68 protein-coding genes, 1 tRNA gene, 1 pseudogene, 1 CRISPR repeat array and 1 riboswitch (2 of these 72 only partly in view) are annotated in these 56583 nt (G+C 42.7%); of the genes and pseudogenes, 13 read left to right on the forward strand and 57 right to left on the reverse strand.

The features are described from left to right. Positions 1-457: the 3' portion of a carbonic anhydrase gene (locus NST70_RS13570; RefSeq protein WP_014097220.1), read on the forward strand. Its footprint begins 107 nt before the window's first position; the window shows 457 of its 564 coding nt (coding positions 108-564); its start codon lies beyond the left edge, outside the window; its stop codon occupies positions 455-457. Positions 458-909: 452 nt separating this feature from the next. Here the strand turns inward: NST70_RS13570 and NST70_RS13575 are convergent, their stop codons facing one another. Next, positions 910-1599: an N-acetylmuramoyl-L-alanine amidase gene (locus NST70_RS13575; RefSeq protein ID WP_014097218.1), complete on the reverse strand. Its 690-nt coding sequence runs from the start codon at positions 1597-1599 to the stop codon at positions 910-912. 578 nt (positions 1600-2177) lie between these two features. Here NST70_RS13575 and NST70_RS13580 point away from each other — a divergent pair. Beyond that, positions 2178-2250, forward strand: a tRNA-Arg gene (locus NST70_RS13580). A 168-nt stretch (positions 2251-2418) separates the two neighbouring features. Here NST70_RS13580 and NST70_RS13585 read toward each other — a convergent pair. From NST70_RS13585 to NST70_RS13840, 52 genes and pseudogenes are all read right to left on the reverse strand, one after another. After that, positions 2419-2685 carry a hypothetical protein gene (locus tag NST70_RS13585; RefSeq protein WP_342475325.1) on the reverse strand — a complete coding sequence of 89 codons (267 nt, stop codon included), beginning with the start codon at positions 2683-2685 and terminating at the stop codon, positions 2419-2421. A gap of 313 nt (positions 2686-2998) precedes the next feature. Beyond that, positions 2999-3523 carry a hypothetical protein gene (locus NST70_RS13590; protein WP_342475326.1) on the reverse strand — a complete coding sequence of 175 codons (525 nt, stop codon included), beginning with the start codon at positions 3521-3523 and terminating at the stop codon, positions 2999-3001. After that, a complete protein-coding gene (locus tag NST70_RS13595; protein ID WP_342475328.1) occupies positions 3523-4245 on the reverse strand; it encodes a DUF3800 domain-containing protein in 723 nt (240 codons plus the stop codon). The genes NST70_RS13590 and NST70_RS13595 overlap by 1 nt, the downstream gene beginning before the upstream one ends. Positions 4246-4707: 462 nt before the next feature. Then, entirely contained in the window at positions 4708-6015 is a 1308-nt protein-coding gene (locus NST70_RS13600) for a GH25 family lysozyme (protein ID WP_342475330.1), read from the reverse strand. Positions 6016-6029: 14 nt separating this feature from the next. Beyond that, positions 6030-6311, reverse strand: coding sequence for a hypothetical protein (locus tag NST70_RS13605; protein WP_342475331.1), 282 nt, complete (start codon positions 6309-6311; stop codon positions 6030-6032). Between the two features lie 5 nt (positions 6312-6316). Then, the gene (locus NST70_RS13610; RefSeq protein WP_342475332.1) at positions 6317-6583 is read right to left on the reverse strand and encodes a hypothetical protein; all 267 of its coding nucleotides are present in this window, start codon (positions 6581-6583) and stop codon (positions 6317-6319) included. 70 nt (positions 6584-6653) lie between these two features. After that, the gene (locus NST70_RS13615; RefSeq protein ID WP_342475333.1) at positions 6654-7733 is read right to left on the reverse strand and encodes an SUMF1/EgtB/PvdO family nonheme iron enzyme; all 1080 of its coding nucleotides are present in this window, start codon (positions 7731-7733) and stop codon (positions 6654-6656) included. Further along, positions 7730-8092: an AAA family ATPase gene (locus NST70_RS13620; protein WP_342475335.1), complete on the reverse strand. Its 363-nt coding sequence runs from the start codon at positions 8090-8092 to the stop codon at positions 7730-7732. The genes NST70_RS13615 and NST70_RS13620 overlap by 4 nt, the downstream gene beginning before the upstream one ends. 14 nt (positions 8093-8106) lie before the next feature. Next, complete coding sequence (locus tag NST70_RS13625; protein ID WP_342475336.1) at positions 8107-8586, reverse strand: signal transduction protein; 480 nt, start codon at positions 8584-8586, stop codon at positions 8107-8109. 4 nt (positions 8587-8590) lie between these two features. After that, the gene (locus tag NST70_RS13630) at positions 8591-8890 is read right to left on the reverse strand and encodes a hypothetical protein (RefSeq protein WP_342475337.1); all 300 of its coding nucleotides are present in this window, start codon (positions 8888-8890) and stop codon (positions 8591-8593) included. A 1-nt stretch (position 8891) separates the two neighbouring features. Further along, positions 8892-9785, reverse strand: a complete 894-nt coding sequence (locus NST70_RS13635; RefSeq protein WP_342475339.1) for a hypothetical protein — start codon at positions 9783-9785, stop codon at positions 8892-8894. Beyond that, complete coding sequence (locus NST70_RS13640) at positions 9782-10948, reverse strand: baseplate J/gp47 family protein (protein ID WP_342475340.1); 1167 nt, start codon at positions 10946-10948, stop codon at positions 9782-9784. The genes NST70_RS13635 and NST70_RS13640 overlap by 4 nt, the downstream gene beginning before the upstream one ends. Next, positions 10941-11300 (reverse strand): DUF2634 domain-containing protein, encoded by a 360-nt coding sequence (locus NST70_RS13645; protein ID WP_342475341.1) that lies wholly within the window; start codon positions 11298-11300, stop codon positions 10941-10943. The genes NST70_RS13640 and NST70_RS13645 overlap by 8 nt, the downstream gene beginning before the upstream one ends. Beyond that, positions 11297-11641 carry a hypothetical protein gene (locus NST70_RS13650; RefSeq protein ID WP_328229277.1) on the reverse strand — a complete coding sequence of 115 codons (345 nt, stop codon included), beginning with the start codon at positions 11639-11641 and terminating at the stop codon, positions 11297-11299. Before NST70_RS13650 ends, NST70_RS13645 begins: the two co-directional genes overlap by 4 nt. Beyond that, a complete protein-coding gene (locus NST70_RS13655; RefSeq protein ID WP_328229276.1) occupies positions 11642-12472 on the reverse strand; it encodes a hypothetical protein in 831 nt (276 codons plus the stop codon). After that, the gene (locus NST70_RS13660) at positions 12462-12827 is read right to left on the reverse strand and encodes a hypothetical protein (RefSeq protein ID WP_342399587.1); all 366 of its coding nucleotides are present in this window, start codon (positions 12825-12827) and stop codon (positions 12462-12464) included. Before NST70_RS13660 ends, NST70_RS13655 begins: the two co-directional genes overlap by 11 nt. Before the next feature lie 8 nt (positions 12828-12835). Next, the gene (locus NST70_RS13665; RefSeq protein WP_328229274.1) at positions 12836-13387 is read right to left on the reverse strand and encodes a phage baseplate protein; all 552 of its coding nucleotides are present in this window, start codon (positions 13385-13387) and stop codon (positions 12836-12838) included. Continuing rightward, entirely contained in the window at positions 13387-17301 is a 3915-nt protein-coding gene (locus tag NST70_RS13670; RefSeq protein ID WP_342475342.1) for a phage tail tape measure protein, read from the reverse strand. Before NST70_RS13670 ends, NST70_RS13665 begins: the two co-directional genes overlap by 1 nt. 189 nt (positions 17302-17490) lie before the next feature. Beyond that, positions 17491-17745 (reverse strand): hypothetical protein, encoded by a 255-nt coding sequence (locus NST70_RS13675; protein WP_328229272.1) that lies wholly within the window; start codon positions 17743-17745, stop codon positions 17491-17493. 99 nt (positions 17746-17844) lie between these two features. Beyond that, positions 17845-18240: a DUF3277 domain-containing protein gene (locus NST70_RS13680; RefSeq protein WP_328229271.1), complete on the reverse strand. Its 396-nt coding sequence runs from the start codon at positions 18238-18240 to the stop codon at positions 17845-17847. Positions 18241-18253: 13 nt separating this feature from the next. Beyond that, positions 18254-19264 (reverse strand): DUF3383 family protein, encoded by a 1011-nt coding sequence (locus NST70_RS13685; protein ID WP_328229270.1) that lies wholly within the window; start codon positions 19262-19264, stop codon positions 18254-18256. A 1-nt stretch (position 19265) separates the two neighbouring features. Then, a complete protein-coding gene (locus NST70_RS13690; RefSeq protein ID WP_328229269.1) occupies positions 19266-19751 on the reverse strand; it encodes a hypothetical protein in 486 nt (161 codons plus the stop codon). After that, on the reverse strand, positions 19748-20092 hold the full coding sequence (locus NST70_RS13695) for a hypothetical protein (protein WP_328229268.1): 345 nt from the start codon (positions 20090-20092) through the stop codon (positions 19748-19750). The genes NST70_RS13690 and NST70_RS13695 overlap by 4 nt, the downstream gene beginning before the upstream one ends. Next, positions 20092-20619 carry a hypothetical protein gene (locus tag NST70_RS13700; RefSeq protein WP_328229267.1) on the reverse strand — a complete coding sequence of 176 codons (528 nt, stop codon included), beginning with the start codon at positions 20617-20619 and terminating at the stop codon, positions 20092-20094. The genes NST70_RS13695 and NST70_RS13700 overlap by 1 nt, the downstream gene beginning before the upstream one ends. Next, positions 20613-20930, reverse strand: coding sequence for a head-tail connector protein (locus tag NST70_RS13705; RefSeq protein WP_328229266.1), 318 nt, complete (start codon positions 20928-20930; stop codon positions 20613-20615). Before NST70_RS13705 ends, NST70_RS13700 begins: the two co-directional genes overlap by 7 nt. 119 nt (positions 20931-21049) lie before the next feature. Further along, positions 21050-21976 (reverse strand): phage major capsid protein, encoded by a 927-nt coding sequence (locus NST70_RS13710; protein WP_328229265.1) that lies wholly within the window; start codon positions 21974-21976, stop codon positions 21050-21052. Between the two features lie 14 nt (positions 21977-21990). Then, complete coding sequence (locus tag NST70_RS13715) at positions 21991-22572, reverse strand: DUF4355 domain-containing protein (RefSeq protein WP_328229264.1); 582 nt, start codon at positions 22570-22572, stop codon at positions 21991-21993. Positions 22573-22682: 110 nt separating this feature from the next. Further along, complete coding sequence (locus tag NST70_RS13720) at positions 22683-22886, reverse strand: hypothetical protein (RefSeq protein ID WP_328229263.1); 204 nt, start codon at positions 22884-22886, stop codon at positions 22683-22685. Then, on the reverse strand, positions 22879-23826 hold the full coding sequence (locus tag NST70_RS13725) for a phage minor head protein (protein WP_328229262.1): 948 nt from the start codon (positions 23824-23826) through the stop codon (positions 22879-22881). Before NST70_RS13725 ends, NST70_RS13720 begins: the two co-directional genes overlap by 8 nt. Beyond that, complete coding sequence (locus NST70_RS13730) at positions 23792-25189, reverse strand: phage portal protein (RefSeq protein WP_328229261.1); 1398 nt, start codon at positions 25187-25189, stop codon at positions 23792-23794. The genes NST70_RS13725 and NST70_RS13730 overlap by 35 nt, the downstream gene beginning before the upstream one ends. Positions 25190-25195: 6 nt before the next feature. Next, complete coding sequence (locus NST70_RS13735; RefSeq protein ID WP_328229260.1) at positions 25196-26428, reverse strand: PBSX family phage terminase large subunit; 1233 nt, start codon at positions 26426-26428, stop codon at positions 25196-25198. After that, complete coding sequence (locus NST70_RS13740; RefSeq protein WP_328229259.1) at positions 26421-26855, reverse strand: terminase small subunit; 435 nt, start codon at positions 26853-26855, stop codon at positions 26421-26423. The genes NST70_RS13735 and NST70_RS13740 overlap by 8 nt, the downstream gene beginning before the upstream one ends. 64 nt (positions 26856-26919) lie before the next feature. Further along, positions 26920-27135 carry a hypothetical protein gene (locus tag NST70_RS13745; RefSeq protein ID WP_328229258.1) on the reverse strand — a complete coding sequence of 72 codons (216 nt, stop codon included), beginning with the start codon at positions 27133-27135 and terminating at the stop codon, positions 26920-26922. A 100-nt stretch (positions 27136-27235) separates the two neighbouring features. After that, positions 27236-27721 carry a DUF2321 domain-containing protein gene (locus NST70_RS13750; protein ID WP_328229257.1) on the reverse strand — a complete coding sequence of 162 codons (486 nt, stop codon included), beginning with the start codon at positions 27719-27721 and terminating at the stop codon, positions 27236-27238. Between the two features lie 101 nt (positions 27722-27822). Continuing rightward, a complete protein-coding gene (locus NST70_RS13755; protein WP_328229256.1) occupies positions 27823-28284 on the reverse strand; it encodes a DNA-binding response regulator in 462 nt (153 codons plus the stop codon). 333 nt (positions 28285-28617) lie between these two features. Beyond that, complete coding sequence (locus NST70_RS13760; RefSeq protein WP_155375944.1) at positions 28618-28776, reverse strand: hypothetical protein; 159 nt, start codon at positions 28774-28776, stop codon at positions 28618-28620. A gap of 37 nt (positions 28777-28813) precedes the next feature. Further along, a complete protein-coding gene (locus NST70_RS13765) occupies positions 28814-28975 on the reverse strand; it encodes a hypothetical protein (RefSeq protein ID WP_155375945.1) in 162 nt (53 codons plus the stop codon). A 39-nt stretch (positions 28976-29014) separates the two neighbouring features. Further along, on the reverse strand, positions 29015-29470 hold the full coding sequence (locus NST70_RS13770) for an SAM-dependent methyltransferase (RefSeq protein WP_342475350.1): 456 nt from the start codon (positions 29468-29470) through the stop codon (positions 29015-29017). Positions 29471-29703: 233 nt separating this feature from the next. Further along, entirely contained in the window at positions 29704-29883 is a 180-nt protein-coding gene (locus NST70_RS13775; protein WP_328228134.1) for a DUF3954 domain-containing protein, read from the reverse strand. 164 nt (positions 29884-30047) lie between these two features. After that, positions 30048-30317, reverse strand: a pseudogene (locus NST70_RS13780) (Holliday junction resolvase RecU); the annotation flags it as partial. A gap of 18 nt (positions 30318-30335) precedes the next feature. Further along, positions 30336-31196, reverse strand: a complete 861-nt coding sequence (locus NST70_RS13785; RefSeq protein WP_342475352.1) for a DnaD domain protein — start codon at positions 31194-31196, stop codon at positions 30336-30338. Between the two features lie 4 nt (positions 31197-31200). Next, positions 31201-31662 (reverse strand): HNH endonuclease, encoded by a 462-nt coding sequence (locus tag NST70_RS13790; RefSeq protein ID WP_328229253.1) that lies wholly within the window; start codon positions 31660-31662, stop codon positions 31201-31203. Between the two features lie 13 nt (positions 31663-31675). Next, on the reverse strand, positions 31676-32377 hold the full coding sequence (locus NST70_RS13795) for an MBL fold metallo-hydrolase (RefSeq protein WP_328229300.1): 702 nt from the start codon (positions 32375-32377) through the stop codon (positions 31676-31678). Next, positions 32377-33099 (reverse strand): phage recombination protein Bet, encoded by a 723-nt coding sequence (gene bet, locus NST70_RS13800; RefSeq protein WP_328196972.1) that lies wholly within the window; start codon positions 33097-33099, stop codon positions 32377-32379. Before bet ends, NST70_RS13795 begins: the two co-directional genes overlap by 1 nt. 15 nt (positions 33100-33114) lie before the next feature. Further along, positions 33115-35100, reverse strand: coding sequence for an AAA family ATPase (locus tag NST70_RS13805; protein WP_328196958.1), 1986 nt, complete (start codon positions 35098-35100; stop codon positions 33115-33117). A gap of 63 nt (positions 35101-35163) precedes the next feature. Next, positions 35164-35409 (reverse strand): hypothetical protein, encoded by a 246-nt coding sequence (locus NST70_RS13810; RefSeq protein WP_342475355.1) that lies wholly within the window; start codon positions 35407-35409, stop codon positions 35164-35166. Positions 35410-35544: 135 nt separating this feature from the next. Beyond that, positions 35545-35700 (reverse strand): hypothetical protein, encoded by a 156-nt coding sequence (locus NST70_RS13815; RefSeq protein WP_342475357.1) that lies wholly within the window; start codon positions 35698-35700, stop codon positions 35545-35547. Positions 35701-35768: 68 nt separating this feature from the next. Beyond that, entirely contained in the window at positions 35769-36041 is a 273-nt protein-coding gene (locus NST70_RS13820) for a hypothetical protein (RefSeq protein WP_342475359.1), read from the reverse strand. Beyond that, positions 36038-36562 (reverse strand): XRE family transcriptional regulator, encoded by a 525-nt coding sequence (locus NST70_RS13825; protein ID WP_328196962.1) that lies wholly within the window; start codon positions 36560-36562, stop codon positions 36038-36040. The genes NST70_RS13820 and NST70_RS13825 overlap by 4 nt, the downstream gene beginning before the upstream one ends. Before the next feature lie 65 nt (positions 36563-36627). Beyond that, on the reverse strand, positions 36628-36930 hold the full coding sequence (locus tag NST70_RS13830; protein WP_342399614.1) for a DNA-binding protein: 303 nt from the start codon (positions 36928-36930) through the stop codon (positions 36628-36630). Then, a complete protein-coding gene (locus NST70_RS13835; RefSeq protein ID WP_342475361.1) occupies positions 36930-37628 on the reverse strand; it encodes a Rha family transcriptional regulator in 699 nt (232 codons plus the stop codon). Before NST70_RS13835 ends, NST70_RS13830 begins: the two co-directional genes overlap by 1 nt. Continuing rightward, on the reverse strand, positions 37628-37858 hold the full coding sequence (locus NST70_RS13840; RefSeq protein ID WP_342475363.1) for a helix-turn-helix transcriptional regulator: 231 nt from the start codon (positions 37856-37858) through the stop codon (positions 37628-37630). Before NST70_RS13840 ends, NST70_RS13835 begins: the two co-directional genes overlap by 1 nt. A gap of 171 nt (positions 37859-38029) precedes the next feature. Between NST70_RS13840 and NST70_RS13845 the strand changes: the two genes are divergently transcribed. From NST70_RS13845 to NST70_RS13870, 6 genes are all read left to right on the forward strand, one after another. Next, the gene (locus NST70_RS13845; protein ID WP_342476228.1) at positions 38030-38485 is read left to right on the forward strand and encodes a helix-turn-helix transcriptional regulator; all 456 of its coding nucleotides are present in this window, start codon (positions 38030-38032) and stop codon (positions 38483-38485) included. Between the two features lie 21 nt (positions 38486-38506). Then, entirely contained in the window at positions 38507-38926 is a 420-nt protein-coding gene (locus tag NST70_RS13850; RefSeq protein ID WP_342475365.1) for an ImmA/IrrE family metallo-endopeptidase, read from the forward strand. Between the two features lie 154 nt (positions 38927-39080). After that, entirely contained in the window at positions 39081-39620 is a 540-nt protein-coding gene (locus NST70_RS13855) for a hypothetical protein (RefSeq protein ID WP_328229244.1), read from the forward strand. 83 nt (positions 39621-39703) lie between these two features. Then, positions 39704-39970, forward strand: a complete 267-nt coding sequence (locus NST70_RS13860) for an excalibur calcium-binding domain-containing protein (protein ID WP_328229243.1) — start codon at positions 39704-39706, stop codon at positions 39968-39970. 84 nt (positions 39971-40054) lie between these two features. Next, on the forward strand, positions 40055-40192 hold the full coding sequence (locus NST70_RS13865; protein WP_342475367.1) for a hypothetical protein: 138 nt from the start codon (positions 40055-40057) through the stop codon (positions 40190-40192). Between the two features lie 72 nt (positions 40193-40264). Further along, on the forward strand, positions 40265-41422 hold the full coding sequence (locus NST70_RS13870) for a tyrosine-type recombinase/integrase (protein ID WP_342475368.1): 1158 nt from the start codon (positions 40265-40267) through the stop codon (positions 41420-41422). Positions 41423-42487: 1065 nt separating this feature from the next. Here NST70_RS13870 and NST70_RS13875 read toward each other — a convergent pair. Continuing rightward, positions 42488-44023: a response regulator transcription factor gene (locus NST70_RS13875; protein WP_014097217.1), complete on the reverse strand. Its 1536-nt coding sequence runs from the start codon at positions 44021-44023 to the stop codon at positions 42488-42490. 285 nt (positions 44024-44308) lie between these two features. On the opposite strand from NST70_RS13875, the gene NST70_RS13880 reads away from it, so the two are divergent. The 3 genes from NST70_RS13880 to NST70_RS13890 are packed head-to-tail and all read left to right on the forward strand — an operon-like array spanning position 44309 to position 46261. Continuing rightward, a complete protein-coding gene (locus NST70_RS13880) occupies positions 44309-44917 on the forward strand; it encodes a DUF6230 family protein (RefSeq protein ID WP_014097216.1) in 609 nt (202 codons plus the stop codon). Between the two features lie 24 nt (positions 44918-44941). Next, positions 44942-45364, forward strand: a complete 423-nt coding sequence (locus NST70_RS13885; protein WP_017551460.1) for a DUF6114 domain-containing protein — start codon at positions 44942-44944, stop codon at positions 45362-45364. A 27-nt stretch (positions 45365-45391) separates the two neighbouring features. Beyond that, positions 45392-46261, forward strand: coding sequence for a hypothetical protein (locus NST70_RS13890; RefSeq protein WP_328228775.1), 870 nt, complete (start codon positions 45392-45394; stop codon positions 46259-46261). A gap of 22 nt (positions 46262-46283) precedes the next feature. Here the strand turns inward: NST70_RS13890 and NST70_RS13895 are convergent, their stop codons facing one another. From NST70_RS13895 to NST70_RS13905, 3 genes are all read right to left on the reverse strand, one after another. Further along, positions 46284-47198 carry a DUF1002 domain-containing protein gene (locus NST70_RS13895; protein WP_211062252.1) on the reverse strand — a complete coding sequence of 305 codons (915 nt, stop codon included), beginning with the start codon at positions 47196-47198 and terminating at the stop codon, positions 46284-46286. A 642-nt stretch (positions 47199-47840) separates the two neighbouring features. Then, entirely contained in the window at positions 47841-48986 is a 1146-nt protein-coding gene (locus NST70_RS13900) for a metallophosphoesterase (protein WP_026684954.1), read from the reverse strand. A 376-nt stretch (positions 48987-49362) separates the two neighbouring features. Continuing rightward, on the reverse strand, positions 49363-50664 hold the full coding sequence (locus NST70_RS13905; RefSeq protein WP_026684953.1) for a cation:dicarboxylase symporter family transporter: 1302 nt from the start codon (positions 50662-50664) through the stop codon (positions 49363-49365). A gap of 202 nt (positions 50665-50866) precedes the next feature. Continuing rightward, positions 50867-51014, reverse strand: a riboswitch (cyclic di-AMP (ydaO/yuaA leader). A gap of 346 nt (positions 51015-51360) precedes the next feature. Here NST70_RS13905 and NST70_RS13910 point away from each other — a divergent pair. Continuing rightward, on the forward strand, positions 51361-51984 hold the full coding sequence (locus tag NST70_RS13910) for a histidine phosphatase family protein (RefSeq protein WP_061087047.1): 624 nt from the start codon (positions 51361-51363) through the stop codon (positions 51982-51984). Positions 51985-52754: 770 nt separating this feature from the next. Continuing rightward, entirely contained in the window at positions 52755-53174 is a 420-nt protein-coding gene (locus NST70_RS13915; protein WP_035183676.1) for a helix-turn-helix transcriptional regulator, read from the forward strand. Positions 53175-53371: 197 nt separating this feature from the next. Further along, a CRISPR array of direct repeats spans positions 53372-56583; the repeat unit is 32 nt; unit sequence ATTTCAATCCACGCCCCCATGTAGGGAGCGAC; it runs 1233 nt beyond the window's last position.

A 56583-nucleotide genomic window follows, 5' to 3' on the forward strand; every position in this document is an offset into this window, starting at 1 on the left:
CACATGTATGGACACGAGGATCATTGAATTGTTACATAAAGCAATGAATATTCAAAACGGAGACGCGAAAATCGTAAAAAATGCAGGCGCCATTTTAACGAGCCCGTTCGACAGCACGATGCGAAGCTTGCTTGTTGCCATTTATCAGCTGAAGGCGGATGAAGTGTTTGTGATCGGCCACTATGACTGTGGCATGACCGGGTTAAAAGGCGAAACCGTGCTCGAAAATATGAAAAAACGCGGGGTTGACGAAAATGCGATTGAAACACTCGTTCATGCGGGGATTGACCTCGACGAATGGCTGAGCGGTTTCGACAAGGTCGAAAGCAGCGTGAAAAAGAGTGTCGGCATCATTAAAAACCACCCGCTGATGGACAAAAAAGTGCCGGTCCATGGGCTTGTCATTGACCCGGAAACCGGGAAACTTGATCTGATCGTAAACGGCTACGAAAATTAATCCCGGGCGCCAAATCCATGGCGGAGACCTTGACGGGGTTTTCTTCATTTTTTAATCGAAACTTCATGAAATGATGATGTTGCTTTCATTGTTTTTTAGGGTAACCGGTTTACAATTAATCATGTAGCGAGGACAGCAGAGCAGTAAGCATGCTGGACAAATACCCACTGTTTTATCCCCTTTTTAAGCCGGCCTGTGTGCCGGTTTTTTTGTGAGCAGAAATTTAAGGGAATTTTAAAATGGCGTTAGGCTAATAAAATGAGCGTAAGTTTTTACATGAAGACCAAGGATCAGTTTGGTTTGCTGATGATGACGGTTTGCAGCGGAAACGGTGTAACCCACGTTTCGTTCATTTTATATAATAGGGTATATAAGCTGCTGAAAGACGGGGAGATTAGGGAAACAGGAGGAAGGTGTTTCAGACAAAAAACGGGTAAAGGCCGCTTGTACGGCTACTTTACCCGTAATCTTTCCCCCACACGGATGGTATAATCATCATCCAGATTATTCCATTTCTTTATTTCTTTGATGGTCGAACCGTATTCTTTGCTTAAAGCGTAAACGGTATCCCCCTTAACGACTTTATGATACGTTGCACCGCTTTTCTTTTTGAGCTCGAAAGCTTTTGCCAGCCCATTGACATGCCCCTGTGCCACTTCTTCAATCCAGCTGTTTTTCTTCATTTTTTTCGCATCACTTGCTGTGTCAATAAAGCCGTTTTCGGTAAGGAGCGCAGGCATGATCGATTCCCTGAGCACATGAAAATCGGCCGTTTTTCTGCCCCTGTCTTTTAAATCATTCAGCTTCACCACTTCCTGGTGGATGGTTTTCTGGTAGGTTGCCGTAGCAGAGCCTGATTCTGGATAAATATAGCTCTCAAAACCCGTTCCATTTCCTGAATTGATATGAATGGAAAGAAAAAAAGTGGCTCCCCAGCTGTTGGCGGCATCCGTCCGCTCTTCCAAAGAAACAAATTTGTCCGTCGTCCGCGACATTTTTACCGAAACATTTTGGTAATGGTTTGTTAAAATGTCCTGAATCTGTTTGGCAATCTCCAAAGTGATGTCTTTTTCCTCTAGCCCGTTTCCCTCAGCGCCCGGGTCTTTTCCACCATGTCCCGGATCAAGAAACAGTTTAAACAAATACTTCACCCCTTTCCAATCATGCTCAATTTCCACATATCTTTTTTAAAGTTAAATGGTTACTTTCCTGTCCTGTTTTTTGTACAAATGGAAACCATCCGTTTTGCCGGCAGCCGGAATGGCAAGCGGCCGGCAAAATTTTACCGGACATCCGGCAAGTTGAGGCGACAGGGGCAGATTGCAAATACGGGTCAATACTTCGGTAGAAAAACCTTTATCTCACGCAGAGAACCAAATCTCTATCCTATCGTATGTAAAGCATGTGCCATTTGTGACAGGTTGTCCGCCTGTTTTGGTCCGTAAGCGTTTTAAGGAAGAATTTGGATATTGGGAAATAGAATTGTTTCTTTAAGTGTTTTGGCAGTTGAAGCGGGAAGAACCATGTTTTTTCGGAAAAGCGTATGTGTAAAATATTTTACTCGAAGGATCAGGCGAGTGAAAAAAATGGGAAGGCACTCTATCATCTAAATGTACACTTTGAGACAAACATCTAGAGAGCGGTCTACAGGGGTATTGACACAAAACGACAGATTCACTATAATATTTAAGGTGACATCGAACGGATATTAGCAATTTACGGCTCCGTAGCTCAGTGGATAGAGCGTCGGTTTCCTAAACCGTGCGTCGGAGGTTCGAGTCCTCTCGGGGCCGCTACATGAATCACTACAGCCACAAGGGTTTCAGCGTTTTTGAATCCTTGTGGCTTTTTCTTTATTTGGCCATTTGGCACGAATTTGGCACGAAATTTCAAAACAGGAATATTTGTTCCTATTTTTCCTCAAAAAATTAGCTACATAATCAATAAAATTCCCGCCACGATCAAAATGCCTTATCTCCATCTGTCAGCCACTTTTTTCTAACCCAGTAGGACCCGTATGTGTCTTTTTGCCAAACCAATTTGATTTCTCGCGTTTTAAATAATTCGGATTGGAATTCCTCCTGACTCAGTCCGTTTAGCGATCGGAACCGCCCGCGGTCTTCCCTGAGTCTCAAGAACTCTTTCTTCGGCAGCTGACGGCTGACGTCCGTCGTTCTTCCTGCTCGCAGCATGTCCCGCAATTCCTTTTTCTCCAGCAACGTGAGCATTGACGTCCTCCCTCTCCTCTTGTTGTTTAGGGTTTAATTCCCGCCACAAACCGTCCTGGTGCAGCTGCCATTTAGGAGAGGGAGTAGGGACGTCTTTGTGTAAATATGGTTTGATTGCTTCTTGATATTCCTCCGAGTAGGCTGCAGTGAAAAGTGCAAGCCTCATGATTTGGTTTCGATCCAGTGAGCTAGCTTTAAAATATGGTTATAACATTTAAAAATGATGAATTTGATTTGACATTCTTTAAGAAATGCCATATATTAAAGGTAGCTCATCTACCAAGTTGTATGAAGGAGTTCCTGAGGACGTCTTTTAAAAAGGCGTCCTTTGCATTTGTACATAATCATTAAATTTCTTAAGCTTTTTCTTAACCTGGTGATCTTTTTCCAAATAAAACGAAGTTACCAGTAAATTATAAGTTTCTCTCTCCTCAATTACGACTAGAAACTTATAATGCTCCAGTAATAAATGCCATCTCTTATATTGTTTCCAGTCCTCTGCCCAACATTTGATTTCCGAAAAAATCCCAACTTTGTTTGAATAGTCATCTATTATTTTTCTAATCCAGTGTATTCTTTCACATCTTCTTAAATCTGGAATTCTGTCGTCAGGGTTTTTAGTCAAACTACTATTCACTGATGTAACATGAAAAAAGGATTGTATCTTTCCGGCGACCTCTGGAGTACGCCTATAATTAACAATTTTCCCTTTGAATAATGGTTTGGAATAAACAAAATGACTTACAAAAATACTATATAAATGGTCTTCATATTTCACCCAGTCTCCGTTAAAATCACTAAGCTCAATTAAATCAGGAAATTTATATGAACCCCCCATTAGTATTCATCCCCATTTACAACATCACGATCTGTATAGTGTGGATCCCAAACAAAAATGTTGAACTTTCTTTCATATAAAGATGATGATTTTTTCAGATTTGAACGACTTAATTGTTTAATTAAATTTATAAGTGCTAACTTAGTTTGGCTTGTATTTAGATTTCTATTTTCGTAACAAATTGCACCAATAATTAAATCCACTAGTTGAAGTATTTGACTTTCTTCTGAACGAATAAGTTGCATCTTTGTTATTTTCTGTCCATAAAAATCATATATTGTATTTCTTAAGTAGGTTTTCAACTTACAAACTTTTTTTGCGCTATTTGTGTCTTTTATATCCATATAAATATGAGTATCATCTTCATGCAGCATTGGTCTCAACATATAGTAATACATTTTATAGTACCAATCATCATGAGTTTGCGAAAAAATAGCGTGATTTAAATCCTGCTTATTTTGTATCAAAATAGCACGAAAAAATAGACTATCATTATTAAAAAAGTACTTAATTAAATCGCTGTAAAAAGAAATCTTGGACGGAGAAACTTTTGTCCACTTAATCTCGGCATATTTGCTTATTCCATGGCTAATTTTTATCCGCTTAATGTCTTCAGAAACAGTTTTAACTAGATTTCTCGGTATATTTATAGCACCTATAGCCATGGCATTTGACTGATCATTTTCTAAATGACAACTTTCATCACAGTAAATATTCAGCACGTTTAATCCCACTTTCCTATTCAATTTTAAACAGTGGATAAACTGTTAGTTAACTTGTGGATAAGTAAAATTATACCACAAATAAAATCCGTGTCATATACCAAATACATTGATATAAAATAGACCCTCCCAATCAAAACTTTTATCTTAACTTTAACCTCACAAATAAAAATTTAACTTGTCAAAACATTGAAGGATTTTCCGTTTTTTGTCGAACCCTATTATTGCATCACATATATTTAAATGGAAATGTGCTCGATTTTGAGACAGACACAGATATCAAAACAGCAAAAAGAAAATGGATAAATGGGGGATATTTTATTATTACAAAGGAAGCTATCGTAAATGAATTAGAGGCTAAGGAAATAAATATTACTAGGCAAAGATAAAAGCCCCGCCAAATGGCGGGGCTTTTATCTTGTAGCAGCGCCCTGGTGTAAAAATATTCTACCCCGGGAAGTCTTATTTTACACGCAGTTTTTCGCCTACGTAAATCGTATATCGACTGTCCAGATGATTCCAGGACTTGATTTGACTGATCGTCGAACCGTATTTTGCAGCCAGCTTGCTTACCACGTCACCGCGGACTACCGTATGGTATGTCTTTTTCGCGGTATTAGACGCTTTTTTCTGTTCCGCGGGGCCAGCGATCCTTAGCTTTTGACCAACATAAATCAGGTTGACATTTTTGATGCCGTTAAGAGACTTCAGCTTCGAAACGGTTGTGCCATATTTTTTGGCAATGCCTGACAGCGTATCTCCACGCTTAACCGTGTACGTTTTAGCTGGAACCTTGCTGGATGTCGTCAGCTTGCTGTTTGTGGTGTTCACTTTCGCCGGCTTAACACCAGATTTAAGCTTGCTTAATAGTGCCAAATTTTGAGCTGCAGTACCTGAATAATTGTTGATGCCGTACTGCTTGGCCAACTTAACTCGGGCGCTGAACGTTGAGCTCTTCCCCTTGGATTTTAGATAATCGACCAGGCTTAAGGACCCGATTTTTTTGACCACGCCTGTGCTGGTTGCATTGTCAACTTTTGCCACGTTGGTGTATTTGCCAGCAAAATCATCGGACACATCAAAATAGCCCGAAATGCCGGTAAATTTGTAGCTGCTGGACCATTGCCATGCGCCTTTTTCTCCGTTATGCCAAACCGGTTGTGGCTGGCCTGTGGACGGATAAAGGGGATACCTGGCCAACCAAGGATGCGAGATTGACAGGCTGTCAGGCTTTAAATTCGAATTATAAAACGCGTTTCCGGTATACAAATCAATTTTACTATACCCCAATGCCTTCATTTGCTTTACAAACGTGTTGGTATACTCGGTCAGTTTGGATGGTGATAGGCTTTCTAGCATTTTATCTTCCACGTCCACAACAACCTGGCCATCCCTTTTTTTGTCAAAACCGACGAGCTTTAGCTTTTTGTCAAACCAGTTTGCTTCGGCCTTTGCCTGTTCTGTACTCCTAAACCTGGCATAATGATAAGCATGCACCGCCATTCCTGCCTGCTTTGCATTTGCAATATTGACGGATGCGGCCGGATCCAGATACGTTTGTCCTTCACTTACTTTAACAACAACCGCATTGATTTTTCCTGCCTTCATTGTTTGATAAAAACTTAACGGCAGACCAGACTCGGCATTATGGTGCGATACATCAATGAAATCTACATCCGGTGTAGCTGCATACGAAATCGAGCCAAAAGAAAGCGCCAGCCCTAAAGCAAGGACCAGCGCCACAAGTTTGTTATGTTTATTTAATTTCAAATTCTCCATCCCCCTTATTTCGCTTCTTTCTCCGTGTTTACGGTAGCAATTTGATATACACCACAGCTTGCCATTCCGGCGATTCCGCCGGCCATCATCATTTGCACAAGTGTATAGTTTGCACTTGGCAAAAATGAAAATAGTATGCCCAACAAAATACCAAAGGCAAAAGCAATCAGTGGGAAATAATTGCTTTTTAGGTTTGGAAAAGATTTTTTCACCAAGCCTACCAAACCATTAACAAAAGGCACGATCGCATAAGCAATCACTAAAAGCTGAGTAATATCGCTATTCACGGTTCTCACCTCCTCTCAAAGAATGTAAAAATAGATTTAATCTGCTCCTCATGCCGGCTTGATTTGTCCTCAACAATGTCCACCCGATTTTCAAGCAGGTCAATCCGCTTTTCGATAGTAATCTTGATGCCCTCGATATTCCGGCTAAGCCCATCGATCGCTTGTTTCAATGGATCAATCACAATTCGCTTAAATAAAAAGATCACCAAACTGCCTAAAAAAGTCAGAATGGTGACGATACCAGTAAGGTCCGATATCTGTACATGCTGCATCGCTCTTTCTCACCCCTTTAAAAAAGACCATTTATTTGGTCTTATGTCTGCTGCCGCAGGCCCTTTCAGATTACGGCGCAACATACGCGGAACGGAAGCCGAGAGCCCCACTCGAGAACGAGCGAGGGCCGGCCAAACTCAGAAAGAACACACCGGCACTCGAATTGTCGGCCCAAGCGCCGCCGCGAAACGGCAACCGCTCCCCGTAGTTACGTACATATAAATAATCTCCACCATGATTTGCATCAATTGGCGCGATTGCGAGATATTTCAGGAGATCGGGGACCGTGAATCCAGATTTAGCAGCTAATGTTTCAAACGTCGTGCCGCTGCCACCATAGTAAGGATTTGAGCTTGCATCGCCTGTGTACATTGGATTTGCGCGAGTGTCAGATAAAATTGGATCGCCGCCAATATCATGGTCGTTCGCATTTGCATCACCAGGCGTTGAGTTATCGATATATACCCCTGTATCAACCCAGCCATCTGCTTTTCCAGCGCTCTCGGCTGTTCCAAAATTGTTATCCTGGTGGACGTAAATTTTTCCATCAAGCAGTTTTAATCCGTCCGCCCATTCCCATACGTTTCCGTTTAGGTCGAATATACCGGCATTTGTGCCGTCATGCGCCCAGCTTACAGGCCCGCTTCCCGTCGCTACGCGTCCTGTTTTGCTAGCGCTAGTATCAAAGTAAGTTTCCTTACCCTTTTCGTAGGACGCAGAAATATCAGACCCATAGTTATTGTTACCGCGTGGCATAGAATTGTTTTTCTTACACCACAACGCAATAGCAGCCCATTCAGCATTCGTCATAAGATGCCATCCTGTTCCTTTAGCTGTGCAATATTGTTTTGCTTGGTCATAGTTGACATAGGTTTCCGGATCTTGGAAAGGAATAGAGTATGCGCGCCCGTCATGCACGATATTCTGATACTTAGAAACCCAAATCCCGTCTTTGACAACGCCATTCACAACAAATGCGGGATGCGGAACGTTTGGTCCGCTGGGGATGACGTCTGAAATATTGAAACGCGGAATAAATACCATGATAGACGGATTACCCTTGTCATCATACATGACGGTGTTTTTTCCGCCTGTGGCGGATTCAACAGCTTGCCGATAGGTATCTTTTACGCTCAATACAAATGTCATTCTTCAGCATCTCCTTGTTCTACGGTATCAAAATCTGCCGGTAGCCCCCAAAGGCGCAATTCCACTTTGCTCATGTCCAATGGCATTTCCTGCTCTTTCATAATGTCATTTCCATCAGCGTCTTTTTCGCCTGACGGTACCAGTTCATATTGTTTCGGCGGTATAATCACATTGGCCACGTACCATGCGCCTAATCCTTCCCGCATTGTTTGCAGTTGGTTGTCAAGGCAGATATCAATGACTTTTTGCGATGTTTCTTGCCGCTGTTGTAAATCTATCGTTACATCACCTACCGTTATCAAGGTGCCCGATACACTGTAGAGTGCTTTTTGTCCATCATTTACATTTGTGATAATCACTGTTTGTCACGTCCTTATACATTTGGATTTAAAATTGTCCATAAAAAATTGACAGATTGTGATGAGCCCGTCATTTTTACCTTAAAGCCATTTTGAGTTTTATCGTACACAACTAATTGCCCTACACTCCCATCATCGTTTTGAGCACTTACCAACACATCATAATTCGGTGCGTTGATCTGCGGATAGCCACCGATCGATACTGTTACAAAAGGATCGGACGCCCGGAAATAACCGGATCCAGCACCGTATGGATTACTGATTGTCGCCTGGCCTTGGATGATGCGCTGGTGTTTGATTTTTTCCAGTTCTTTGTTGGAGAGTGCCGCAAACTGCATCGCAAGTAGGGCGAGGGAACCAATATCCAAATGGCTGATGTCAAGCCCATCATAAATATTATTCATTTGCCCGGCAGAAAACGGTGTGCCTTGTTGAATGATATTGCCGCTTGAATCCTTAATCTGGTCCTGCCAGGTTCGTCTTTCATATGCCATTTATTTACACCACCTTTTTAAGATTGTAAGTAAACGTGATGAGCAGCCCATTGATGGAAGGCTTGTTGATGTTTTCAGTCTGAGTGTCAAAGACTGCTCCATCTCTATCAATCAATTGGACTTGCGTGATATTGCCACTTACAGAATCATCCAAATAGAGATAAACGTTCACATTGTCACCGTCAATTGTTGTTTTAAAAATTGGAGTTGTATATGTCTTTCCATCCATTGTGTATTGACCCTGCTGCAGTAAGTTAATTAGTGCCTGTTTAAACTTAACCAGGCCGCTGGCTGTTATCGCCATATTAAATCACCTCCCCAGCAACAAATGTGCCGCAAATTGGATAAGATGCTTGTAAAGTAGCAACGTTCAAGGAAGAAATTAGAAATCCAGTATCAATTTCCGCATTCGTGTTTCCGTCGCCACAAATCTTATAAACTTCTTGCATAGTTTGATAACCATAACATAATAAATCGTACGCCGATTTTATATCAGCATTATCATTATTCTGCTCATAAACTCCACTGATAGGATAAGGATCTTGCATTGTTTCGTCTTGCCACTGCCCAAGATTAATATTTGAAACAACGTCAGCGTTATTATTCGTCTGTTTAACGCCACCAGGGCCTAGCCAGCCGGCGAAGAATTCAAATTGATACAAGATGTGCTGGTATTGATTCACTAGGTTCCAAAGGCGCTCATTGATGTATTCCCATTGCGTTCCGACACCGCCAGTTATAACTTTATTAAGTTGTTCAAACGGAATCGAAATCGGTTCATCTTTCCCTTTGATTGTTATTAATAACGTTGCGGGCTCTCCTGCAAATGGCCCCTCTTTAACATTTGCCGCAGTTTGAACACTCACAAGATGATCTCCTAGATAAACTTCTAGTAGCTTGATAATCGTCTCAATATCGCCATCGGACAGATAGTTTACGATGATGCGAGTCTTTAATTTTAAACGGTATTCTTCATCACTCACTCCACCACGGGGTTCTTGTAAGATCTCAACCCCAAGACGATCTAACACAACGCCCTCAGCTTCATCGATATCACGCCAAAGCTCCATTTTATCCAGAGTGCTTTGCAAATCATCCATTTGAGCACCAACGATTGAAAATATCTTTCCTATATTGCTATCGGGATTCTTCTTGAACACGTCAGTCAGCTTGCTTATCATGTCGGTTATGAAACTCATGAAACCACAACCTTGTCATATGTCGTCTTAGCCACTTGATTCGAATCTACGACAATATTATTTTGGGCATAATTAATGCCATCCGTGCTTAATTCCACGATGGCATCATCTACACCAACAGTATTTAATACCGCGGCTACAATTTTCGCATGAACCACATTTTGTTTGAGCCCTAGACCGGGATATTCGTTACCATTTTCATCAGTGCCTCCAATATAACTAAGGATTTGATTTCTTACATTCGTGACCCCATCAGCTGGAAAATCAGCGCCTTTTGTAAGAGTAACTCTCACATACACTTGTATGGTTTCTGGCCGCGTAAACCCAATATAATGGACAGTTCCTTTGGAATCCGTGACCTGTACAACAGTAGTTCCGTACACCTGAATTCCTCCAGGTGCAACGGAAAATATGGCCTGGGCCACATCTTCATCACTTCCTCCGAATACAAAAGGAGCGATGCATTTCGGCGGCAGACCATCTTTTTCAACCATGGTTGTATTTTGGTTAATGACTGCGTCCCTTACCCCGGATACTTCTAATAGCTTTGCTGCGATACTTTCAACGTTCGATGCTCCGGATTTCTCCGGATAATTTTGGAAACGCTCATACAGCTCAGCATCAGTTTCAATATCAGCTCCGCCTATTGTTGGTTCAAGATTTGTTACCGAATATACTCCGTCAATTGGGTTTTGAATTTCTGTAATCTGTCCCGCGTCTACATTACCAGACGCTCCCGTTTTTTCGGCATAAATTTCTACTATGCCTACACCATTATTGTCCAATGTGACATCAACTGTGGTGGCAAACCAAATATCATTTTTGGTTCCAACTATAAAACTTTCAGGAATTGTAATATTTGGGTCGCCAGTAATCTGAATGGTTCCACTTGCATAATCATCAAGGTTCCGAGACATCCCTTTGATTTTAACGAGTCGGTCAAGTGAAACACCTTCTGCCGTTCCTGGGAATGAGTTATTGTAAACCTTTTCGACCATTTGCCACAGCAATGATAAAAACCACGCATAGAGGCGGACTAGAATTCCTATGAACGAACGGGTTGATAAATTGATGTTGTCACCGAATAACTCTTTAGCTTTATCACTCATTTCATCAAGTAGGTCATCATACGTTTTCCGCCTAAACCCGTTCTTATCAAGCATCTATGTCCACCCCCTCAATGTTTAAAGCATTACCGTCAGCTTTTTGTAACTCGATAGAGATCGACCTGATTCTTGCTTTATTATCATCATTGAAATCAATTTTCTCAACGGATTCTATCCTATCCTCCTGGGATATCGCTTCCACGATGTCATCGTGGGTCTCATCTTGATTTGCCTCTTTGCCAATGATGTTGTCAAAAGAAAGGCCGTGTTCAGGCTCTAAAAAGAACTCTCCTTTTCTCGTTTGTAACAGCATCCGAATACTTTGAACAAGTTCCTCATCACCATCTACCATGACAACCTCTCCATTTTCAATAACAATATCTCCTTGTACTATTTTTGGAGAAATCATAACTGATACACCCCTACGATGACAGCATCATTCATACTATGCAGCCTGGTATATTCCGGGTCAAAAGTTTGGTTTCCGGAAAGGTTGTCAAGGGCACGATCTGTGAAGTTCAGATGAACAACATCTCCGGTATTTATAGTTCCCACATGCTTTAAAATATGGGCACCCAAAATTGGCGTATACTCATCTAAATTACCGTCAGCGTCTTTCGTTTTAAAAAGAACTTTCACATCAGCAGTGTGGTTACCATGCACTTTTACGACTTTTGCCGGCGCGGATACGTAAAGGTGAAGTCCAATTTCACGGATTAAATTGCTGAAAAACTTATCATCGTACGCCAATCAGATCACCTGCACTTCCGTATAAAAATCATTTCCACTACAAACATGCTTGCCTTTTTTGGCACGATACTTCCCGTTTGCAGTTTTGCTTTTTACCGTAATGATAGAAGCAGTCGTGATACGATGTTGCAGTAGACATTTCACTGTATATCCGCTCACAACGTCTTCCTCAAACGTTTCAGGAGAGCCAATTAAGCCGGTGCTTTCCTCAAGGGTAAAATTTTCGTCTATTCCCTCTCTAATGTTGCGGATAACCATATTCCCCTTACGCCAATAAAGAGAGGCCCCGCAATCACGTACAACCTCTACCAAATTATTTAAGATTTGGCCGGTGACAGTATAGCCGCTTTTGTAAACCTTATTTTTTGGCAGCTTACATTCTGCCAGGCGAATCCCAAGTACGCTTGTTAGTTTTTTTATAATGGTTTCCGCCTTTGTCCCAGATTTGAACGTGATTTTTAAAGTTTTCGTTTTACTATTTGAGGTAGACTTCGAAACTTTTATGCCAGTCAGGTCTTGACCCTCTAGCATTTTTATGGTTGTAATTTTATCAACACCGTCTTTATTTGTTTTCACGCTGGAAATTTTTCCACGGGAAATCACGCCGTAATCAGATTTGTAACCGGCTTGTAAAGTGACTGACGCACCTTTTTTAATTTTTCCGATTGAGCTTGACGACAAATTGTAAATTGAAATGGTAGTCTCATTTGGCTTTTCATCATCATCGAACGGTGATTCAAACTCTATATGGAGTTCGTCGCCCGAAAAATCAACTTTATAATCACCTTCGATATGAACTTTAACTACACGGCCAAATAGTTTAGTCGCCATTATTATCCACCTCATCATCAAGGTTCGGCTCGTTTTCATCGAGTGTATTATTGACAAATAAGAAAACTGTTTCCATAAAATTGCTGAAAGTAATACGGGTCGCTTTCCCTGACTCGTCTACCGGAATTAACGTGGGTGCAGGAACATCACGAATAACGTCAGCCCACAGCTGACGGTTAAGCATCATCTTTTCTCCCAAAACAATAGGGTTCAAGCTTGCATCATAAAGATCCACTGTAAAGAAGTCGTATTCTTGGTTATAGTCGAACCTCAAAATATACGTTTCTTCTCCCAGGTCTATTTCAAACTGCTCCGGCAGATTATCTTTATCTACCGGAATATATTCACGCACCATCCATCACCTCATTTGACACGCAGCTTAACCCCAATGGGGATGCGCCTATCGGGGTACCGATTCCATTTCCGTAACTGAGAAATGGATGTACCATATTTTTTCCACAGTTTCCAATAACAATCACCTTTCCTAGTAACGTGATAAACTTTTTTCGTTTTTGTTGATTTCTTTTTGGATACAGTTTTCTTCTTTCCGCTTGTTTTAACCTTTGTCCAAGAAGTAGTAGCAAAACGAACAAATTGTAATTTAATGCTTACCTCACTGCCGTTTCCGACATCTGCTGTCCGGTTGTCGTCAATGCTTGTGATAATCACATTGCTTGCTATGGTTCTGCCAACGAATTTAAGGACTGCACCATTCCTCATAGAGTCTCTTAAATATTGCAGATCACTTTTATAATTAGAGCCTAATACAAAACCATTGATGCTTAGCGTTTGTGTTTCTTCTTGAACGTGGTCAGACAATGGCGACCCTTTTTCAACTGGATAACTGGTGGCGGAAACAGATGAGGATAATCCCTCATCTGTAATTGTTAAACTGACCTTTCCGAGTTTTGCCACTATACAACCTCCTCTGGTCCAAAGAGATCAAGCAGTTTTTTGTAATGTTCATTAAGCATGATCTGGAATTCATCCTTTAAATTTTGCCGTGTGTTGTCATCCACGTTCCCATCAATATGAATATCAACATTCGGGCTATAGGTAAAAACTGTATTTTTAGCACCAGCAGTATTTGTGGAAGGCGAATACACTGAAGAACTGTTAGAATCGCCTGTCTCTGTATTGGACCATGAATTGCCTGTTGTAATTTGGAACCAATCACCAATACCGGAAGCATATGCAGGAACGCTATTGACGTTTTCTTTCAACACACTACTTTTTGTTATCAAATGAGAATCTATCGAGCTGGTTACAGCCGAATTGCTTAGAATTTCTCTTGTTTCTTTGGCTGGAACAACCTGCGTGCCACGAGGTAGATTCATTAATGTTGGTTTTTGCGGCGTCAATCCAAGTACTCCATTCGGCAATCTGAAAAGTTCCGCCCCGGAGTTTGATCCGACCCCATCTCCAACCATGGCGATTCCACCAGGATGGTAGTTTGTCCCTTTTGCATACCCGTGGCCTTTACCGATTACGCTCAACATGCCTTTAACGCCATAACGGTGTTTTGCATAGTTGATTCCAGCAAGCAGGTTATCTAAGCCACGCATGATGTTACCGAAACCTTTAAACTTGAAAGCATTAAACGTTGGCGGGATCACCTGCACAAGTCCGCGCGCAAGGTTTCCAGTTCTGGCATTTATGTCATTTACGGCCATAGATTGAATGGCTTTTGCATTGCCCCCGGATTCCGTTGCAATTTGCTTTAACCAAGCATTTACATATGCCGGGGTTGTCGGCAACCCGTTCATTCCTAACGCCCTTATTACTGTCGCTTTCCACCGCTGGACGTCATTTCCCGGAGGATTGTCAGCAATTGCAAGTTTCTCCTTAACATAAGAAATTGCCTTATCTTTAACGACTGACATTGAACCTTTTAAAATCGTTCCAAATGATCCACTAATCGACGGGAGGCTCGGAATGAACTGTTCATAAACCTTCTTCATCAGCTTGGATGGGTTTGAGACATATGACCAGATATCAAGTCCAACATCTTTTACCTTCGAAGCTACAGCTTTTACCGCACCGGCTGCTTTTGATGCAATATTTTTCGTTCCTTCCCAAACATTGATGGCAACGTTCTTGATCTTTGATCCGATACCGCCTGCATATGCTGGAGCTATTCCGGAATTAAGCAGTGCCCGTGTTTGCTTCGCTGGCAGTACCTCAGTACCTTTCGGCAGATTAACCAGTGTAGTCGTGGAAGGTGATAAACCAACTTGACCAGAAGGCATCCGAATTAATTCTGGGCCCGCATTGGATCCTCTTCCATCGCCCACGAATGCTAAGCCGCCAGGGTGCCCATCAGTTCCATTTGCATATTTAGGAGGGGGCCAAGTTGGAATTCTGGATTTGACACCGATCTTGCCTAAAACCCAGTTAACACCGCCGATCACACCGTTAACGCCTTGCGCCAAGCCGCCAACTAATGTATTGGCCAAGTGTTTAACACCAGACATGGCTTTTCCAGCCATGGACTTAATACCAGCACCGATCTTCCCGGGCAGTGCCTTCGCGCCGTTTACAATGTCTGTAAAAGTTTTTGAAACAAAGTTTTTTATTCCAGAAAAAATAGATACCGTGAAACTTCTTGCGGAATTCCATCCAGACTTGATCCCACTCACAATTCTGGAAACAATACCGGAAAGCCCGCTTCTCAAACCGTTCCAGATTGCCCTTACTCCGCTGCTGAGACTCTTAAGAATGGACATAGAGGCATTCTTAAGCCCATTAAACCCGCCGACTACAAAAGCCCTTATCGCATTAATACCGCCGATAAAAATCGTTCTTGCTCCACTCCATAGAGCGACAAACACATTTTTCAAGCTAACAATGAACGCTTTCCCAGCCGACAGTACACGGCCAAACATCATAAGCTGGATATAATTCCAAATGAACTGGATTGCACCGAAGAATACCTGCTTAATGCCTGACCACATTTGGCTAAAGTTTAATGTGAACAAGCCGGCGAAAATCTTCACCAAACCCATAATGATGTTTAAAGCTCCATTTATTACGCCTTTGATATTACCCCAAACGGATTTGATCAAGGCGAGGACAATCGGCCAAACAAATTTCATGACAGCCCATATCGCATTCATGACGGCAGTCACTACTATCCGGATCGGTGTCCAAATATTTTGTGCAGCCTGCAAAATAGAGGCCCCATTTTGAGACCAGAACATTTTTAAGGCATTCATCTTGCTCTGCACAAAGCCGACAACTGCTGATATGACCTGATTAATGTATGGAGAAAGGAAACCCCATACTGCGATTGCCGCCGTCTTTATACCATTCCAAATCGCTATGACACCGTTTCTAAACCATGCGAACTTATTCCACATGAGATAAATCCCAGCGACTACCAGTGCGAAAACTGCTACAACAGCCAGAACCTCCAATGAAATAATTCCAAGTTGTATAGCGGTCTTATTTAACGCAGATGAAAGCCCCATAAAACCCGCCGTGGCAATAAGGGCAACTCCGCCTAAAATTGTTAATCCAGAAGTAATCACAATCATAATAGCAATTGCTGTACGCATTGGAGCAGGAAGCTTGTTGAATAAATTGACTAGTTTTGTAACGCTATCGGCCGCACTCTTGATCGGGACTTTAATACTGTTAAAAGTCTTGATCATGGCTGTTTCAATTGCACCGCCAAGGTTTTCGAAAGATCCTTGCACATTGTCCTTCATCTTCTTTGCCGTTTTCGCTGCAGATCCACCAGAATTATCTAATGCTTTCGTCATATTTTTTATTTTGGTAGGTCCCGCCTGCATTAAAGCTAGAAATCCACTTGAAGCTTCTGTGCCAACAATTGTTGATAACGTCGCAAGCTTTTGGGCATTGGTCATGCCCTTCATTGAACTTTGGAAATTCTTGATAACTCCAGCTAGCCCAACGAACTTTCCATTTTGATCGGTTACTTTTATACCGAGAGTTTCCATCATTTTAGATGTATTGTCAGCCGGGTTTAATAGGGAAATTAACCCGGCACGTAAAGTCGTACCTGCTTGTTCACCTGCAAGACCTGCATCTGTCATAATGCCTGTAGAAGCAGCCAGCTCTGAAAGGGAGATCCCTAAAGAATGTGCAACGGGGGCAGCATATTTGAATGAATACCCCAAGTCCTCGACACCAGCTGAAGTTTTATTCGCGGTTGCAGACATAATATCAGCAACCTTATTTGCATCACCAGCTTTCATTTGGAAAGCGTTGATGGCTGAAGTTACCACATCGGAAACCTTGGCCAAATCTTCTCCACTTGCCTCCGAGGCCTTTATGATCCCCGGCATTGCCGCTATAATTTTTTGCGCATTGTACCCTTTTGAAGCTAAATCTTGCATGGCAACAGCAACTTCACTGGAAGACTTAGAAGTTTTCGCCCCAAGGTTCAAAGCTGTATTGGTCAAATCGTTCAATTGCGATTTTGACGCTCCGGCAATGGAACCAACTTTACTCATCTGTGCTTCAAAGTCTGCACCTTTTTTCATGGCTACCGTCATGCCGGCTGCTACTGATCCACCCATTCCAAGAGCCACATACCCAACATTTTGCATAGCGTCACTAATCATTTCTGAGTGATTATGCATATCTGCCGCATGCTGGTTAAATCCATTTGCTGTTTGATTAACAGTAGAAGACATATGATTCGCATGCGCTGACATCTCATCAAAAGCTGATGACGTATTATTAATTTTATTGGTTGCTCCATTAATGATCCCAACCGTTTTATTAATTTGCTGATTTACTTTATTCAAGGCTGCAATATCAGCCATAAAAGCAATTTTGACATTTAACTCTCGGAGGCTCATCGTTTACCCCCTTTCTTCATCGCTTTTTCTTCTTCTTCATACTGGATGTCAAGGGCAGCGTTCGCTTCCATCAGCTCGTCTAAACCCATCTGGATTGCTTCCGAATAAGTAACGATCCTAGCGAGTATAGGCCGCCAAAAATCCCAGTTTTGTTTTGCTTTTTGCTTGTAATATCCTTTTGCTTTTGGCTTAGTCGTTAAGAAAGGTGGCAGCTTCGTCCATTATTTCCTTAAACCCATCGTGTTCTTCCCAGTAATCCCAATTCGTTTTTGGATCAACGATCACATTTTTCATAACATCTTCATAGTATTTTTCTTCAACAAGCTGTCCTACGTTATTTTTATTCCTGTCCCGCATCCTGACGACTTCTCTCACGCCTGGAAATTGCAGTGTATATTCGATTCCATCAATAGTTACTTTCTTTTGTTCACCAATTTTAGCCAATGGTTTTCCCTCCAATTTGCGTTTTTGAATATAATAAAAAACGGACTGAAGTTCAGCCCGTTTTCTCGATGATTTTCTTCTCTTCGCGCCCATTTTTCATCATGATTCCGTGTAGTCGAGCACTTGGATCTCAACTGACCGTTCCTCAATATCATCCGAGAATGTTTTCTTAGGAGATTTTTTGATTACTGCCTTAGTGCCGCCTGCCTTCTCACTAATTGGACCATTTTTATAACTGACCCAGACAGGAAAAGGAGTAGTGGCTTTAGCCATTTGAATAATGTACGCAAGAGACGGGGAATCCTGTGCTAGCGTTAAAGTGATAGTCCCCAGTGGATTATTTTTGACAACCAAAGAAACTTCACCTTTCGCACTAACTTTTGTTGAAAACTTGTCCTCATCTTTTTCGCACTCAACCATGGTTCCTTCTGCAAATCCAGTGATAAACCGTCCGGCGACAGTAACAGTAACTAAATTCGGATCATAAGTAGCCAATGTTTATTCCCCCTTAAGCTTTAATTTCGCCGGTAATATTTGCTTCATGGATTGCCCCGGCCAGTTCAAATGAAAAAGATAACCCATTGTATACGCGACTTGATCTTTCTTCTGCAGAAGACTCTGCACGCGTCTTAGCCGCTACCGAGTATATTGGGTTTCCTTCATCGTCTTCAGCGATAATACCATTTGTATATGCCTGTAGCAGTGTTGTCACTACTTGCCCCTCGAGCAAATCAATGCCGTTGTGATCAAATTTGATCTTTTTGTTATTTGCAAAAGCCTGCTGAATACCATTTTCCATGTTCGTTTTAATCCAGGACTTTCCATGCATGACGTCAATATATTCGCCGCTTACCACTGTTCCTTCAGATGTCTGATTTAATCCGGATTTTGTTACATATGCAATAGCACCATCTTGATGGATTGCATTCAACTCTGATTTTGTAATATTCAACGGAGTAATGCCGGTTAATGATTTAAATTTCCATGTGATACTACCAACCGCTTGTGAACCACATTCACCGATTAAAGCAGCTTCAGCTTCTTCCCCGGCAATGGGATGGTAAAAGTCAATAACATAATCATAAGCCTTTGCCAAAAACGCTTTTCTTTCATCTTCTGTAGTTGTTTTGACAGCATACATTTTAAATTTCTGGCCCTCAACAAAATCGGCCACAGCCAATTCTTCAGCCTGTTCAGCATCGGCAGTAAGCAAAAAGAACCAATCGTTATCATAATACTCCTCCGCCGCTTCCTGCGCTGAATTGATTCCGTCTGTTGCTGCAGGGTCATATGTGGCGATAGCCAGTTCACTCGGTCGATCATTTTGAGCGAATACAGCTGCTGCTTTTTTATAGGCATTTGTTGTATCAGGAAAATCTGCCTTTACATCCGAGATATCGCTATAACTTTTGTATGTGCTTGTGCCAGCTTTTTCTGCTAGAATTAATGGCTTACCCAAACCGACTAAACCAGCCGGCTTTACTAAATCAATGGTTACTGTAACATCTGATAATGGCATTCTATATACCTCCTAAATTCACTTTTTCTATGATCTCATCTAAGTCATCGCTTACTTTGACTTGTTCGTCTGTAGCCCTTAGCTGCACATCAAAACCGTGCTTATACTGATAGCTGTCTACCAAAAACGTGGTGCGATCTTCAATATTTCCAACCTCATAGACGGCCAAGCCATTATCCTGTAAATAGGATTGGCCCAAAAATAAAAACCACTGATGGAGTTTAAAAGCCAACTCCATTGTGGTTTCGTTATCTTCTGCGTATAGATTAAACGAGATTGTTTGTCGATATTGCTCAATTCGAGTGTCATTACCGTTATCATCGATAAATTGGGCGCCCCGACTGCGTTCTTTAATATACGGTGAAGTTATGTTATAAACGCCATACGGAAGTGGAGGAGCCGGCGCTGTCGTATTTCCCTTGATAATCATTATGCCTGTGTCCTGTTTAATCCGGGCTATCATTGCTTTAATGTCCGGTATGTTCATTTTTCTCGATACCTCGCAATGTAGATATAAACATCTGCATATTCGCTATAATCTTTAAATGATTGAACGGTATAATCATTGCATTTGTAAGTAATAGCTTGACCATTCTCCAAAGGCTCTAGCGTATAAATTTTCTTATCCTCTGTGGAATAGGTACCAGCTTCCGAATATTTAAGATCATCTTCAGTTAACGGAAGAACAATTCCAGCCATTTCAACCGTTTTCGTTTCTCCTGGAATGTAGTCGCCTTCATCGTTCCAATATCCATCGACTGCTTTTGTGAAAGAAAACTTTACCTTGAACTCATCGATAAAGTCCGCAAATTCAAATGGCTTGCTCATCATTCAACCTCGTGCCTGATAGATTCGACCAGTTGCCCGGTATCTTGCAAAGGATTGCTCGAGCCTTTTCGGTCAATGGTCATCTGGCTGTTTGGCGGATCCTGAATAGAACGGAGCTTTTTCTGGATTAAACCAGCAAATTCTAAACCAATCGCATTCATGAAAATATCAGGATCCACTTCACTTTCCAATACGCTTGGTATCACTTCTTGTACTTTATCGGCGATCTTGTCCACATTCTCATCAAAACCAGAACGAATGAATGACCGCTCTGGGATCCGGATAACGGTCGTTGATTTCTTTAATGGATAACCATTGTAAGCGAACCACGCCCGCATTTTTGGAGTAACCGGTATATCACAACCATACTCATGAATGCTGGCTAAATCAACCAGATCTATATCCGATCCTTCATGCTTTTCTCCGCCGAATACGCCGACTTTTAATGTAGACTTGCCGAGTTTCTGAAGGTCTTTTTTTAATCTGCCAATATTGTTTGCATCCTTAATTGTGATCCGAGCTAACATTTGAATTTCACCTTCTTAAAGGGTCTCAAATATTTATGAGCCTCGCCCATTGTTGCACCCTGAAAAAAGCTTTTTGACATATCGCCCAGAGACTGGCTGGCTACATTGCTGTTTTCGCTCATACTTTTAACGATTAGCGATACAGCCTTTTTTACAGTCGGAGGTAGTGACTCAGACCCAGATTCATCCAAAAATTGGTTATTACACCATGATTTTGCATAATCGATTGCATCTTCAAGGGCAATAGTCAGGAATTCATCCTGACTGTTATCACTTATCTTTAGACGAGTTTTCAGTTCCTGCAGATCCATCGGATTCACCATCAGCTTTCTTGAAACCAAGTTCCTGGTAGATCACTCTAAATGCCTTTTCAGTGACGTCTAATACAGTCTTTCCTTTTTTAATTCTCATTGACCTTCATTCCTTCCCATTAGCCGGCAGCCGGTGTCAAGGCCGCAAATGCATCATCAGAAAGTGTCATAAAACCAACTTGCTGAGTAACCCGCAATGCAACCATATCGCGTTCGTAAAGGTTAATCGGTTGCCCATCTTCATCCACAACCGTTGTCAATGTTGCCTCTTCGGAAATCTTGTATTCCATTCCTTGGGGGATTCCGTAGCGCGTATAGTCCCAATCGGCAACTAGAATATGTGCTTTTGTATAGTCCCAAGATTTACTGTCCACATAGCCGATTGGAAGTCCCAAGGCTTGTGAAGTGGCACCACCTGTAGCATCATTGAAAATCGGCAGTCCGTTTGCATCCTTTGTTCCTCGCAATTTCTGCCGGAACCGGCGGGTTGTTGTAAATCCATTTGCATCCTTATCCGCATCTTCCAAAAGTGCCATCAACGCGTTCAAATCATCGTAAAGGGAATCGCTCGTCCCGCCGGCGCCCGTGCCGATCGTTACTTTATTTCCGCTTGCATTAATCCTATCGTAAACAGAGACACCAGTACCAAACGGGGAGTCGATTCCAAATAATGCCGCCTGATCGAATTTAATTGCAAAGGCTTCGGCAATAGCAGGCCGCAGTTGTGTGAAAAAATCTGTAACGGTGTAGCGCATAAATTCCTTTGTCACCGGTATAATTACCCCAAGCTTTTTGGACACCATCGTTGCCTTTAACCAGGTTGCTTTTGATGTTTTAATTCGTTCGCCTTCTCCTACCCAGTAAGCTCCTGGACCGCTTGCGAGATAGGTGAATTCTTTCTTCGGTTTCGTCATTTCCTCATACTTTGCCAGTTTCGTAACGGCTGATTGTTGCATAAATTCTTTAAGGACGAGTGTTCCCTGCTCTTTCGGAACCTCGCCTGTAACAGCATCTTGCATAAGAACATCTGATGGATTAAATGCCATTTCTGTTTTCCTCCTTAATTACGAATGTTTACTTCTGCCGCCAGAGACCCGACGTCAATAGCATCATTTCCGCCTTTTCCGCCTGTCCCCGTTTCGATAGTGCGTCCATTCTCCTTAAATGTGGCATCCACGGCAGCCTGCACAGCTTTTGTATACTCCTCTTCAAGTTTCGTGAGATTGGCCAGCGTATTTTCTTCATCATCAGCAATAAAAAAGTCAATAATGCCGTCCGGTAGGTTCTTTTCCTTCGCTACCTTTAAGGCTTTATTGACCAATGCTTCCCGTGTGCGGGCCTTCCGCTCATTTTCAATTTCTGCACGAAGCTTTTCCAATTCAATTTGTTCCGGCGTTTTTGCCGGATTACGCTTTTGCACTTCTTCTTCAATCAACTTCTGAAGATTATTTGCTTTCCATGTTTCAAGCGATTTTGTAAAGTGCTGGTCTAACCGTGGCTGAATTAGTTTACTTCCTTCTTCCGTTTCAAGGAACCCTTTCACCTTATCCGCAGTTACAGCAGAAAGTTCTCCTAAATAAGCCGAAACATCAGCTTCATTTTTATGCTCCTCGATCCAAGCTTTGATTTCTTCAAAATTCATTTTGTGCCTCCTTGCCCTTCACATTGGCTTATATTGCCCCTATGAAGTTCAATTAATGGTTTTTATCCCATCTGTTCTTTAATGCCTGCAGAAGGGGAAAAGGCAAAAGGCTATTCATACAATGGACGCGTTTTTATAATTTCCAAAGCATCTTCTGGTTTAAAGCCTTCAACTACTAAGTGATCGTACCTTGCTTTCAACACTTTCGCCTGGATTGCGGTGTTTTCGATCAGGTAAGGAAGCGATCTTCTCACTTCGTCAATTGCCATTTCCATCTCGATATTCGTATATTTTCCATTCGTTTTGTCAGCCATTACTCTTCATCCTCTCTTTTTTCCAATCTTCGAAAGTCATATTCTCCAGTTCTTTCGCATCCGGCTTGATTATCTTCTCCACTGAATATGTTAGAAAGCACCTGCAGTTGATGTCCTCTCCTGCAGCGCCCATCTGGCCCGGACCCGGTCCCTTTCCGAGTTTACCAACAAAGTCATCGTCAACTGGGATCTTCTTTCCATCAAGAATTCGATGGTTGGCAGCATGCTTTGCATCAGCTTTTCCAATGCCACGGCCTGGTCGCACACGTTCATCCTGCATACTGTTCCATTCTTTCATCATCACCACACCGTTTTTATTGGCATGTACAGCCGAATCCAGTTTTCCTGTTTCAGAGGCTCGGTGTGCTTCGGTGCGGACAATCCGCATAGCTTTCGTGGCATCACCTTCTAATTGATCTTTGAGCCGTTTAGCCATGGTTCCGTATGTCTCGCCTTTAACAAGCCCCTGTGTAATCTCCTGCTGAATTGCATAGATAATATTTGTTCGATTCTTTTCAAGGCGCTCTGAAAGGGTGAGGCCCGAAACCGGATTCTCGATCATAGCAGTAATGACGTCGGCTGCAACTGTCGCATAAGCAAGCCTGCTTAAAGTGTCTGTTTCAACTGCCCAGGCAGTTAAATAATAGCCGTCCAAATACGATTCCCCCAGGACGTCGTAGATTGTCTGTTTTAGGCTCTTATAGTTTATCTCAAGCAATCTGTTTACCTTGTTCAACAGCTTTCTCAGGCGGTCATATCGAGCCATTTCAGCATACGTCAAAACTCCATCAGTTTCATACCTTTCGTAAACTTCTGTTAAGGCCTTCCGGATCTCATTCAGGGTATTTGCATATTTCTTGGCAATTTCCCTTTCACCTTTTTTAAGCAGCTGGCCCAGGGCACGATTAATCTGCTCGGCTGACTTGTTTAGATTGCTCACTGTCAATCACTCCATCAAGATTAACTAAATTGTCTGCTTCATTTTGGATTTCCTCCATTTCGTATTCAGGATCATCTACAAAGCTAAGCAATGAAAGACGTGTTTTCTCAGAAACAAAACCTTTCAAAGCCGCTGTTGTTTGTGCTTCTTCCAGAATATTAGCCGGCAAGTTCCGTTTAAATCCAAACCATACATTCAAGTAATCGTCGGCCCCCGCCAAGCCCCTTTTTGCCCACGCAGAACAAAGTACCTTGAATTGGTATCGCAGCGCAGCAGTCATTTTTCGTTCCATTGTGATGCACTTGTTCTCCAAGGCCATTAGTTTAAATTTCATGGCCACACCAGAAATATTTCCGGCAAATTTTTCATCCTGGAAGTTGACGGATTTGGCGAATCGAAGAATGTTCTCTTCCAAACGGTCCAGGTGATTCTCAATCATCGTGTCATTGATATCCTTCGTGAGATATTTGACATCTTCTTTTTCATCGAAAAGCTCAAATATCCCTGTCTTTTTGAGGTTTTCGAGCGTCTCCTCATCAGCTCCAGCACCTTTTAAAATAAGGTAGGCCAAGCGATACTGTTCAATCTCATTTGATGCATCCGATAATGTTCGGTCATATGCATCTATAAGAGAAAGAACCTTCTCGGCATCCCCTTTCAGTTCTTCGTTATTCGGTAATCCGTATAATGGGCAAAAATCAAACAAGTGCGGTCTTTGATCAACAAGAGAATAATTTGCCCCGTCATTGGCGATAAAGAAATACACATTCTTTTCATCATAGAATTCTGCTTTGTGAAGTTCTGCCCGATTGCCGTTTTGAAAATCAATTACCTTGTAATAACGAAGCGCATAAGATGGCTCAGTGATATCACTTTCTGAAAGGATGACCACTTCCCAAGGATTGATGTTCAGCACTCTTTCTTTGCCTTCAGGATCAACATATGCCAGGCGTGCACCGTACCCGCATATCGCTGCTTTCTTCCCCCATTCAGAATCCTTATCCTCAATGTTGTTCCGGAGATTAAATTCTTCAATCAGTTTCTTCAAGGTTGAATCCTTGTCTGTTTCATAAGTAATAGGATGACCAAAAAGATAACCAACTTTCGTGTCAACAATGTCACTGTCAAATGAGTTATTTAACCGATTGTTCACTTTATTATCAATACGGCGAATGGCCCCTGTTTCGAAATCCTCATATTCAATCGGCTGTCTTTGGAGAATGGGAACGCCATCAATCTCAGCCTTATATCGTTGATATAGATTAACCATTCTGTCATGATCCGGTTCGTGGGCTTCAATAATTCGGCTTACAAGATCTCCGGAAATTCCCGACGTCTTGATTGCACTCATGAATTCCTGCATACTTTATCACCTCACTCTCATTCGCTTTCTAATAGGTTCCATACTGTACCGCAAGGCATCGATCAAGTGGTTATAGTCATCGATAGGCTGATTAATCATCTTACCTTCTTTATTCTTGTCCCATACATAGTTGGCAAGTTCCACAGAAAAGTTATTGCAAGACGGATGAACGTAAATTTGAAACTGCTGGAGAAATTGAATGCCGGAACGGATGCTGTCCGGTCCCTTTTCGGCCGGCTTAATGCGTCGGATCCCGTACCGGCGGAGTTCAGATATACTCTTTTGCTCGGCACTGTCCGCAATGATCAATTCTTTTGCGTATCCTTTCCGTTTGATCATTTCAGCTATCTCATCATTGTGCATGGCTTTTTCATAATGTTCATCAAAAATAAAAAGTTCTTTGTTTTTCAAGTCAACAAGGGCACAGGATAGTGCTGTCGGGTCCACGGTAAAACCAAAATCAAGGCCAAACGCTGATTTCACTCCGCTGCGTTTGGCAATTTCAGATTTATCAAAGTGGGATTCTTTCCAGTTCTCGAAAATGGCCCCTTCTGCAATTCCCCATTCTCCTAAACCTTCGATTTTGTATCGTCTAGGAAATCGGATCTTCATATCTTCAAACAGATCTATATCCGATTGATCTAGGAATTCATTGCAGAGATAATTTGTCGTAATGGCTAAAATGTTAGGACTCTGAACATCAAAAAAACGCTTCTTCAACCAGTGTTTTTCATTCCACGGGTTAAAGGTGAGCGTTAATTGTTTGAAGTATCCTGGCGGCAGTTCACCACGGATAGACATATCTACCTTGTTGAAATCATCTTCATTCAAAATTTGATAAGCTTCTTCAAACCATGCCCAACAAAGATAGCCGACATCCACCGTAATGGAAGTGACGGACATCGGATCATCCAGGCCGCGGAATAAGATCTTTTGCCCGGTCGGCTTATAACGAATTTCCAACGGACTCTTTGTCCATTCCCAAAGATGATCCACTTTCAGCTGGTGGATAGCCCATTTTAGCTGTGCATAGGTTGAATCCTTATGATCTTTGAAAACCTTCCGGATCACAAGCGTATTTGCGAGGGGATATTTCATCATTCGGTAAATAATGTTGAGCGCTGTTGTTGTTGACTTCTTGGATCCACGTCCTCCTTTCACTACCCGGTAGCGTCCCAGGTAGTTCCAGAAATCTTTGTATCCGCCCCCAACAACCTTTTTTAGACTGACCTTACTCATCAAGATCCTCAACAAAAATCACTTGCTGGCTCCCCTCGACCTGCTGTTTCTCTGTCCACATCGCATATCGCTTACCAAGAAGTTCGGCGGCTTTGACGCGGTCTTTGATGCTTACATCTTTGCTGGAAAGCTCTTGCATGCCCTCACCGACTAGCAACGGTACTTCCTCTGTTATTTCGCCGCGCAGAACACTCGTAAGAAACCGAAGAACCTCTTCCTGTGAAGCGATTTGTTCAGACTCCAGTTCTTTCATTCGCTGCTCAATATAAGATTTTACGTTAGCGTTTGTTAGCAGCCTGCTCGCATTGGCCCGTGCTGCAGCATCACTCTTAACTGCATAACCTGCCTTCCGATAAGCTTCAGTTGCATTTCCGAGTTCGATATAATAGTCGGCGAATGATTTTTGTTTTGGAGTTAATTTATCCATGTTACATCCTCCCTCGCCCCCTTTTGCTATGCAAAAAGCGCCTTATCATGGCGCTTTTCTGTTTTTATTTCTGAAATATTTCATTGCCCAATTCGTCTACTTCTTTGATTTTGCAAGATAGTACATTAGACAAGTTTACTATATCTCCTCTTGTGCCAAACCATCCTATTTCACTGTTAATAATACCGCTAGCAACTTCATTATATGTTTCTGCTTCGTAATTATTAAATTTTTTTAAACTACCATCGACAAGCTTAAAAACAATGTTGAAATAAGCCATCCTATTTTTTCTCCTTTAATAAAATTAATTCAAAAAAAGTATAATCCTGTAAATTTTCGTTTTTCGTTGTGATCCGAAGGTATCGAAATTAAAATATTCGTTATCCCCAAAGTGATTTTTTAACAGACTCACTTAGTACATCAACTAGTATGTCTTTAAAAGCTTGAGCTGTATCCGCACCAGCTTTTGTTATAAACTTCTTAAATTTGGCAACACCAAGCTTTGTCCGAGGGCCTTCTTGAATCATATCATCAATTGATCCTTTTAATTGTTCCTTCTCTTCATCATTCAATTTGTCTATTAAATCAGCATATTCTTTAGCTGCCTCAATCTCTTTCTTTGTCCACGGAAAAGGATTCCCACACTCCGGGCAAAATTTAGGCGAATGCGACATACTGATATAAAAAACTACAGAATCATCATCGCTTGACTCATCGCCCTTAATTCTTGTCCCACATTTACTGCATTTACTTATTGTTTTTTCTCCACAATATGGGCAAAAATTTTTATTGTGTTCTGGATATTCTTCTATATTTCCATTAACAATATGCCCATTTAAACATATTTGCGCAGTTTTTATTGACACTATTCATCCCACCTTACCCATTTTACTTATTATAGGATATTGGAAGGATAAATAAAAGATCCTTATGCGTGCTTTCTCTACTCCCTGTCCTGCCTTTGAGTTTAGCATATGTCTTTTTCTTCCCGCAATTCCCCTGCAAACCCTGACATTCCTGCCATTCGTGACATTTCCGCCATTCTGTCCACTATGCAATCTCTAATTCTAAAAATGTGTCTTTCAGAAAGTCCCATATGCCGGCTTATCGCAATCACACTCATTCCATCAAGCAAACATTCGAGCACCGCCCTTTCCCTTTCACCCTGCACACAATTAATATGCTCCTGAATAAACAGCACTTTCTTTTCAATTTTGGCAATCCACTTTGATTTCTTTTCCCGGCGGATGACTTCGCGAAAGATCGGATCTCCTGTGCCACCTTTTCCTTTCGGCATGGTATCGTCAATGCCATACTGTGCTGTTAGATTCCCTCCAACTTCATTCTCCAACATTTTGCGCTGCCTTTGAATTTCATTGATCATCCAATGATAGTCCTTTAATGCAGCTGAAATCTCTTTTTTGTTCATCGTCCATTCCTCCATGCTCCGCCTTTTCCTCGCCTGAATACGGGCTCGTAATATCCCATAAGATCTTTTATTTCATACTCACTTAAATGCTCTGATTTGCCCTTCTCCGCCTTCTTACGGCGTTTCTTTTTCTTTCCAAATCCGGTCACTTCCCGGTGCTGTTGTTTCCATTCCTTGAGCTGCTCCTTCAGTTCCCTTCGCATCTCCTCATCTCCCTTATCTCAAATAAAAAAGGACACCGAATAACCGCCATAATAGCGATTAATCAGTGCCCTGGTTGTTCCAGTAGCAATATTTATTTTTTCCACGTCAATCTGCCTAGTGACAGGCCAATTAATCGAAATATGCAACTCCGTAATATTTACCGTCTCTGTCTTTTCTTAATGAACCACCGACCAGTAACACACGTTCCTTCCAATCTTCGAGTATTTCCATTTCTCTTTCTGCCTTTTTAATTGCTCTTTTCCGTCTACGATTTATTTTCAAATTCATCACCTTTCTTCTATGCACAATATGGTCTAACTGCGAACTAATCTTTTATTTCTCGGTAAACATCAAGGTTATTCCAAATCCATTCTTTAAATTCTTCCTCAACTTCTTCATCAGTTAAATCAGCTGGTAATTCAACAATTTCTTCAAATGCAGCACCAGAAACATACAAAACATTCATAAAAAATTTATGTTTTTTCAATGATTTATCACTCCCCCGCAATGGTGCCCGTACGTGAGATCAATCCTTCATAAATACAAGCCAGTGCGTTTTGCTTCTTCTGTTGCCGAATAAAGGTTTATGGTCAATAGCTTGCAGTACTTCTTTCAAAGGCACTTGATCCTCGTTCCATTTAAAAATGAGTGTTCCGTTTGTTTTTAAAACCCGCATGCATTCTTCAAATCCTTGCTTTATATCGAATTGCCATAATTCATCTAATAGGCCGTACTTTTTGGCCAACCAGGAATCTACGCCTGCATGAATAAGATGTGGTGGGTCAAAAACAACTAAATAAAACGATTCATCTGCAAAAAGCATATCCCGGAAATCGGCAATCACATCTGGATTAATATTCAATGTTCTTCCATCACACAAGACATCGTTCAGCTGCCGGTTGTCCATATAAAGTACATCTTCATTTTGCTTATCAAACCAAAACATTTTGCTGCCACAACAGGCGTCTAAGATTCTTTGCAATTATCTGTTTCTCCTTCCCGCGTAGTTTCGGTCTAATGTGAATTACTTATTTACCTTTTCAATCGACTCGCATAAAGCCAATATTCCCAGGCATGAAAGCAACATTACTCGAGGGAACGCCCCAATATGATCACCACTAGAATGAGTAATTACCAAAGATAAAAACCCCAAGATGACTATCAACCATAATAAAGATTTAGCCATTCTCTCACCCTTTCTATCGCAGCATTGTTCTACTTTTCTGTAAAACTGATTTCGCAATATGTCGGTTTCCCGTTTTGCCATGTGATGATCTGCTTACCGTATCCAATCCCTGGCGTTGTGACCTTAATTAGCCGGCCGTCAACCACCCGGTAAACCGCATTTTCCATCAAATCTATTTCAGCGACCATTTGTTTGTTTAATTCTTCCACCGGTATTCCCCCTATGGTAAAATATAGGTGTCCACTAATTTACCAGCCGGGGGAACCCGGTTTTTTATTTTCTACTCAGCTAACATTCCCGGTCTTTCACGAATACTTTCAATCATCTGATCAACACATGCCAGGTAATCCATCGGCACCCGGCCGGTGTCTTTTTGGTGTTGGTGTAGATTGCTGAGATCAAACCTGGTAACGGTTTGAACTGACTTTGCTTCAAAGTAAATCGGCCGGCCACGGTAGACGCCGTCATAATCGACCGTTGACTTCTCCTCGAAATAGCCTGATAAAACCTTTGTCCCTTTTGATTTCAGCACTTTAACCGGTGTCGGTCGCTTGTTTATTATCGCGATTTTTCTGCTTTTGTACAGCTGATTGACGAGGTTAATGGTTGCTTCAAATGCCATTCCTCGATTTCCCGTATACACCATGTCAATGCCCCTTTTTTAAGATCCTGCCTTTTTATAACTTGCCCGAATTTTTTCAAGACGCCTTCGCTTTTCTTCCAACGTTTCCCCGTCTTCAGATGAGGTTATTTCAGGGGTGTGGTCTTCTGGCTCTTTTTTAAACCAGTCGGGTAATTTTTCAACCCTTCCCGGCTTACCACGCCTGTATTGTTTAGGCTTGTTCTGCTGCCGCTGTTCAAATTCTTTTTGTTCACGCTCGACATCCGAAGCCGTTTTAATGCCAGCATCGGCCCATCTGTTAAGGATTGTTCGCGCGTAACTATACTTGGCCCCAACTTCAGCCGCTTTTTTAAACGCGATGCAGACAACCTCCTCGGTAAGACCCTTAATGTCTATCAAGTAATTAATCTCTTGGATCTGCATCGCGCTCGGTTGACCACCGAAGCAAAGCATGTATGTGTCGAAATAATTCACACGCCTATCTGCAGCAGGAGGTATAGTTTTAGTTTCTGTATTGTTTTGTTTATGTTTAGGTATGTTACAGCTTTTGTCAGACGATTGGTATTGATATTGGTATTGTGATTGGTCACCAGATTGGTATGGATATTGGTCAAGTGAGTTGACCAATGAGACGATTTTATAGATAGGAGCTTTCCCCTTTTTGCCTTTCTCATATTCAATCAGACCATTTTCAATTAGCTTTCTTCGAGCATCAACCAGTCCCTGTTTAGACAGACCAGTCAATTTCTCTACTGTGGAATTTGGAGCATTAAATCGTTCTTTCCAGCCAGCCATATTGTTTATGGTCATGAGAGTGTGCCATAACGCAATTGCGCTTGTGGGAAGATCGTTTAGTAGCAGCCAATCCCTAAAAGCTTTTAATTCTTTTAAATAATTCATGTGGTCACCGCCGATGCTGTTTAATCATATCCAAGTTCCTTTTGTTGAGGATATAATCGCCTTTTCCTGCATTACACTCTCTGCAAGCTGTAACAAGATTATCTATTGAATCACTGCCACCTTTTGATTTAGGATGTACATGTTCAATTTCCAAAGTTGTATCATGTTCACGTGGGTTTCTGCCGCAATAAACACACTTGAAATTATCTCTTGAAAAAACTAAAAACCTTTTTCTTAAATCTCCAGTAGATCCGGAAGCTTTAAATTCATTTGCAACAAATTTCTTTAAGCATTCCTCGCATAAATAATCAACATCGTTTTTCCAAGTAATTTCATAAACCCCCGTTTCAGCCAGACATTCAACGCATATTATCCCAGGAGAACACATTTCAAATTCATCTAATAGTTGATCAAACGGCATGTTCTGAGCCCATTCATGGAATTGCCTTCTGTACATTCCTTTCATTCAGCAGACCCCCTCACGGAATGATGACCATCTTCCCTGTTAGTTTCATGATTTCTCTTTTAAACAACTCAGCGTTGCTATTCGTGTCTGAAAGGTGAAGCAACCATATCTCCTGCACCTTTGATAAATCATTAGCTTTAAAAAATTCTTTAACATTCTCGAGGCTAAAATGCGACTGCAGTAGCCGTTTACGCATTACCTGCGGGATCCGTCCATCCAGTATGTTCTGGTTCAGGATGCCCGTACTGTAATTACACTCGACCATTATGTGAGTCAGGCCCTTGAACTTATACCGGATATAATAGGTATCTGTTGCAAACAGTAGCTTTTCGCCATCCTGATTAGCCAACAAGAATCCCAATGGCTCTGACACATCATGTTCAGTATCAAATGGCAAGATCGTCCAGGATCCTAGCTGAAACTGTTGCATGGCCTTAACCGGTTTCAATCTATGACCAGATATCCCTAATGTTTTGATCGTGCCAGGCGAGGTATAAACGTTAATACCAGCTTTCATAATATCCTTGATCGATTTACTATGATCGCCATGCTCGTGTGTAAGCAGGCATCCTGCAACCTCAGTCAGCCTAAAATCAAAACCCCTTTGTATTTCCCTATACTTTACACCCGCCTCCAATAGGAGGGGAGTAACGCCATCGGTGACGCGATAAGCGTTACCACCTGATCCGGATCCAAAAGAAGTGATTTCAATCATTACCATCCGGGCCCTTCTGCCGTTGTTTCAAACAAATCAGCTTGTTCAGGCTGTTCATCCATGACCTCGGGTTCACTTTCCAGTTCTTCTTTTACTGGAATGGGCTCCACATCAATAACTTGCTGGTTCGCTTGCTTCCGTACTTCTTCATTAACTCTGCGAACCGTATTATCTGGCACATCATTTTCTTCCTCGGTGTACATATTTCCGAGATTGCCAGGAAATGCTTCCCGCATGGCATTTACGATAGCTGTTTTGCGTATCATATTCATTGGTGACGATTTCCAAAGGGCTTGTCCTTTGCTAAATTCTTCATAGCTGATTCGAACTTTAATAGGAACCTTTCTATCGTCTCTGAAAACCTTTGCCCATCCTCCAACAAGTTTGTCACCCGGAAGCTTAATGGCACCTTCAATATCAACCAATTCACCGTTCCGCTCTACAATGATTCCCGCTTCTAAACCGGCATAATGTTCATTTGCTTCAGCGCGTTTCATAAAAGCTTCTTTTGATGTAATGATCTGGGCCGGCGCTCCCTTGAATTTGACCAGATAAGCTTCGTTCAAGAACGGATTCAACTTTTGGTACTTGCAGAGATTGATAAACATTACGAGTTCTTGATCTGTCACATCTGCATTACCGCGGACCAGATATTGTTTTACGATACTACCAGATAGTTTTACCGGCTCGCCGTTTACTTCGAATTCTACGGCTTTGGTCATTAGATCGTTGCTCAATTAGATGGCCTCCTTCATTAATTCGGAAGTTGTTTCAACCCTTAACTCTTTGTCAGCCTCCGACACAATTAAGCTGATCGTCTGGGCATCCGTATCAATTAAGCGAGTTACAGCTTCCCGGTTGTCGATAAAGATCGGAGCCGTGAAACCATAGTGTTTAGAAAGCGTATTGATGATGTCCAGGCCAACATTTATCCTGGCTGCATTATTCAGACCTGAGCCATACGGAACGCCCTTATAGGTCGTTTCGCAAACTTCAACCAGCCCGCCATTAATCTGCTGATCAAACAATTTAAACCGCGCATATTTGAACTTAGAATTGATCTTTTCTTCCAGCAGGTTCACTTTCGTTCTTATGAATTCCTCAGTTAAGTAAAGTTCCTGCTCCAATTTTTCAAACTCCGCGGCCAGGTCCTTTTCCTGTTCCGAAAGATCTTCAATTCGTTGCTGTGCTTGTGCGAAAAGGTCGAATTTGCCCATTTCTGCCTGCAACTGATCCCGTTTATCCCGCAGCTTCATAATTTCGATTTGAATAGCTCCAATCGCTTCAGATGCCTGTTCATTTATGACTTTGATTTCTTCCTGAATTGCTTTTTTCTGCCGCAACTTCTCAATGTATTTAGGGTTATCTAAAACGTCTGTTATCAGGCCCTCTTGCTGTTCCAGCTGTACTGCTAACTTTTCAAGAAGAGATTTTTTACCGAAAACTTGGGCACTTAGTTTTGCAAATTCTTCAGACAGCTTATCATTTTCGGCTTGCATTTCTTGTTTTTTAGCAGCTCCTTTTTGGCCCATGTCGTTTAATTCTTCCAATCGTTTTGCCTTTTTCAAATTAAATTGGGCAAGCGCCTTTTCCCTGGCCGCTTCGACCTGGTCGGCCGGCAAATCCTGTCCGCATGTCGGGCAGGTGCATTCGTCTGTGTGCTGGAAGGTTTGGACATTAACTTCTTTCCATTCATTTCTAAGTGACGCCAGTGTTTCTTCGATGCGTTTGATATTTTCATCGTTATAGCGCTTTTTGGTTTTCAAGTTTTCAAGTTTCGATAGCAGGATTGAGAGATTTGATTCTTCCTCCTGAATCCGCGCTTTGAGCTTATACAGCTGCTCTTTTGCGTCTGAATCGTGGTTGCGCTGAATCTCCATCAGTTCCATTTCAATTACTTGGACAGCTTTTTCTTTCTCAGTAACCGCCTTACCGTTTTTGATGTTATTGATGATCGTCATCTTTTCATCGATCTGGTCATTCAACTGCTTGATTTCAGCTTCCAATGCTGCTTGATTAAGTCCATCGAGTTCCGGCAGGCTACGCTGAATTTCATCGATTCTCACCGGGATCCGGTCTAGTTCTTTGTTGATTTCAGACCGGCGCGCCGCAATGATTTTCCGATGATCTTCAATCGACCGCCCCTGCAGGATCGTTGGCAGCTTGTCCAGCGATCTTGCGGATGCAATAACCTCTTCGTCCGACAAGTCACCGCAAATCTCAAGCAAGGTTTTCCGGCGGTCCTGCCATTTTACTTGCTCGTTAAAATAGCTTGGGCTGGTCAACAGCTTAAATATATCCTCATCGATCATCGATTTGATTTTATCTGTGTACTCTTTTTTCTTAACCGGAACGCCGTCAATATAATATTTTGTTGTATGGCCCGAAAATTCAGCTGTTGCGGATCCGCGCTTTTTCGTCCAGTTCTCTTTATAAGCTTTTGCCAATGTAAGGCTACGTCCGTCAACAAGCAAAACCGCCTTGACGCTGTGCTCCAGGTTGTGCAACTCATTTCCATTCTGGTCAAGCGTCTTCAGGGAAAAATCTTTTTTATTTTGGCTGTCCTTATCGAACAACAGCCAATTGAAAGCATCGAACAGGGTTGTCTTTCCGGTTGCGTTATCGCCATAAACCTTTGCGTTTTGTCCGTTAACATGAAGTTCAAAGGTTCGAATACCCTTGAAGTTTAAAATTTCCAGGCTATCCAGTTTAATCGTGGTCACTATTCAGCCCTCCCATGTGGTATAATTAGAGTACAAATTGATTTTGAAAAACCCCTGACACGCTTAGCAGGCGTGTCCTTTGTTTTGTGGATTGACCAATTTATATCCGATTATTGCCAGGGCCATTTGTAATCCGTCGTTATATCCAGCGCAATAATCATTTTTTTGGTGCAAGTGATTTATATACTCACACAAAAAGCGATACTCTTTGTAAGGATCCAAAGGCGTTATCGTGCTGAGATATGGAGCAATTTTATATTCAGTCATCACTTTTCTCACCCCTTTCTGACGGATAATGTCCATCATCATGGCCAGGATCCGGATGGGGAAACGAGGGGGATAGTTTGGATCCTGACCATGATGACAGGCACTAGGCCTATCATTTTGGTTGTGGTATAATTGAGTTAATTCCAACATGTTGCGTGCAGTGAATTAAGCTGGCACTTAGTTCGCTGCTTTTTCTTTTTTGGCGATTTTTATGAGCGCCTTGTCAATTGCTTTCACGTAAATTCCCCTGAAATTCCAGTCGATTTGCACGTACTCTTCCAAGCATTCCAGGATGATTTCAGCCTTCTCTTTATTTGTCATCTTATTTGTCATCAAGCCACACCTCCAATAAAATCCGTCCCACTAACACCGCCGGCAAGAATGCAACCATAAAAAACAACTCACCCATTCCGCATCAGCACCACCTTTTCTACGTCGATCCCGCGATCTATAAGCGCCGCGATAATCGCATTCAATTCAACTTTCTGTTCCTTCCGCCGTTTCAATTGATACAGGACATTTAAGCTGCGTTTAAAATCTTCCATTCGTTTTTCAGCAAGTTCAAAATTGTTTGTCATGAGTGCTTCGCCCGCCTTGCTTAAGCAGGTATGGCAACATCTGTAATGCTGAATAGCCGTGTCTAGGTCGTCCGGAAGAAAATCCGTGTTATTCATTTCACCCACCCTTTCGCTTTTAAAGTGGCTTGCCTTGATCGTTTTTCTTTTATCAGGCTGACGTGGTATTCTTTGGCCAGAATCATTTTGAAGTTTGCAATGGCAATCTCAGCGTCATCTAGTTCCCAGATCAACTGCTTGATCTGTTCAATGTCGTTTTTGTCAGCCTGGCTCGGAGACTTCAAAAGATTGATCTCTTTCAACTTTTGAAAAGCTTCCTTTGCCTCATTTGCCAGAAATTCCTTGAAGGCCAGCCGGTGCTGTTCAACCGCATCTCCATCCAAAACCGGAACTGTCAGCCCGTCGCTGAATTCGTAAAGAACCTGCATTTGGAAAATTGGATTGTCGTACATCTTAAGTGATTCTTTCGCCACATCCTGGTGCATAGGTCTTCTGTTGTTCTTGTAGTGGCTTATCATCCCCGGTGATACGTTAAGGTCAAAAGCAAGCTGTTCCTGGTTAAGCTCCTCCTGTTCCTGTAGTGTTTTGATCGCATCCCCTACATAAGCCTTCTCTTTCACCTTTTCTCCCCCGTTCTGTATTCAGTTGTGGATTTTTAAATACTTGTAAATCTATTAAGCTTAAGTCAGATGGCCTGATTGAAATATTTTGAGTTATCTTCAAGCCATCGCGTGTTTTTCTCGATCCACTTAAACAGCAAGTGGGTCGGGATCAAGACACCTGCTTCACGGAAAACCGGAAAATCTGGACGGTTAAGCAACTCGGAAGCTTTCGTGTCTTTGATCCGCAAAAGTTCCATGAATTCTTTCTTGGTTAGCATTGGCGGAAGCTCGTTTTTTCGGATCACATCAGCCATCGCCTTATCAATTTCCTGGCGAAGGATCTCACGGAACTGCTCGTCAGCAAAATCGACATTGATTTGAATCATTATCCGACCCTCCTTGGAATCCAGTTTTCAACATAATTTATGGCTGATTGGAGCTCTTTCCGTTTCACATCTTTATAGGATGCAACTGCGAAACGGTCTTTGATTTCCCGGTAGATTTCACGGAAGAGTTTTGACCGTGCGGCCGGATCACTCTCAAGCTCGTACACTTTAGAGGCGATCGCTTTTTGCAGTCTGCGTTGCTCGCCGTGATCCAGGGTAATCTGTTCTTCGACCTTTTGCTCGATTTCGTAAATTTTTTGGCCATGTTGTGTAATGACTTTTTGCATTTCGTCCTGACGTTCTGCAGTTTCAACTGTTAATTTCATTGATTGTATGAGTGCCGTGCGGTCATCTAGGACATGGATCCTTGATTTTTCCAATTGCTCTCGCATACGCTTGAATTCTTGGATAAACATGACTTTCATCTTCATGGCTTCCGGTGTGATATAAGCCATAACGACGAGTGTAAAGGCATCCTCAGTTAAATTGAATTTTCGATACTCCCGGCCGCGTTCGTTGGTGTAAGTTGACTCCTCAAAGTTGTGGAGTGAAAATTCTTGTTCACCTGCTTCTTGGAGCTTGGTTATTTGATTTTCAATATCCCGTAGTACAATGTCATGACGTTTTTCAAAGACTTCAGCAACAGTCAAGCTGTCAGTTACCGGTTGATTGTTATGAAGAAAAACCAGTTTTCCCATTAACATACCTCCTTCGTTTTATTACGTTCCTTATAGGAACATTCTTTGTCAAAAAAATATGTCCAATTGAAACCAAGAACTTTCGCAATACGTTTTGCTACCTGAACACTTGGCGTCTTTGTTCCGTTCTCAATATGAGTGTAAAAACTACGAGAAATCCCAGATTGCTTCGCCACTTCATCTTGAGTAAGGTGTATGTCGATGCGCTTGTCTTTTAGCCAAGTTCTCAATATGGCACCTCCTTTTGTTCCTATAAGGAACATCCTATGCTTTTATTATAAGTTCCTTAAAGAAACATGTCAACAGTTTTTTGATTCTTTTTGGAACATTTATTTCAAGTTTCTTTCAGTAACATTATAATTAAAATCAAGATAAACAGAAGAGATGTGATTCAAATGGACATTTTCGCAAAGCGCCTCAGATACTTACGAGAGCAGAAGAAAAAAGATGATAGCAAATTCACTCAAGGATATGTTGCAGATTTAATTGGTGTCGCTCGGTCGACGTATACTGCATATGAAAACGGAACAAAACAGCCACCTTTAGAAACAATAAACAAAATCGCAGATCTATTTGGTGTATCGTTCGACTATCTAACAGGAAGAACGAACGATAAAGGCATTAAGGATCAAAGTACTACATTAACTGATAAAGATGAACGTGACATTGCCAAACGAATGGAAAAGCTAAAAAAAGATTTGATGGAAGGTGCAAATGGAGAAGCATTGACTTTCAGAGGTGAGCCGATGAGTCCGGAAGCAATAGAATCTTTTTTAGATGCCATTGAATTTGCCGAACGGCAAGCAACAAGAGCTAACAAAAAATATGCCCCTAAAAAGTACAGAGGAAAAGAGTAGAATTTTTAGGGGGCCAATTTTATGATTTGGATAAAAAATAAAGTTGAACAATTAACAAAAACCTACAAAACAAATGATCCATTTGAACTTGCTGCTGCTATGAACATTCAGTTATATCAGTGGGATTTGCACAGCGAAATAATGGGGTTCTATAAGTACATTCGAAGGAATCGTTTTATATTTATTAATAGCAATCTAGTTGATGAAGATAAAAAGTTTACATGTTCGCACGAACTTGGGCATGCAGTATTGCATCCTAAGGTTAATACCCCTTTTCTAAGAGCTAACACATTTTATTCAATAGACAAAATCGAACGCGAAGCAAATGAATTCGCTGTCAATCTATTACTATATGATAAAAACTTGGAAGATTACGAAACTAAGTTTGATGTATTACGAGAAAATGGCATTCCATACGAGATGGAGAGATTTGTAAATTGAATTCTACCAAAATTTAAAAGGATATTAACAACGGACCAGATACTGGATCTTATCCTTAAGAAGCTAAGCTCACTGGAATCGGGTTAGAAAGAGCTTGGGCATAATAATGCTAGTTTATATAGATGTTACTAAATTATACTTGGGGGATTTGTATATGAAAAAACCAGGATGGATAGTAAGCAGCTCTATACTTTCTTTAGGATTAATTTTAACTGGATGTGGCAACGACAATACTGCATCAACAAACAAGCAGGAAAGTAAGAAGACAGAGGTTAAAGCAGAAACGAAGAAAGTTGAATCTAAAAAAGCAGATACAACAAAGAAAGAAGAAGAAAAAATTGATACTTCAGTATTTAAATACGCTAAAAAGGTTGAGGTTACAAATGCAATAGACCTAACTCAACATGTTACTATATTTGTTTATATGGATAAAAAATTATCACCAGGTTTAGCAACCCAACATGTGTTAAATCAAACATATGATCTCTTACAGCAAAAAGATGTCAGTAAGGCAAAAACAATAACGATTGTCGTAAAGCAAGGGGATCTGAAAATTTCCCAGTTTACTGTTAACAAACAAAAATTTGTTACTGACAATAATAAGCCAATGGTTAAATTAGTTCTTAACGCTTCAAAAATTGATTTTATGAACGATGATGTAAAACAATACGGCCAGTCAACGGGCCTTTGGTGATTGGATAATATAATCCTACAGCGATAATAACATTTTTCCAGATTCTTATTACAAAATATTAATCCGAACTCGAGGGAGTTAACATGAAGAAATTAGTTTCAGTTGTACTTGCTTTTGGTCTTATTTTTGGGGTATCACTTTCTGCTACTTATGATGTTAACGCTAAAACCGTAAAATATTACAAAAATTGCAAAGGCTTGAATAAAGATTACAAAGGCGGCGTTGCCAAGAATTCCAAGGTAAAAAACAAGGGCGGAAAAACACATTATAAGCCGTATGTATCAACTGCTTTGTACAATGCAAACCATAAACTTGACCGCGATAAAGATGGAATTGCATGTGAAAGATAAGGAGGGCCCCTCGGGGCTTTTTCTTAGATCATCAAACAGAACTTATATTCTAAGAACAAACATTCCAAACAAGGAGTAATCACCATGGATGACAATGACCAAAAAGAACCAGAAAAAACTGTACCGATTCCCGTACTATCCAAAATACACATCGTTAACGGCCGGATGATCGCCCTAGTAGAAGATGTGATCGACACGTCTATTGAATGGGTGAAAGACTAAAAGTAATTGTATTATTCAACCCCTACCAAACTACAAACTTATACACCTATGATTAGGCAAGGAGGTATTTTTATGCGGGAACCAAAAATCTATGAAACTGCTGGGGGGTACGGATTTAGGCTGGATGTTGGCATAGATCCCGTATCAGGAAAAAGAATTCAACGTAGATTCGGCCCCTACAAGAAAAAGACGGAAGCACGCCGGGCATTAAGCCAAAAACTTTATGAAATTTCATCAGGAAGTTATGTTGACTCACAGAATATTAAGCTCGGTGACTTTTTAAAACGTTGGTTGGAGCACAAGAGTAAGAATGTATCCAGTGGAACAATGGCAAACTATCGACCATTCGTGATGAATCACTTAATACCAAACTTGGGTAACATCAAAATGGACCAGCTAAAGCCAGGGCAAATACAAGAACTTTATGATGAATATGTTGAAGAAGAAACGCTGTCTAATCAATCTATTGTCCATATGCACAGGATTTTGAACAATGCATATAAAAAAGCTATCGAATGGGAGATTGTAACGAAAAACCCATGCACAGCTGTTAAGCCTCCAAAACCTGAAAAACATAGATTGCAGGTATGGGATGAAACAGAAGTACAGTTTTTCTTAGATATAGCAAAAGGAGACCGCTTCTACATTGCATTCCTTCTCGCTCTGTCTACCGGCATGCGTAAAGGTGAGATACTTGGTCTGCGATGGCAGGATATTGATTTTACGAATCAAATCATTTCCGTTAATCAAGCAGTAACCCGCAAAAAAAGTGGCGGCTACGAGATTGGTCCGCTTAAAACAGAAAAGAGCTACCGTAACATTTCCTTGTTTGATTATGTTATGGAAGAATTAAAAAACTACCGCCGCGAGCAAATGAAATTTAAAATGAAAAACCGTAAGACTTATGATGACCAGGATCTAGTGATCGCAAGCTCTACCGGTTCATTTATCTTACCTAGAAATTTAGATCGCAATTGGCTTGATCTACTCAAAAAATCAGCTTTAAAACCAATCCGTTTTCATGATATGCGCCATACGCATGCGACCATCCTGCTAAAGCAGGGAGTGCACCCAAAAGTCGTTCAGGAGAGATTAGGACACTCCTCAATTACGGTTACACTTGATACTTATTCGCACGTTTTGCCAAACATCCAAAAGGCAGCAGCTGAAAAATTTGGAGAACAGATTTTCGGAAATAAGCCGGATAGTAAACATGATATCCTTGGTTAATCCCGTCACGAATTTGGCACGAAAAAAATAAAAGGATATAAATTTTTGTGAATGTTTCCCAGCTGCTAATTTATAAAATGCTTTTAAAATCCTGCTTGTGAATGAACGCGAATATGTCTAAATATTTCTAAACGATTTCCTAAACCGTGCGTCGGAGGTTCGAGTCCTCTCGGGGCCGCTTAACAGCAACGCCCGCAGACCTTTAATAGCAAGGGTTTGCGGGCGTTTTGCATTTCTTCTGTGCAAAATCCGTACAAAATTATTTTGTTTCTGCAAAAGTGAGTGCCTTAACATTTGTGGGTGCGGGAGAATTCTTTCGGCGAAAAAATCTTTAAAAAATCCCATTATTTCCGTTTCCTTCTTATTTGTCAGAGAATCAGCCCATTTTCACTAAAATTCCCGCCACTGAGCTAAGCATGATCCGGATTCAGCGCCGTGATAAACATTTCGAAGAGAAATTGTGTGAAGAGAGCCAGCTGTATTGAGTAGAAAAAAGAGCAGGCCGAAACCTGCTCTTGCAGGCGTTCTTCTAAAAAAGATTTAACGAAAATAGGGGGGTATTTTTTGTTGTTAAACTTAAACACTTAATCGAAAACCTTTTTACGCCTGCATAACAAATTATAAGAAAATTGATTTATTTTGTCTAGATCTCCCATTTTTTTGGGAGACTTTTATTTTGTCAAATTTACAGCCCCCGCAAATTCGGGGGCTTTGAACTTTGCAGCAGACTCTAGGATGTAAAAGTATTTTACCCGGACTTCGATCATTTTACACACAATTTTTTACCTACGTAGGATTTGCTGTATAAGCAAAATCCCCAAATTTGGCATGGATGCTGACCGCTTTGGCAAAAATTTTTACAACAACTCCAGGGAAAAGCTAGCACTCGAAAACCGACTCAACGTATTAAGAAGACAAAATTACACATTTTCGCAAATGGATTCTTCTATACTTTGAGACAGGGCTTGCTGACAAATTGGGTACAAACTCAAAATCGGATTCGTTCAGCAAGCCCTCATGACTTCGCCTTTTAAAAAAAGTGCATAACGGAGGAAAATGGCGAGTTCAATGAATCAGCCCAAGCCGCATTGCTTTTACAGCGGCTTCCGTCCGGTTTCTAGCGTGAAGCCGCTTCATCAGGCTTGAGACATAATCCCGGACCGTATACTCGCTCAAATGCAGCATTTCCGCTGCTTCCGTCGTCGAGGCCCCGTCCGCCAAGAGCTGCAAAATATGGATTTCCCGGGCGGACAGCTGGACGAGTTCCGGCTGCTTTTCGTCCCACTGGTTCGCTTTTAAAAACTTGGCCAGCAGTTCACCTGCGCTCTGACCGAATTTCAACAGCGCCGTAAATGTGCTGCTGTCCACTTCAAAAAACTTCCCCGGCCCCTGGTCCAAAATGGCACCGCCAATTAACACCCCTTCTGACGGCACATAAATCGGGGCAACCACGACCGATTCCAGCTCAAACTCCTTCACATACTGCATCGGAAACTCTTCTGACGCTTTTGGGATATACAGCGGCTGGAAATGCTGTACCATATTTACCTGCTGCCCCTTCCCCAGCAATATTTTGGAAATGGAAGGGAAACGGTCGATCGTCTCCTTTATATTCCGGATTGCCGTATTGTTAAAATGGTAGCCGAACAGGCCGAATCCCGCGGCATCGCTCTGCGAATAACGGAACAGGGCACAGCGCTCAAACGGCAAATATTGTGCGTAACCAAAAGCGATGTTTTGGATCGCTTCATTTAAATCCTGGGAGCGCATAATCCATTCGTTAAATAAAATGACTGCATCTTTCCACTGGTCGCCCGCATATACTTTTCCGTTTCGTTCCTCCTCCATCTGCAACAAATGCATCGCATAGGTTAAAAACGGGATTGTGGCCGAAACATCCTGGTCGCTCATACAAAAAATCAACGTCTCGTTTTTCCACGGAACCGGAAACACATCCCGCCTTTCATCCGGTTTCCGGCGCGGCGTCCGCTTCAGCAGCGCTTCCGACAGCCAAAACCATGAAGGATCCGTCCGTTCAAACAGCCCGCTGTCAATCGCGTTCTCCTCCATCCCGATCACTTTCTTCAGCCGGTACCCCCCATCCACATGGCTGACCCTTGCAATCCACTCGATTCTGAGCTGCTCGGATTTGGTTAGCTGCTCACAAAATGAATCCATTTGAAAAGTTTCCTGTTTGGAAATGAGCAGCATTTCTTCGCAGATTTTCGAAAACAGGTACTGGACGGAAGGATGCAAATGAAAAGACCGGGTCGTGCTTTCTTTTATGGCTTTATGAACAGAGTTTTCAATCAGTGTTAAAATAAAGATGAGAACATGCGGTTCCGGCGGGCGGTGGAATTCCTTCACCCATTGCGACCGGATATCGTCAATCAGCGTCTCAACCGATTGCTGGCCGGAACGGAAAAAGGCGACAAAACAATTGAAAGCGAATTCAAAAGCATCCGCACTGCCTTTATGTGTTTCTCTCAAATACTGCAAAATTCCCGTACATTCCGCAATAATTTGCTGCTGGTGCGAGCGCAAAAGGTCCACTCCATGTTTCATGACCATGTCCATATGCGCATTTAACGACAGCGACACCTTTCTCCCTCCTTTGTCTAACCCCTTACCGGTCTTTTTTCCTATAATATTATCATAATCATGCCTGGTTGGCGCGCAAAAAAACATACCGGCTTTCCGACACGATATTTGTAGGCCATAAGCCATTGAATTCCCTACAATAATAGGAATATATTTTTTGTCCAAAATGAATAAAATAAAGAAAAATGTAAGCGATATCATTTGGCAAGGAAGGGATTTTTCACCTAAATATTTTAGCGTACCATCTTTTTTAAATGATCAAGTTTTAAAGGGGAGGATTGTTACATGAACGAAGGGGCATTAGTCTTACAAGGACAAGGGAGAACTTCAAAAAAATGGTTTTTTACCGCTCTGCTTTCAGGCCTTATTTTTTTGGGGGGACTTTTAGCTGTACTCGGCATTAACGGGGTTGCCGTTGCAGCAACTGTCGGCGGCATTGGCAAATTCAATGTTTCATTCAAACAAATGCAAGGTACCGGGTTTAAATTATACGGGAGTTTATACGGGGATCCATCCAAAGGGGAGGACCATGTCAAACCGGTCTTTGTCAATGAAATTGATAAAGTGACGATCCAGGACTTGGTTATTTCAAAAGATGTTAAGATTCCGGTTCTTGGCGATTACCAGGTGAAAATTACGGCGGGCGACGGAAACACACCTGTACACCTTAATGGGCTGATTCAAAAAGCTGCGCTTGTCCAGGGGGATGCAGTCTTCACCAATATGAATATTTCAGAAAATTATGTCACTGCTGATGACCCTCAAGCCGCTTCAAAGGCTTTTACACAAGGGGCAGATACTTTAACAATCAAAAACGGCAGCCTGGATACACATTACCTATTCCAAAAAGTCGCGAATCTTCCGAACCTGAAAGTACAGTTTGTCAAAAAATAGGCTTTTCTTCAAGGAGTGATCATAATGGGCAAGTTCCATATGTTCCGCATGAAATTTAGAAACTGGAGAAGAAGCCGGCCATTCTGGGGGGCAACGTTTACGTTGCTCTCCGGGATGATCATTTTATATGTGCCGGTTCAACTTCTTGAAATTGCAGCTGCGCCCGGAAGCATGGTGTCGATCGGCCTCATTTTCGGTGGCTTGATTTTTCTGATCGGCGGAATGGGTTATTTTTTCCCAAAATTTAATATGGTGTTCGGCATTTTGGCCATTTTTCTGTCTGTCCTTTCCATCATGGGGGCGATGGGCGGATTTTTCATTGGAACCCTGCTCGGTATAATCGGCGGGTCTTTATCTGTTTCATGGCGGGTAATCAGGCAGGAGGAAGTGCCGGCTGGTGTGGGCCCGATGGAAGAAATTGCCGCAGGGAGTGCAGAAGAAAGATAAAGACTATACACAGAAATGGTGAGGCAAGTGAAGAAAACAAAATCTTTCCTATTGACAGCCGCATTTATTGCATTTAATTTTTGCTTTTTTACAAACATTTCAGTGGCTGAATCCCCCGTAACAGACGGCTTCATCATTGAAGCAGACCGCGTGGAAGGCGCGATGCTTCCGCCCGGGATTACAGCAGGCGATACAGCGACAAAACAAAATCAGGTCATGCTCCGCCTGCAGTATGCGGATGTCACCATTTACGGCCTGAAAATCACAAAAGTGCTGCAAACGCCTGAGGGACCGGTGACGATCCATATGAATGCCCCCGGCCCGATTCAATTGAAAAATATGCGGGTCGATGCCACAAAGGTGAACTTTGGCGGCATTTACGTTCCGGAAAAAGCCGGACAGATCGGCATGAAAAACGTCCGCCTTGTTGCCCATCAACAGCTTGCTGACAATGCCGATCTGCCGGGTCTTAACCTATCGATGGAAACCGGCGCAGCCGATATTGACACTTCCGGTTCAGATGAGGAAACATTGCGAAAGCAGGCTGATCAGCTGACACAACTGCTGCAGGGCGGCACTCCTGAAAAAAACAAAGAAGAAAAAAACGACAAGTCTGATACGGCTGATAAAGCGAAGGATGGCACGCAGGATAAAGCGAAAACAGAAAAACAGGATACAGAAAAACATAACGATGCGAAAACGGATGGCAAGGTTACGGATCAAAATAAAAATAAGGAATCAGAAAACACAGATGATACAAAATTGGACAACACTGGCACAGAACCTGCTTCCGGTCAGAAAACGGAAAAGAATCGCACCACTACAAAGACTGCTCAGGATCAGAGCAGCACAGATCAAAATGTTCAACAAAAAGAAGGCAGCAGCGCCGGAAATTAGGGGCGCACTGCCTTCTTTCCCATTATTGGAATAATCCCCGGATCGCGTCAAAGATGTTTTGGAAAAAGTCTTTTACGCTTTGCCAAAAATCTTTGTCTCCGGCCGCTTTGTTGATCTTATCGCTCAGTTTGTCGGACAAGGAACTCAATTCGCTTTTGACCGAACCAAAATTGATGTTGAGCTTACGCATCTGGTCGAATAAATCATACAGCAGCTGGCGGTCGGAATCGCTCAAATTGATGTTTAAATCCTTCAATTTATCATCAACGATTTTTTCAATATCTTCTTTTGTTGCCGGATGCTGGTTTGCAATTTCCTGCTTAATTTCCGTAAGAAGCTGGGTCACTTGATCATTGCTTAACCCTTCCTTTTTCGCCAGATCCGTCGCGACACTCAGTTCCTGGCTGGCCACTTCCGTCCGGTCTGAATTAAGTTTATCTCCGGATTTATCCGAATTGTCGTAAGCTTTATAAATACCGACAAGCGCTGAATGTCCGGTTACTTTGAGCGGGGAAGCCACTCCCACTTCCGCATTTTTAATTCCAGCAGTGAGCAGCGCATTTTTATACATATCTGCCGTTACTTCTGTAATATTTTCCGGTGTTACAATATTCACCTGGATACCGCCGGAATCCGTTCTTGTAATTTTTGCGGATGAATACATGTTCGAATTGCGGTTGCCGTCAGGGATGTAATGGACAAGATCATCGCCGGTTACGGTAATCTCTTCGACATTGTTTGCATCATCCACGCCAAGTTCCTTTTCCACCTCTGCTTTTTGCGAGGCAGAAAGAGCCGCGCCTGTCGCAACGATCGGTTTCCCGTATTTTTCATCGATCACTGTACTGTTATCGCCGGACGCTTTTGCCACGCCGTTCATGGTGAACCCAAGCGCAATCATAGCGATGAACCAGATCCATCCCAATCTTTTTAGCATTCTTTTTTTCCTCCCTTTTTGAAATGTTGCGGGCTTGCCGCGCTGCCATTTCAAAAGCCTTCAAACCTGCTCATCATGATGCATCATTTCTATTATACACGATTGCACCTTCCGTTTTCCCTAAAAATATGATGAGAAAACCAGGGCCTAGTGTGGGGGAAATGCAACAATTTTAACATGTACGGAAAATTTATTTAGAGCGCCCCTATGTTAAGATAGGCGGCTAAATTTACGGGATTCCTTCACTTAGAACGCCTATGTTAAGATAGACACGATTTTTCTCCAGCTTCCTTAACATAGAACGTCCCAACGTTAAGATAGACACAATTTTTCATGCCCTTCCTTCACTTAGAACGCATCTACTTTAAGATAGACGTTGATTTTCACGTGCTTCCTTTACTTAGAGCGCCTCTATGTGAAGATAGACATGATTTTTCTCCAGCTTCCTTAACATAGAGCGCCCCTATGTGAAGATAGACGCAATTTTTCATGCCCTTCCTTCACTTAAAACGCATCTACTTTAAGATAGATGCAGACTTTCACGTTCTTCCTTAACATAGAAAACCTCTACGTTAAGATATGCCCCGCCGTCCTCTTCCTTCACTTCAATGCCCATGCCGCAACAAAGGCGGCATGGGCAAATTAGTTTCGACTATATAAAGTAAACTTGGACCCCAGCACGTTTTTTTGCAGCTCGGCGGTCATCCGAACAATATCCGGATCCGGTCTAACGATGGATTTTGCCTGTTGATTGTGGATGGCATATACCGGTTTCGCCTCCGATTGTGCCTGCGTCATCTCCCACTTCTCTCCCTTTTTTTCCAAAGTGAGACTGATCACGCCGAGATGACTCCCCCACTTGCCGGGCATTACTGCTGGCACGCCATTGATTGTCCCTTTCCGGATATCGACGCCGGGGACGCCGGCAAAAAATTCGCTTGGGAACACCCGATGCTGATGCCCAAACAGAATAGCATCGATCCCTTTTACCTCGCTTAATAAATAAACGGCATCGCCTGTATAAAACGGTTGTTTCGCAGCCGGATCCACACCACAATGGGCAAGCGCGATGATCAGGTCGGCTCCTTCCGCCTTCATTCGCGGGACAAACCAGGCAGCCGTATGCAGGATGTCCTTTGCTTTGACTTTGCCGCCAAGGCTCGGTTTTTCCCATTCAATGACTGAAGGCGTAACAAATCCGATGACCCCGATTTTCAGATGATGATGGTGCCCGCTCCGGTCTTCCACTTTTTTATCCAGAATCACATAGGGTTTGAAAAAATTTTGGTCATCTGTATCATTTTTTTCGAAATTATAGTATATATTGGCATTTACAAACGGAAACTTTGCTCCATTGATCGTCTGTTTCAAAAAATCAAGTCCGTAATGAAAATCATGATTGCCCACGGTCGCTGCGTCGTAATTTAAATGATTCATCACGCGGATAAACGGATGAATTTCCCCCTTTTTTAACGGTCGACGGGCAACATAAGCAGCCATTTCGTTCCCTTCAAGTAAGTCCCCATCATCAAACAGCATCGTATTTTTTGCCGTCTTCCTCTCCGCTGCAATGAGTGAAGCCGTAAGAGCAAGGCCATAAGTCTCCGCCTCAGTGCGAGCGGCATAATCATAATTCAGCATATAGCCGTGCAAATCCGATGTCTCCAGCAAACGCAAGTCGACAGTGGCCCGTTTCGATTGAAACCAAAAAGCCGCATCCGCATGTTCCGTCCGGGGAAAAAGAGCGAGGGACAGTACCGCTACCCACAGTAGCATTTTTTTGTCCATCTTTATCCCTCCAAAAAATCAATACATGCTGCTGTGAATAGTTTGTGCCCTAGGGCGCTCATTATTTCAGTCCAACCGGTAACAATCCTTGGAAAGAGAGGCACAATTTTTCCCGACAAAAATCTGTATCGCTCCAAAATCAAAGCCGATCAGGGTAAACATTGCTTCTGGCGACACATCAAGAAGGAGTTCAACTTATATGGATGAAGTTTTCACACCGAGTCCGAGCGCCAATTTGCATGATGACTCCAGTAGGCAACAGAGCTAGCATAATTTGATGGAAATGTAAAAAACTACCGACGTTCTTTACTCGCAAACAAAAAAGGCGCGCTGCCTCTATTCCGGCAGTGCACCTTTTTTAACTTCATCGCTCATCTTAAGATTCCGTTACATATTTGTGATCTTTGGAATCGTGCCCGCCGCCGCTGATTTCGGCAAGGTACGCTTCTGCTTTTTCTTTATCATATTTTCCTTCCCATTTTGACACAATAATGGTTGCAAGCGTATTGCCAACGACATTGCAGGCTGTTCTTGCCATATCCAGAATACGGTCAATGCCAGCAATAAATGCTAAGCCTTCAAGCGGAATCCCGACCGTCCCCAGCGTCGCCAAAAGGACAACGAATGAAACTCCTGGAACACCGGCGATGCCTTTTGATGTAACCATCAGCACAAGCACCAGCGAAATTTGCGCACCGATGGACATGTGAATCCCGTACATTTGCGCGATAAACAGCGCCGCCAGCGACTGGTACAAGGTCGAGCCGTCCAGGTTGAATGAGTACCCCGTCGGAATCACCAGTGTGGTGATCGATTTCGGGCAACCGAATTTTTCCATTTTCTCCATGAGCCTTGGCAGCACCGCTTCCGAGCTTGCAGTGGAATAAGCAAGGATCAATTCGTCTTTCAGGATTTTGAAGAGATTGAAAATATTTACGCGGAAAAGCCAGGCAATCAGGCCAAGCACGACAACCACAAAGAAAATAATCGTGCCGTAAACCGTGAAAACAAGCTTGCTTAGCGGAATCAATGACTTGAGGCCGAATTGTGTAACGGTTACACCAATCAGGCCAAATACACCGATCGGAGCCACTTTCATGACCAAATTAGTGACATAAAACATCGCTTCACTGACACCCTGGAAAAAGCGGAGCACCGGTTTTCCTTTTTCCCCGATGGCTGCCACCCCAATCCCGAACATGACAGAGAAGAAAATGATTGGAAGCATATTCCCTTGTGAAAGGGATTCAAACAAGTTCGTCGGCACGATACTTAAAATCGTATCGACTATGCCATTGTGTTGCGTCTCTTTTGTTGTTTCCACATAGCTGCTGATCGATGTTTTTGCCAATGAGCCCATATCCACCCCTGTCCCCGGATGAAACAAGTTTCCGGCCAGCAGTCCTACTACAATCGCGATGGTCGTGACAATTTCAAAATAAATCAATGCTTTCAGGCCAAGCTTTCCAACCTGTTTCATATCGCCTGCGCCGGCAACACCGACAATCAAGCTTGAAACGACAATCGGAATCACAATCATTTTAATCAAGCGCAAAAAGAAGTCGCCAAACGGCTGGAGAATATGGGCCACGGTGTCATTGCCGTGGAAAATGCCGCCAATCGCAATACCTAGTATCAGGCCGATAAAAATCTGCCAGGCTAAGCTCACTCTTTTCATGAAGTTTCCCTCCCAGATGCCAATATTTTTCAAAAAGCGCAGTACGCAAGCTGCATACCGGATTGTTTGTAAAACTCAAATCGCAAGTCCTGCCAGTTTCCGGCTTTACCCCGAAAACCAAATTTGTGGATTAAAAAAACCACGAAAGAGAGAAATTCCTTCGCAGCATTTTTGCTTAAAAGGCGTGTCCAAAAAACACACACAGTTCTCTCCAGACGCTTACGAGGTTAGCTGACGGATTAGGGAATAAAGAGTTTCCCTACCTTTCAATGAAAGGTTTCACCCCTGGTGCATAGAACACCTGTTGGTTCCCCCGTTTACATAAACATGTAATTGAGCGATGATATGAAGTTTTTAAAAAATAAAAAAACAACTCATCCTTCTTCAATGTTTTAGCGTCCTTTGCCATTATATAATATTTTAATATAATATAGCAAATAAATTTTTTATAGGGAGGGCTCGGGCGCGATCGCGTTGCATATCCGACAATTCGGTATGGGTAAAACTTTACTGGAAGAGGCGAATGAGTGAAAAAAAGGGCAGGCACTCTATTACCGAAATGTACACAGCTAAATGAACATCTAGAGAGTGTTCTTCTCATGGATTATGAAAGGAGTCTTATTGACCGGAAATAGCATTCCACTCCTCAATTTGTTAAAATAGAGCCAGTTGATACTTTGTGAAAAGAGGTACATTATGACACTTTTTTATTTTGTGCGCCATGGCCAGACAGAATGGAACGCCGACCGGAACAGATATTGCGGGAGAAGCGATATCGGTTTGTCGCAGACGGGCGTGCGGCAGGCGGAACTGGCGGCAGGCGTTTTAAAGGACATTCCTTTTGATGTTGTTTATGCATCCACATTGGGCCGTGCTGTCCATACGGCGGAAATACTTGTTAAGGGGCGGAATTTGAAAATCCATCAAGATCCACGTCTTGTCGAAACGGACTTCGGTGCCTGGGAAGGAGAACGCCAGGAAGATTTTACCGTAAAATATGCGGATAATTGGGAGGCCTGGCTAAAAGATCCGGGTGCGACACATGCGGGTTATACGGGGGAAACGGCCGTCCAGGTCTATAACCGTGTCCGTGCCTGTATCGATGAGCTGGTGGAGAAACATCCGGAAGAAACCGTTCTTGTTGTTGCCCACAGCATGGCAATCCGCTTTTTCGTCGCCGGAACCCTTGAAGTCCCGTTTAAAAATTACCGGATGATCCCACAAGACAATACTGGAATTACGATTTATAAAGAGACTCCGGAAAACGCCGGATTTCTGGCCATTAATCTTAATACGCACTTATCTTCCATAAAATATTGAGAGTTGCACCTATGCTGTAGAACCCTGCCCATGCCGGTTGAACAATGGAACCGCATGGGCAGAGGCTATATTGGGGCTGGGGCATTTTGAACGTAAGCTACAATGCTTTTTTATAATTGATTTCCTCTAAACCTGGGATAAGGTTGGTGGACATGAACGTCATGTAAAGGAAAACAGGGAATGTCGATTTTATAAAGGCATGGAACTGTCCTGCCTGCTTGAAGGGGTTACGAACCGTGGACTTGATAAAGAGACTGACCGCTTATCCGGACTTATCTTTGCCCGCATAAGCCGGTTCAACGTATAGAGAAGGTAGCATCCCCCATTTGCGACAGAGGCATCCTTCTATATATTGAGGCAAAGCCAGAATGGAATTCGTTCAGCAAACCTTTTGCGTGCCAGTATGGGACTAGCGTCGTTAACGGTGTTATGGAAGGGTGGGTAAATAGACCCGTCATTTTAATGAAAGCGTTTACAATTTAAAAAGGGGTTAAAACAGCATCGTTTTCATGCTAAACTGGAAGGGAGACTGTAAAAAAAGAGCCTGGAGACCATATTACTCTTACTTTGAATTTGGGAATAGTAAGTAAGAATTATGAGAAAATAGGGGGGTATTTTTTGCTGAAGCATCTATTTTCTTTGTGTCTCCGGCTCTTTGTCAACTTTTTGTACAGATGCTCATCAACAAAATAATTTCTATACACTTATATTATACACAATTATTTTGGAAGTCAACCATCTTTTTTGATTTTTTTTAAGGAGCAGTAGCAATGGCCGATCATGGGAATGAAAACATGGAAAACGTTAAAGAAATATTCGCAGCCCGATTGAAAAAAGTGCGGACAGCTCAAGGCTACAGCCAGCCTGAACTTGCGAAAAAAGTCGGGGTAAGCGACCGGAACATTTCGAACTACGAAACTGGATACAGTTTTCCTTCTATTAAGGTGCTATACCGAATTTCGCAAGTGTTGAAAGTTTCAATTGATTATCTTTTGGGCCTTACCAACCATGCCGGCCTGAAGACAAATGAAGCGGTCAGTAATCCGGAAAAGAAACTGCTTGAAACGTTGAGCCATGAGCCGGATTTATACCAAATGATGCTGAAAGATCCTGAGAAAATGGCAAACCGGATTTATCAGACTTGGAATTTGATCAGGGAACTGGACGACGAGGATGACAGAAATACATAATCGGGGGCTGCTGAATAAGGAAAGCCCTGGTCCCGGTTCCAGGAACTATAAAAACAAGAGTTACTTTACAAAAAGGGTTTGTCACTGGTATCTGCGCGTTCAGCGCCACTTTTCGGGTCTAAGGTTGATGGAAGGAACAAAGAAGGCGGCATCAACCAGATTTGCGGCTGAGCGAACCAGATACAAGGCTTTGTCTGGTTTGCTCAGCAAGTATTCATTAGGGAGCGACTTGATGATCCTAGGGATCGCAAATACAGCAAACGATTTCAATCCACGCCCCCATGTAGGGAGCGACCTTGACTGCTTATACAAGATCATTCTATCTCCGCATTTCAATCCACGCCCCCATGTAGGGAGCGACTGGGTTTCTGGTTAACACAAAGGGCCCACGCCTAATTTCAATCCACGCCCCCATGTAGGGAGCGACTTGACCGGGGCTGACGGCGGAGCTGGATTACACGATTTCAATCCACGCCCCCATGTAGGGAGCGACCCCTTCCAACGGTTTTAACTTTTGCTTTGGGCGTATTTCAATCCACGCCCCCATGTAGGGAGCGACGTTTGATGCTAGAAATATTTCATCTGATTTAGTTATTTCAATCCACGCCCCCATGTAGGGAGCGACAACGCGAGCTTGTCATTTTTGCGGAGCGCGTTAAATTTCAATCCACGCCCCCATGTAGGGAGCGACGCAAGCTAACTAAGAAAACTAAATATGGCTCCAAATTTCAATCCACGCCCCCATGTAGGGAGCGACAATTAAAGCCGGCGCCTGGACGCGCTTAACAGCGATTTCAATCCACGCCCCCATGTAGGGAGCGACGCGATATGTTTTCAAAAGTAAAATCTTTTAGCTCATTTCAATCCACGCCCCCATGTAGGGAGCGACTGCACAGCAGGAGCGGGACCGGATCGATGCCTGGATTTCAATCCACGCCCCCATGTAGGGAGCGACCAAAACGAACGGTATCCGAGGATGCGCCAATCCAATTTCAATCCACGCCCCCATGTAGGGAGCGACGCTTTGTCCCATCAACGTTGCCAATATATTCCTATTTCAATCCACGCCCCCATGTAGGGAGCGACAATGCTATAAAATTGCAAGCAACATTGGCGTGGGATTTCAATCCACGCCCCCATGTAGGGAGCGACTCGGTTGCTTTGGTTCCTCTTTCAATTTTAATAATTTCAATCCACGCCCCCATGTAGGGAGCGACCAGCGCTTATGCCAGCCCTACGGAGACGACCAGAATTTCAATCCACGCCCCCATGTAGGGAGCGACTATACCGACAAAGATGTGCTTTCCGCATCGCTTATTTCAATCCACGCCCCCATGTAGGGAGCGACTGCAGACCCGGTAGAATGTGCGCGAGAGGCTATATTTCAATCCACGCCCCCATGTAGGGAGCGACCATTTTGTTTTGTATGCGGAACGACCGAAAACCTAATTTCAATCCACGCCCCCATGTAGGGAGCGACCATTGACCGAATTGGTACATTAAAAAATCCAATAATTTCAATCCACGCCCCCATGTAGGGAGCGACACAGAGGACTCAGCAGTACGTATGGCGGACTTTATTTCAATCCACGCCCCCATGTAGGGAGCGACGTCCAGACCCTAGCACCAGCTCTATGTCGGAATCATTTCAATCCACGCCCCCATGTAGGGAGCGACCCATCCCATGCCTGCTGGCGCAAACTTTATACAGGATTTCAATCCACGCCCCCATGTAGGGAGCGACGTATTAAACCAGGATTCCCATTCTTGTTGATATTATTTCAATCCACGCCCCCATGTAGGGAGCGACGTAGATCAAGTTCTAGCACAACGAGGCATTCAACATTTCAATCCACGCCCCCATGTAGGGAGCGACGGATATCTGGCGGGAGACACTGCAAAAAGACCTAATTTCAATCCACGCCCCCATGTAGGGAGCGACGGGACTTTTGACGGATTATGACACTACTGTCGATATTTCAATCCACGCCCCCATGTAGGGAGCGACTGAGCACCCTTTATTAATCGTTTATCCCATGAAATTTCAATCCACGCCCCCATGTAGGGAGCGACTCCGCAGGTGACAGATCGATATGAGTACCTTGCGATTTCAATCCACGCCCCCATGTAGGGAGCGACTAGCTTCTACGGGCCGTATAAACCGTCTAAAAATATTTCAATCCACGCCCCCATGTAGGGAGCGACGTTTAAGACCGGCGTTAACCCTTGCGGCCTTTAAAATTTCAATCCACGCCCCCATGTAGGGAGCGACGTCTATTTGCTGTTCGTTAATGGCATCTAGGCGGATTTCAATCCACGCCCCCATGTAGGGAGCGACGATATGATTTTTGTCGATCCGCCGTGGAATCTTGATTTCAATCCACGCCCCCATGTAGGGAGCGACATTAAAAAATTTAAGCATATTAGTTCCTGTACTATTTCAATCCACGCCCCCATGTAGGGAGCGACTAAGATCTATTCCGCAGTATGCCGCAGGTACAGATTTCAATCCACGCCCCCATGTAGGGAGCGACGGGGACAACATTGGACGGTCGGACGGCGCATGCTATTTCAATCCACGCCCCCATGTAGGGAGCGACCGCTCTTTCATATGTTGCAAATCCACCGCGTTTATTTCAATCCACGCCCCCATGTAGGGAGCGACGAGAGAGGCATTTATTTTAAAGTACATGGGAGAGATTTCAATCCACGCCCCCATGTAGGGAGCGACCTGTATCAAGTGTCACAACGAGATCCACGGAAAAATTTCAATCCACGCCCCCATGTAGGGAGCGACAATGATAACATTAGTCCTTTGCCTTACAATCGTTATTTCAATCCACGCCCCCATGTAGGGAGCGACAATCAACATCATATCTCATTGCAATTTTCCTAGTATTTCAATCCACGCCCCCATGTAGGGAGCGACTTTGGCTGGGGATGATGTTGTAGAGATTGATGGTATTTCAATCCACGCCCCCATGTAGGGAGCGACGCGCTGTGTCAGTTGCTTTTCCGGCATCTCCAGAATTTCAATCCACGCCCCCATGTAGGGAGCGACACAAACCATGGTTCGCCATCTTTTAAAATGGTACATTTCAATCCACGCCCCCATGTAGGGAGCGACTTGGTGGTCTCCACGCCGAATCTGTAAAAGCCTGATTTCAATCCACGCCCCCATGTAGGGAGCGACTTACGGAAAGCACCTAGACGATATGGATTTAACGATTTCAATCCACGCCCCCATGTAGGGAGCGACGATGTAGATTGACGATACCATACGTAACTTTTATATTTCAATCCACGCCCCCATGTAGGGAGCGACGTCTATTCGCTGCTCGTTAATGGCATCTAGGCGGATTTCAATCCACGCCCCCATGTAGGGAGCGACACGGCAGGCGGTCGTCGA

It is taken from the genome of Weizmannia sp. FSL K6-0777 (genome assembly GCF_038593185.1).
In the GTDB taxonomy this organism is placed as follows: Bacteria; Bacillota; Bacilli; order Bacillales; family Bacillaceae_C; genus Weizmannia; species Weizmannia faecalis.

What these genes read in the sequence shown, in the direction of transcription:
- NST70_RS13585 (WP_342475325.1), bottom strand. Translation starts at nt 2,685, where the DNA reads ATGCTCACGTTGCTGGAGAAAAAGGAATTGCGGGACATGCTGCGAGCA.
- NST70_RS13590 (WP_342475326.1), bottom strand. Translation starts at nt 3,523, where the DNA reads ATGGGGGGTTCATATAAATTTCCTGATTTAATTGAGCTTAGTGATTTT.
- NST70_RS13610 (WP_342475332.1), bottom strand. Translation starts at nt 6,583, where the DNA reads ATGCAGCATGTACAGATATCGGACCTTACTGGTATCGTCACCATTCTG.
- NST70_RS13615 (WP_342475333.1), bottom strand. Translation starts at nt 7,733, where the DNA reads ATGACATTTGTATTGAGCGTAAAAGATACCTATCGGCAAGCTGTTGAA.
- NST70_RS13625 (WP_342475336.1), bottom strand. Translation starts at nt 8,586, where the DNA reads ATGGCATATGAAAGACGAACCTGGCAGGACCAGATTAAGGATTCAAGC.
- NST70_RS13630 (WP_342475337.1), bottom strand. Translation starts at nt 8,890, where the DNA reads ATGGCGATAACAGCCAGCGGCCTGGTTAAGTTTAAACAGGCACTAATT.
- NST70_RS13635 (WP_342475339.1), bottom strand. Translation starts at nt 9,785, where the DNA reads ATGAGTTTCATAACCGACATGATAAGCAAGCTGACTGACGTGTTCAAG.
- NST70_RS13640 (WP_342475340.1), bottom strand. Translation starts at nt 10,948, where the DNA reads ATGCTTGATAAGAACGGGTTTAGGCGGAAAACGTATGATGACCTACTT.
- NST70_RS13645 (WP_342475341.1), bottom strand. Translation starts at nt 11,300, where the DNA reads ATGATTTCTCCAAAAATAGTACAAGGAGATATTGTTATTGAAAATGGA.
- NST70_RS13655 (WP_328229276.1), bottom strand. Translation starts at nt 12,472, where the DNA reads ATGGCGACTAAACTATTTGGCCGTGTAGTTAAAGTTCATATCGAAGGT.
- NST70_RS13660 (WP_342399587.1), bottom strand. Translation starts at nt 12,827, where the DNA reads ATGGTGCGTGAATATATTCCGGTAGATAAAGATAATCTGCCGGAGCAG.
- NST70_RS13670 (WP_342475342.1), bottom strand. Translation starts at nt 17,301, where the DNA reads ATGAGCCTCCGAGAGTTAAATGTCAAAATTGCTTTTATGGCTGATATT.
- NST70_RS13685 (WP_328229270.1), bottom strand. Translation starts at nt 19,264, where the DNA reads ATGCCATTATCAGATGTTACAGTAACCATTGATTTAGTAAAGCCGGCT.
- NST70_RS13690 (WP_328229269.1), bottom strand. Translation starts at nt 19,751, where the DNA reads ATGAACATACCGGACATTAAAGCAATGATAGCCCGGATTAAACAGGAC.
- NST70_RS13695 (WP_328229268.1), bottom strand. Translation starts at nt 20,092, where the DNA reads ATGAGCAAGCCATTTGAATTTGCGGACTTTATCGATGAGTTCAAGGTA.
- NST70_RS13700 (WP_328229267.1), bottom strand. Translation starts at nt 20,619, where the DNA reads ATGTTAGCTCGGATCACAATTAAGGATGCAAACAATATTGGCAGATTA.
- NST70_RS13705 (WP_328229266.1), bottom strand. Translation starts at nt 20,930, where the DNA reads ATGGATCTGCAGGAACTGAAAACTCGTCTAAAGATAAGTGATAACAGT.
- NST70_RS13710 (WP_328229265.1), bottom strand. Translation starts at nt 21,976, where the DNA reads ATGGCATTTAATCCATCAGATGTTCTTATGCAAGATGCTGTTACAGGC.
- NST70_RS13715 (WP_328229264.1), bottom strand. Translation starts at nt 22,572, where the DNA reads ATGAATTTTGAAGAAATCAAAGCTTGGATCGAGGAGCATAAAAATGAA.
- NST70_RS13720 (WP_328229263.1), bottom strand. Translation starts at nt 22,886, where the DNA reads ATGGCTGACAAAACGAATGGAAAATATACGAATATCGAGATGGAAATG.
- NST70_RS13730 (WP_328229261.1), bottom strand. Translation starts at nt 25,189, where the DNA reads ATGCAGGAATTCATGAGTGCAATCAAGACGTCGGGAATTTCCGGAGAT.
- NST70_RS13735 (WP_328229260.1), bottom strand. Translation starts at nt 26,428, where the DNA reads ATGAGTAAGGTCAGTCTAAAAAAGGTTGTTGGGGGCGGATACAAAGAT.
- NST70_RS13740 (WP_328229259.1), bottom strand. Translation starts at nt 26,855, where the DNA reads ATGGATAAATTAACTCCAAAACAAAAATCATTCGCCGACTATTATATC.
- NST70_RS13745 (WP_328229258.1), bottom strand. Translation starts at nt 27,135, where the DNA reads ATGGCTTATTTCAACATTGTTTTTAAGCTTGTCGATGGTAGTTTAAAA.
- NST70_RS13755 (WP_328229256.1), bottom strand. Translation starts at nt 28,284, where the DNA reads ATGAACAAAAAAGAGATTTCAGCTGCATTAAAGGACTATCATTGGATG.
- NST70_RS13760 (WP_155375944.1), bottom strand. Translation starts at nt 28,776, where the DNA reads ATGAATTTGAAAATAAATCGTAGACGGAAAAGAGCAATTAAAAAGGCA.
- NST70_RS13785 (WP_342475352.1), bottom strand. Translation starts at nt 31,196, where the DNA reads ATGAATTATTTAAAAGAATTAAAAGCTTTTAGGGATTGGCTGCTACTA.
- NST70_RS13790 (WP_328229253.1), bottom strand. Translation starts at nt 31,662, where the DNA reads ATGAAAGGAATGTACAGAAGGCAATTCCATGAATGGGCTCAGAACATG.
- NST70_RS13795 (WP_328229300.1), bottom strand. Translation starts at nt 32,377, where the DNA reads ATGATTGAAATCACTTCTTTTGGATCCGGATCAGGTGGTAACGCTTAT.
- bet (WP_328196972.1), bottom strand. Translation starts at nt 33,099, where the DNA reads ATGACCAAAGCCGTAGAATTCGAAGTAAACGGCGAGCCGGTAAAACTA.
- NST70_RS13810 (WP_342475355.1), bottom strand. Translation starts at nt 35,409, where the DNA reads ATGATGATGGACATTATCCGTCAGAAAGGGGTGAGAAAAGTGATGACT.
- NST70_RS13815 (WP_342475357.1), bottom strand. Translation starts at nt 35,700, where the DNA reads ATGACAAATAAGATGACAAATAAAGAGAAGGCTGAAATCATCCTGGAA.
- NST70_RS13820 (WP_342475359.1), bottom strand. Translation starts at nt 36,041, where the DNA reads ATGAATAACACGGATTTTCTTCCGGACGACCTAGACACGGCTATTCAG.
- NST70_RS13830 (WP_342399614.1), bottom strand. Translation starts at nt 36,930, where the DNA reads ATGATTCAAATCAATGTCGATTTTGCTGACGAGCAGTTCCGTGAGATC.
- NST70_RS13835 (WP_342475361.1), bottom strand. Translation starts at nt 37,628, where the DNA reads ATGGGAAAACTGGTTTTTCTTCATAACAATCAACCGGTAACTGACAGC.
- NST70_RS13850 (WP_342475365.1), top strand. Translation starts at nt 38,507, where the DNA reads ATGATTTGGATAAAAAATAAAGTTGAACAATTAACAAAAACCTACAAA.
- NST70_RS13855 (WP_328229244.1), top strand. Translation starts at nt 39,081, where the DNA reads ATGAAAAAACCAGGATGGATAGTAAGCAGCTCTATACTTTCTTTAGGA.
- NST70_RS13860 (WP_328229243.1), top strand. Translation starts at nt 39,704, where the DNA reads ATGAAGAAATTAGTTTCAGTTGTACTTGCTTTTGGTCTTATTTTTGGG.
- NST70_RS13865 (WP_342475367.1), top strand. Translation starts at nt 40,055, where the DNA reads ATGGATGACAATGACCAAAAAGAACCAGAAAAAACTGTACCGATTCCC.
- NST70_RS13870 (WP_342475368.1), top strand. Translation starts at nt 40,265, where the DNA reads ATGCGGGAACCAAAAATCTATGAAACTGCTGGGGGGTACGGATTTAGG.
- NST70_RS13880 (WP_014097216.1), top strand. Translation starts at nt 44,309, where the DNA reads ATGAACGAAGGGGCATTAGTCTTACAAGGACAAGGGAGAACTTCAAAA.
- NST70_RS13885 (WP_017551460.1), top strand. Translation starts at nt 44,942, where the DNA reads ATGGGCAAGTTCCATATGTTCCGCATGAAATTTAGAAACTGGAGAAGA.
- NST70_RS13895 (WP_211062252.1), bottom strand. Translation starts at nt 47,198, where the DNA reads ATGCTAAAAAGATTGGGATGGATCTGGTTCATCGCTATGATTGCGCTT.
- NST70_RS13900 (WP_026684954.1), bottom strand. Translation starts at nt 48,986, where the DNA reads ATGGACAAAAAAATGCTACTGTGGGTAGCGGTACTGTCCCTCGCTCTT.
- NST70_RS13905 (WP_026684953.1), bottom strand. Translation starts at nt 50,664, where the DNA reads ATGAAAAGAGTGAGCTTAGCCTGGCAGATTTTTATCGGCCTGATACTA.
- NST70_RS13910 (WP_061087047.1), top strand. Translation starts at nt 51,361, where the DNA reads ATGACACTTTTTTATTTTGTGCGCCATGGCCAGACAGAATGGAACGCC.
- NST70_RS13915 (WP_035183676.1), top strand. Translation starts at nt 52,755, where the DNA reads ATGGCCGATCATGGGAATGAAAACATGGAAAACGTTAAAGAAATATTC.